Below are 57,671 nucleotides of genomic sequence, written 5' to 3' on the forward strand. Positions count from 1 at the left end.
TTCACCACCAGCAAGGCCGTCCCCACCTACGGCAAGCCGCCGGAGATCGAGGGCTACTACCAGGTGACCGAGGGGCGGGGCGTCGCGGACGCCTTCGTCGGCGAGTACTGGATCGAGGCGTCCAGCGCCTCCTTCGTCGAGCCGGGGGACCCCGAGCCGCTCGTGCGGTCGGCGATCGGCGTCCTCGCCGGCTGAGCCCCGGCGTCAGCCCAGGCGCACCGGCGAGACGTGGTCGTCGACGAGCGCCGCGTCGCAGTCGGCCTCCACGCTCATCCCGGTCAGGCGCAGGTCCGTCAGGTAGCTGCTGAGGAACGCGGTGTCGGCCGTGTCCCGGCCGGACGAGATGCGCAGCATCGACCCGCGCGGAGCCAGCCGGGTCGCGTCCACGACGTGCCAGGCGCCGCCGGCCCAGGCCTCCGTGACCGCGTGGAAGTCGCGTGGCTCGAGGCCCGGCGCGTAGACCGCCGTCACCCGGGCGGGGATGTCGAGAGCGCGGAGCAGCCCGGCGACCGTGTGCGCGAAGTCCCGGCACACGCCCTGGCCGCTCTCGATGACCTGCGCCGCTCCCCCGGTGCCGACCGTCGAGCCGTAGACGTACGACAGGTGGCCATGCACCCATTCCTCGACGGCCGTCAGCGCCTCGAAGCCCCGGGCCCGCCCGAACTCGCGCCGGGCGATCCCTCCGAGCACGTCCGCCTCGGCGTACCGGCTCGGCCGCAGGTACTCGACGAGCTCGAGCTCGCTCGGCTCGTCCGGAGCGCCGTGCCCGGCGACCCGCGCCCGGTACTCGACCCGCAGGTCGCCCTCGTTCCCCGCGACGCGGTGCACGCGGGCGCCGTGCCGCGCCGGGAACTCCCGCACCGGCACGTCCTGCCCGTCGAGCCGGACGGTGAAGGAGTCCTCGAACGAGTCGCCCGTGGGCGTCGCCGCCACCAGGAAGATCAGGTCGGTCGGGCCGTTCAGACGCAGATCCAGCGAGGCGGAGACAGTGCGCAGCATGGCTCCATCGTGGCATGCGCGAGGACCGCTCCCGGCGTCGGGGCCCGCCCCGCCCGGGTGCTAATGTGGTCAGGCACTCCTGGCCCCCATAGCTCAGGGGATAGAGCACTGCCCTCCGGAGGCAGGGGCGTAGGTTCGAATCCTACTGGGGGCACACCCGCGGTCCTCCGCTCTCCTTCCTCGCACATGGGCGCTCAGCTCCGGTGCTCGACGCCCCTCGAGGCGCACCCCTCCATCACGGACCGAGCGGCGTCACCCGGTGGGCGACCGAGTCCGACCGTGGCGCTCCTCACCCGGCGCTCCGACACTCCCGAGACAGCACGAAGGCCCGCGATCGTCGATCACGGGCCTTCGTGACGTTCACCACCGGCACTCGGCCGGTCGGGCTCACTCGTAGAGGTGGAAGGTGCCGGCGCAGTCGGCCGAGCAGAAGCCGTCGCGGCGACGGGCCGAGGCCGCTCCGCAGGCTTCGCAGCGGCGGCGTCCGAGCATCCGCGAGATCAGGCTCTGAGGCGCCGACGCGACCACCGAGACCGGGGTGTCGGGGCGCACGGGGGATCCCGTGGTCGAATCGAGCTGGATCCCAGCGGTGTCGAGCGTGGCGCGGAGCATCCGCGTTCCTTCCGATCGGTGAACCATGTGCGAGCACTGTATTGCCAGTCCCTGAGATTCTGCGAAGGGCTTGACGCGGCTCGCGATCGAGAGGAGCCGAAATCGACATCTGTCGGTCAGTCGGGATCGACCCGGGGAACGACGAACAGCCGCGCCCCCTCCTGGCGGAGAGAGGCAGGCTGTTCGGGCGTCGGGGATCGGTGGGCGGACGACGCCGAAGCTCATGGGAGCGGGGCGTCGAGCCCGGAACGACCGGGAAGTGGGCCTAGTACGCGCCGCTGGTGCTCCGGGTGTCGATCGCCACCGTCGGTGCGCGAACCGGCACCGGTCGCAGGGCGGGGAGCGAGGCGCTCCTGCCCGTGCGGAACGGCAGCAGGACGAGCATGACGGGAAGAAGGACGATCCACAGGAGGACCGACAGCGCGAGACGCACCCAGATGGAAAGAATATTGAGCATTTTGTGCCGCCTTCGGGTGACGGTAGAGGTGAACTTCGCGAACAGGATCATCGGGCCGACGGGGAGAGAAGAGTAGAAATGCGCCACTGATCGCGCCTCTCCCGCCACGCCCCCGAGCGGTCTGTTGCTCCTCATTCGTCGCCCAGCGCCGATCGGATGGGTCGATCCCGCATCCGATCGACACACGGCCCGCCCAGTGCGTCCTCCTGGGAGCCGGGCCGTAGGGTGAGCGCGTGAAGATCCTTGTCGTCGAAGACGATCCAGCCATGGGTGAGGCCCTCGTCGGCGGCCTCGAAGACGCCGGCTACGAGGCCGTGCTGACCACGAACGGCATCGACGCGCTCGTCGCGTTCAGCAACGCCGAGTTCTCGGCCGCCATCGTGGACGTCATGCTCCCGGCGATGTCGGGCTTCGAGATCTGCCGCCGGATCCGCGAGCTCGGCCGGCCCACGCCGATCATGCTGCTGACCGCGCGGGACGCGATCGAGGACCGCGTCTTCGGGCTCGACGCCGGAGCGGACGACTACCTGACCAAGCCGTTCGCGTTCACCGAGCTCAACGCGCGCCTCCGGGCCCTCCTGCGCCGCAGCCCGTCGCTGATGTCCACCTCGATCGACGTCGGACGCATCACCGTGGACGGATCGAGCATCCGGCGCACCGCCGACGGCTCGCGCATCCACGTCAGCCCGAAGGAGCTCGAGCTCCTCAAGCTCCTCATCACTCCCGTCGGCTCCGTCGTGACCCGCCAGCGGATCCTCTCCGAGATCTGGGGCGGCGGCGAGATCGTCGACAACAACATCGTCGACCAGTACGTCAGCTACCTGCGCAAGAAGCTCCCGACCGAGGACACGGGCGTCAGCATCGTGACCGTCCGCGGCAAGGGCTACTTCCTCCGCCCGGTCGAGTAGCCCGTGTCGCGGATGAGCACGGCACGCCGCCGGGTCGGCGCGCTCTCGATCCGCGCGAGGATCACCGTGGGAACGGTCGCTGTGGCGACCGCCCTCTTCGCGCTCGCGGCGCTGCTCTTCTACCAGGTGGTCACCGGCATCGTCGACCGCAGCGAGCGGACGATCCTGATGTCGATCGAGGACGAGGTGCGCCGCGACATCTCGGCGGGCAACGTTCCGCGCACGCAGGGCTCGTCGACGGGCCAGCTGTTCCTCGCCCTCGCTCCCGACGGGAGCGTCAGCACCTCGACCATGCCCTCGCGCCTGAGCGGCGAGGTGCTCAGCGCTCTGGCGGAGGAGCCCGCCGACACCTCGCCCCGGTACGCCGACGTGACGACGGCGAACGGCAGCTACCTGGTCCGCTTCACGGCCATCGAGAGCGATCGCGGCGTCTGGCAGGTCGCCTCCGCGCGCGACCAGGCCGCGTCACAGCTCGTCCTCGACGACTTCGCCCACGTGCTCGTCTACGCCGCGATCTTCCTCGTCGTCACGTTCGGGCTCGCCTCGTGGATCCTGACGGGCGCGGCCCTCGCCCCGGTGCGCCGGATGCGGGCGCGCGCGGATCAGATCGCCGCCGAGCCCGGGCAGGGCGACCAGCTCCCGGTCGTCGGCACGCGCGACGAGATCGACGAGCTCGCGGTGACGCTGAACGCGTTCCTGACCAAGCAGACCGCGTCGCTGGCCCGGGAGAAGCAGATGGTGTCGGATGCGAGCCACGAGCTCCGCACTCCCCTCGCCGCGCTCTCCGCGCAGCTCGAGATCGCCCACCATCGCGTCGACGACCCGGTCGCGGTCGACCGGGTCATCCTCGACGCGCAGAAGAGCGTCGACCGGCTCGTGCGCCTCGCGTCCGCCCTGCTCGACATCTCGCGCATCGAGAGCCGCACCGTCCGCCCGACCGCTCCCTTCGCGGAGCTCGTCGACGAGCTGGTGGGCGCCGTCGACCGCACCCGCCTGCTCGCCTCGGAGTCGGGGGTGGAGATCGACTACGAGATCGACGAGCGCGAACCGGCGCGGCTCTACGCGGTCGCGTCCCAGGACTTCGGCCGGGTGATCGACAACCTCGTGAGGAACGCGATCCAGGCGATGAACGGCGGCGGCATGATCGTCGCCTCCCTCTCGCAGTCGGACGGGCGCCTGATGCTCAGCGTCTCGGACGACGGACCGGGGATGCCCGACGCCTTCATCCCGGTCGCCTTCGACCGCTTCTCCCGCCCGGACGACTCCCGGACCCTCGCCTCCGGCGGCAGCGGTCTGGGGCTGGCCCTGGTGCACACCACCGTGCTCTCGGCCGGCGGGACGGTCGCCCTGGTCAACCGCTCCCCCCGGGGTCTCGCGGTCGACATCGTCCTCCCGCCCGTCGGCTCCGCCTGAGCCGCCCCGCCCCCGGAACGACGAAGGCCCCCGGCGGACCGGGGGCCTTCGCGGAGGATCGTCAGCGCGGGTCGTCCTCGGGGCGGACGGGCTGCGGCTGTGGGTCGCCGACCGCGGCGGGCGGCGGAGCCCAGGCCGTCTGCGGCGCCTCCGCCGGGGAGGTGCCGCCGTCGAGCAGGTTGCGCGCGCGGTTGACCACCTCGGGGTCCACGAGCACGGAGTAGCTTGTCGCGATCACCTGCATGGTCGAGGTGAAGTCGCGACGGCGGCGGTTCACGGCGTAGGAGGCGAGCCCGAAGAGCATCCCGAAGCCGGCGCCGAGGAGGACCGCCGCGATGAGGAAGGAGAACTCCGTCGTCGGCGAGAAGATGATGAGCAGGAGGCCCAGGAAGACACCGAGCCAGGCGCCGGAGGCCGCTCCGGCGAGGGCGACGCGGCCCCAGGTGAGCTTGCCGGTCACCCGCTCGACGCTCTTGAGCTCGTTGCCAATGATGGCGAGCTGGCGCACCGGGAAGTCGGCGCGGGCGAGCACGTCGACGGCGGCCTGCGCCTCCTGATACGTGTCGAACGTGGCGAGGATCTCCCCGCGCGGGATCGTGGGGAAGGCCGGCCCTCGGCCGCTGAACGGCGTCTGCTGAGTCACCCGGACAGAATCGCACAGGCCACTTGAAGGTCTCTGAACGGATTCGGAGAACCGGCCGAGGGCGAGCCGGGAACGCTCGGCGTCCGCCCGGCTGCACGGGACTAGGTTTGTAGCCGTGAGTTCCGCCAGAGTCTTCGTCGCGCGCTTGGCCGGATGCAGTGTCTTCGACCCGGCCGGCGATCGCGTCGGCAAGGTCCGCGACGTGCTCCTGGTCTACCGGCAGAACGACGCCCCGCGGGTGGTCGGCCTGGTGGTCGAGATCCCCGGGCGCCGTCGCGTCTTCGTGTCGATCGGCCGGGTCACCAGCATCGGCAGCGGCCAGATCATCACCACCGGGCTCATCAACGTGCGCCGCTTCGAGCAGCGGGGCGGCGAGGTCCGCGTCATCGCCGAGCTCCTCGGCCGCCGGGTGAGCTTCGTGGACGGCTCCGGTGACGCGGTCGTCGAGGACGTCGCGATCGAGGAGGCCGCTCCCGGCGAGTGGGAGCTCGCGCAGCTCTTCGTCCGCCGGCCCAAGACCAGCCCCTCCCCCTTCGCCAAGGGCGCGACCGCCTTCGCCGGCTGGCGCGAGGTCCGCGAGAGCGTCTCGACCGAGGCGCAGTCCGCCGAGCAGTACGTCGCCAGCCTCTCCGAGCTCAAGCCCGCCGACCTCGCCAGCACGCTCCTCGACCTGCCGCAGCAGCGGATGCTCGAGGTCGCCGGCGAGCTCTCGGACGACCGCCTCGCGGACGTGCTCGAGGAGATGCCCGAGAGCGAGCAGGTCGAGATCCTCGGCCGGCTCGACGACGACCGCGCCGCCGACGTCCTCGACCAGATGCAGCCGGACGACGCGGCCGACCTGATCGCCCAGCTCTCGGAGGAGCGCGGCGAGGCGCTCCTGGAGCTGATGGAGCCCGAGGAGGCGGACGACGTCCGCATGCTCCTCACCTACGCCCCGGAGTCCGCCGGCGGTCTGATGACCACGGAGCCGATCATCGTCTCCTCCGAGGCGACCGTCGCCGAGGGTCTCGCCCTCATCCGCCGCCACGAGCTCGCCCCGGCCCTCGGCGCCGCCGTCTGCGTCACACTGCCGCCCTACGAGCCGCCGACCGGCCGCTTCCTCGGCATGGTGCACTTCCAGCGGATGCTCCGCTACCCGCCGCACGAGCGCCTCGGCACCCTGCTCGACCAGAGCATGGACCCGATCACGCCCGAGACCTCGGCGGCCGAGGTCGCCCGGATCCTGGCCAGCTACAACCTCGTCTCGGTGCCCGTCGTCGACGCGTCCCACCGCCTCGTCGGCGTCGTGACCATCGACGACGTCCTCGACTACCTCCTCCCCGACGACTGGCGCAGCCACGGCGACGACGACGAACCGAGGAAGCCGGTGACGACGGCGACGCAGGGCGTCCCGCTCGTGCCGCCGGCACCCGCGGCGACAGGCAGGACACGACGGGGACGGAGGGGCGCGCGTGGCTAGGGACACCAAGCAGGACCGGCGCCTCGACGCTCCCAAGGGCTTGCGCACCCGCGTCCTCTCGCGGCGGAACCGCCCGAGCAGCGACCGCTTCGGCCGCCTGACCGAGTCGTTCGCCCGCGGCATGGGCACGCCGTGGTTCCTGGTCGGGATGACGATCTTCTGCGTCTTCTGGCTGATGTTCAACACCTACGGGCCCGCGGACGCGCGCTTCGACTCGCAGGCCCTCGGCTTCACGGTGCTGACGCTGATCCTCTCCCTGCAGGCCTCCTACGCCGCGCCGCTGCTGCTGCTCGCGCAGAACCGCCAGGACGACCGCGACCGCGTGCAGATCGAGCAGGACCGTCAGCGGGCCGAGCGCAACCTCGCGGACACCGAGTACCTCGCGCGCGAGGTCGTGGCCCTGCGCCTGGCGATCCGCGACATGGCGAGCAAGGACTTCATCCGCTCGGAGCTGCGCGGCCTGCTCGAGGAGCTCGAGAAGGATCGGGCGCAGGAGCCCGAGCGGCGCGATGCCTGACGTCGCCGCCATCGAGACCGCCGTCAGGACGGCGCTGGCCCGCGTCGTCGATCCGGAGATCCGGAAGCCCATCACCGAGCTCGACATGCTCGAGTCGGTCGAGGCGGGGGCCGACGGAGCCGTCCGCGTCGCGATCCGGCTGACCATCGTCGGCTGCCCGGCCGCCTCCGCGATCGAGCGCGACGTGCGCGAGGCCGCGGCCTCGGCTCCCGGAGTCACGGCGGTCGACGTCGTGGTCGGAGTCATGACGCCGGCGCAGCGCACCGCCCTCACCGAGCGCCTCCAAGGCGGGCGCCGGAGCATGCCCTTCGGCCCGGACTCGCTCACCCGCGTGTACGCGGTCACCAGCGGCAAGGGCGGTGTCGGCAAGTCGACCGTCACCGCCAACCTCGCGGTCGCCCTCGCTCAGCGGGGGCTCGCGGTCGGCCTCGTGGACGCCGACGTGCACGGCTTCTCCATCCCCGGCCTGCTCGGCCTGATGCACGACGGGCGCGTCGCGGGGCCCACCCGCGTCGGCGAGCTGATGCTGCCGCCGGTGGCGCACGGCGTGAAGGTCATCTCGATCGGGATGTTCCTCGAGGGCGACACCCGGGGGGCGGCCGTCTCCTGGCGCGGACCCATGCTGCACCGCACCATCTCCCAGTTCCTCACCGACGTGTACTTCGGCGACCTCGACGTGCTCCTGCTCGACCTGCCTCCCGGCACGGGGGATGTGGCGATCTCCATCGGGCAGCTGCTCCCGCATGCGGAGGTCCTCATCGTCACCACCCCGCAGCCGGCGGCCGCCGACGTGGCCGAGCGCAGCGGCGCGCTCGCCCGCCAATCGGGTCAGCGCATCGTCGGAGTGGTCGAGAACATGTCGGGGCTTCCGCAGCCCGACGGCTCGGTGCTGGAGCTCTTCGGCAGCGGAGGCGGGGCCGAGGTCGCGCGTCGGCTCACTGCGACGGGCGACGAGGTGCCGCTGCTCGCGTCGCTGCCGATCTCCGTGGCGCTGCGGGCAGGGGGCGACGAGGGCGTGCCCGTCGTCGTCGGCGATCCGGAGGATCCTGCCGCCCGGGCGATCGACGCCCTGGCGGCGACGCTCGCCGCGCGGCCGCGGGGACTGACCGGCCGTCGTCTTCCGCTCGCCGTCGACTGACGCCTCCGCGCGGCTTCGTGCGGGCGGCGTCGGTCGGGACGCCCGCCCGACGCTCCTCGCGGAGCAGGGCTCAGGTGGCCTCGGAGTCGATCGGCGGCGGCGCGACGCTCGAGAGCGTGCCGGACGAGACGGAGCGCTGCATCGTCGTGTAGTAGCTGTCCTGCGCGGAGCCGGTGCCGCCCGGCACGACCGGAGCGGCGACAGCGGTGGGCGGCTTCACGGTGGGGGCCGGATCGTCCTCGAGCAGGGCGTCGCGGATGATGCGGCGGGGATCGTACTGGCGCGGGTCGAGCTTCTTCCAGTCGACGTCGTTGAACTCGTCGCCCATCTCGTCCTTGACGCGCTCCCGGGCCTGCGTGGCGAATCCGCGCACCTTGCGCACGAGCTGCCCGAGCTGGGCGGCGTAGTGCGGGAGGCGGTCGGGACCCAGCACGAAGACAGCGATGACCCCGATGATGAGGAGCTTGTCGAACGTCAGACCGAACACGAGGACAACACTAACCCGCCGCGCCTCCCTCGCGGAGCCCGCGCGCCACCGTACCCTGACGATGCCCGGGCGCGATCCGCTCGGTGCACCGATCAGAGGAGCGCCCCCGTGTCCGACAAGGATGCCAACTGGAAGTACGCCGAGGACGCGGTCGTCGAGTCGGAGGCCATCGCCTCGGCCCGCCGGCTCTCGGTCGAGCTGGGCATCGACGCCGTCTCCCCCTCGATCGGAGCGCAGGCCGCGCTGGTCGCCGCCGCGGCGCGCGCGACCTCCATCATCGAGATCGGCACCGGCACCGGAGTGAGCGGCCTGTGGCTGCTCGACGGCGCCCCCGAGGCGATGCTCACCTCGATCGACTCCGAGGCCGTGCACCAGCAGCACGCGCGCGCCCAGTTCCACGAGGCGGGCATCTCGCCCAACCGGCTGCGGCTCATCCCGGGCCGCGCCCTCGAGGTGCTGCCCCGGATGAACGAGAACTCCTACGACATCGTCTTCGTCGACGGCGATCCGCTGCAGGTCATCGAGAACGTCGAGCACGCGCTGCGGCTCGTCCGTCCGGGCGGGACGGTCCTCGTCCCCCACGCGCTCTGGCGCGGACGCGTGGCCAACCCCGCGCAGCGCGACGAGATCGCGACGGCGTTCCGCACGCTGGTGGCCGAGGTCTGCGCCTCCCCCGCCGTGGTCAGCGTGCTCTCGCCGATCGGCGACGGCCTGCTGCAGGCCAACAAGCGCCGCGCCTGACGAGCGCGGCCGACCGAGGAAAGACGGAACGCCCGCCGCACGGTGTGCGACGGGCGTTCACGACGGTGCGGATCAGGCGGGAGACACCACCGACGCGAGCGCGTCGTGCAGCTCTTTCGCCTCTGCATCGTTGACCGAGACGACGAGGCGTCCGCCTCCTTCGAGCGGAACGCGCACGACGATGAGTCGGCCCTCCTTAACAGCCTCCATCGGTCCGTCTCCGGTCCTCGGCTTCATGGCCGCCATAGAGTTCCCCTTTCGTGACGTATCCCCCTATTATCGTGCATCCGCGGGGGTGTTCCGAACCGCGCCCGGAAGTCGGGCGTCAGCCGATCACGGCGGGGACCAGTCGCCCGGGGTGAACACCCAGCACAGCAGCACCCAGACGATCTGCCCGACGATCGATGCGGCCACCACGAACACCCTCAGGAGAGTCGACCGCGGCACCGCGAGCGCCCCGGCCAGCGGGAACATCGGCATCAGGATGCGGAACGTGCTCGACTGCGGGTAGAAGAACGCGAAGAGGTAGATCGCGTAGCCGCCGACCCAGAGCCGCGAGAAGACGTCGAGGCTGCGCGTGGCCCGCGAGAACAGGATCGCCAGGAATCCGAGCACCACCACGACGGTGATGCCCATGCCCGTGATCGGCGAGCCGAACCAGAGGCCTCCCCACCAGCCTCCACCGGCGAACCAGGAGGTGAAGGGGATGAGCTCGCCCTCGCCGATGAAGACGCTGCGCCAGGCGAGCTCGGTGTCGGTGTAGGCGGTGAAGGAGCCGGTCACGGCCCAGGCGATGAGCAGCCAGGCGAACCCCACCGCGAGGGACCAGACCGTGAGGGAGACCGTGAAGGCGAACTCCCGGCGGGCGAACGGCTCGGTGCCGCGCACGTGCCGCCAGACGCGGTAGAGGAAGTAGAGGCCCGTCATCGCCGCGATCGCGAGACCGCTCGGGCGCAGGAGCCCCACGACCAGCACGACGGGGAACGTCCAGATCCACTTGCGGCGCACCAGCAGGAGGAGCAGCACGGCCGTCAGGAGGATGCCGCCGGACTCCGCGTAGCCGATCTGCAGGATCGGGGACGTCGGAGCGACGCAGAAGAAGACGATCCCCATCAGCGCCTGGCCCTCGCTGAGCGAGACGCGGAACAGCCGGTAGATCACCAGGCACGCCGCTGCACTGCAGACCAGGGCGACGAGCACCGCCGCGTTCGCCCAGTCGAGCCCGGTGATGTTCATCAGGCCGCGGACGGTGAACGGGTAGACGGGCATGAACGCCCAGGGGTTCTGCTCCACGGCTCCGGACGGCGAGAGCGGCAGGACCGACGGGTACCCCGTCATCCCGATCCGCTCGTACCAGCCGCCGTCCCACGTCGTCGCGAATCGGACGTAGGTGTCGCGGAGTCCCGTCCACTCGACGCCCTGACGCACGGCGCCGACACGGAGCATGATCACGGTCGTGACGACGCGGGACACGGCGAAGACCAGGAGCACCTGGATCCACCACGGGATCCTCCGGAGCAGACCCCAGCGGGAGCGGGACGGAGAGGCGTCCTCCGTCTCCGGCGCGATCGCGGTGGCGCTCACGCGAGAGGCCCGCGGTCCGTCGAGGAGGCGGAGGCGGTCGTCAGCGGGGAGCGGGCGGGTGTCGCCGCGGCTCGCCGGCGGGTCGGCCGGAGGAGGGGCGACGCGTGTCGCGGCTCACCGGCTGGCGTGAGGGGAGACATTCCGACGAGCATACCCGTGCGGGAGTCGGGAGTCCCCGGAGGAGCACCGCGCCGGGCGGGCGCGCGGCACGATCACGGCGGAGTCCAGTCCGATCCGGCGACGGCCCAGCAGATCGAGATCCAGACGATCTGGCCGCCGATCCCGAGCAGGACCAGCGCGACGCGGAAGACCGGCGAGCGCGGCACCGCCAGCGCTCCGACGAGCGGGAACATCGGGCCCAGCAGCCGGAAGGTGCTCGACTGCGGGAAGAAGAACGCCAGCAGGTAGACGCCGTACCCGGCGACCCAGGCCCGGCTGAAGAGATCGAGCCGCCGTGTCCACGGTGCGGCGAGGATCCCGACGAACGCCGCCAGCAGGAGCACCACCAGCACGACGCCGACGGCCGGAGCACCGAACCACCACGAGCCCCACCAGGCGCCGCCCTGGAACCACGGGGTCAGCGGGAGCAGCTCCTGGTAGCCGATGTAGACCGCACGCCACGCCAGCTCGGTGTCGGTGTACGCGGTCATCGACCCGGTGACGGCCCACGCCACGGCGGGCCAGAGGAAGCCGACCACGAGCCCCCACGCCGTCAGGCCCACGGCCGGCAGCCACTCCGACCGCGGGAACGGCTCCGTGCGGCGCCGGACGAACCGGTAGACGACGTACAGGCCGAGCGCGGCGGCGAAGGCGAGCCCGCTCGGCCGGGTCAGGCCCAGCAGCAGCACGACGGGCACGACCGCGAGCCAGCGCCGCCGCACCAGGAGGAGGAGCGTGACCGCGGTCAGCAGCATCGCCATCGACTCCGCGTAGGCGAGCTGCATCAGCGGCGAGGTCGGCGCCACGCAGAACAGCAGCACCGCCGTCAGCGACTGCGACTCGCCGAGGGAGTGCCGGAAGAGGCGGTACAGGACGAGGCAGGCTCCGGCTCCGCACAGGACGGAGACGGTCACGGCGGCCGGAGCCCAGGTGAGGCCGGTGACCGCCATCAGCGCCTTCACGACGCCCGGGTAGAGCGGCATGAAGGCCCAGGCGTTCTCCCCCACGTGGCCGTCCTGCGTGATCGGCAGGAAGCCGGGGTACCCGGTGGCCGCGATGATCTCGTACCAGCGGCCGTCCCACATCGACGCGAAGGCCGAGTAGGACGGGGAGGGTCCGGTCCACGGGTTCGCGAGCTGGTGCGCGGCGAACTGCAGCAGGATCACCGTCGTGACCACGCGGGTCGCGATGTACACCAGGAGGACCCGCGCCCACCACGGGACCAGGCGGAGGCGGAGGCGGACGGGGACGGCCGTGGCGCTCGCGCTCACGAGGACGCGGTCAGCCAGCGGCGGAGGCCCTCGGCGCACTCGGTGATCTCGTGCACCGCCACGCGCTCGTCGTCGGCGTGGGCCCGGAGCGGGTCGCCCGGTCCGTAGTTGACAGCCGGGATGCCCATGGCGGAGAACCGCGCGACGTCGGTCCAGCCGTACTTGGGCTTCGCCTCGGCTCCGACGGCCGCGAGGAAGGCCTGGGCCAGAGGTGCGTCCAGCCCCGGGCGGGCGCCCTCGGCCAGATCGTCCACCGTCACCTCGAACCCCTCGAAGAGCTCCTCGAGGTGGGCGAGCGCCTCCTCCCCGGACCGGTCGGGGGCGAAGCGGTAGTTGACCTGCACAGTGCAGAGGTCCGGGATCACGTTGCCCGCGACCCCGCCGGTGACGCGCACGGCGTTGACGCCCTCGCGGTACACGAGGCCCTCGACCTCGACCTCGCGCGGCACGTAGGCGGCGAGGCGGTCGAGGATCGGCGCGGCCGCGTGGATCGCGTTCTCGCCGACCCAGCTGCGGGCGGAGTGGGCGCGGACGCCGCGGGTGACCACGTCGACCCGGAGCGTCCCGTTGCAGCCGCCCTCCACTGCTCCGCTGGTCGGCTCGCCGAGCACGGCGAAGTCGGCGGAGAAGAGGTCGGGGCGGTGCCGGGAGAGACGGCCGAGGCCGTTGAGGTCCGCTGCGACCTCCTCGTTGTCGTACCACATCCAGGTGATGTCGACGGCCGGATCGGAGAGCTCGGCGGCGAGGACGAGCTGCACCGCCACTCCGGCCTTCATGTCGACGGTCCCGCGGCCGACCAGGTGCTCGACGCCGTCGATCGTCTCGGCGACGACGGGCAGGTTGCCGTTGACCGGCACCGTGTCGAGGTGCCCGGCGATCACGACGCGCTGGGCGAGGCCGAGGTTCGTCCGCGCCACGACGGTGTGGCCGTCGCGGATGACCTCGATGTGGTCGTACTGCTCGAGCGCCCACTGCACCGCGTCCGCGATCTCGAGCTCGTCGCCCGAGACGGACGGGATGTCGCAGAGGATCCGCGTCAGAGCGACCGGATCGGTGCGCAGATCGAGCGGAGGGGCGGTGGTCGGATCGGCCATGCGCCCCAGGGTAGCGGCCGGACGCTCCGCGCTACCCTGATCGGCATGACCCTCGAGCACTCCGCAGACTCCTCCGCGCCCGCCTCCGCCTGGGGATACGGGCTCGCCACCGTGGCCGCCGACGGCACCGTCCTCGACACCTGGTTCCCGGAGCCGCGCCTCGGCACCATCCCGGCCGGCCGCGACCCCTGGATCGTGCCGGCGGAGTTCGAGGAGCAGGCCGGCGAGGATCCGCGCCGCGAGGTCCGCATCGACGTGGTCACGCTGCAGATCGACGTGCAGGCGCCGCCCGCCTCCACGTCCGACGCCTACCTGCGGCTGCACCTGCTCTCGCACCTCCTGGTCCGCCCCAACGAGGTGAACCTCGACGGCGTCTTCGCCCACCTGCCGAACGTGGTGTGGACGAACGCCGGTCCGGTCTCGCCGGAGTCGTTCACCCGCCTGCGCCCCTCGCTCCGGCGCCACGGCATCCAGGCCACCGGGATCGACAAGTTCCCGCGGCTGACCGACTACGTCACCCCCGCGAAGGTGCGCATCGCGGACACCTCGCGCGTCCGCCTCGGGGCGCATCTGGCACCCGGCACGACGGTGATGCACGAGGGCTTCGTCAACTTCAACGCCGGGACCCTCGGCAGCTCGATGATCGAGGGGCGCATCTCGCAGGGCGTCGTGGTCGGCGACGGCTCGGACATCGGCGGAGGCGCGTCCATCATGGGCACCCTCTCGGGCGGAGGAGTGCAGCGCGTCTCGATCGGCGCGCGGGCGCTGCTGGGTGCGAACTCGGGCATCGGCATCTCCCTCGGCGACGACACCGTCGTCGAGGCCGGCCTCTACGTGACCGCCGGCACCAAGGTCGTCGTGGTCGGCGGAGCGCCGCGCGCCGACGGCGCCCCGCAGACCGTGAAGGCCGTGCAGCTCTCGGGCGTGCCGAACCTGCTCTTCCGCCGCAACTCACTCACCGGAGCTGTCGAGGTCCTCCCCCGCACCGGCGCCGGCATCGAGCTGAACGCCGCCCTGCACGCCTGAGGACGGGCGTCCGGCGCCGCCGGGCCCAGCAGGCGGCACCCCGGGACGACCCGTGCTGATCGAGTCCGCGGCGACCACGCCGCTCTGCGTCCCGCCTCGAAGAAGAGGTTCGAGCCTCGGACGGCTGACGAGAGGCGGGTGCGCTGCACAGCGAGAGCCCGCCCCCGGCGGGGACGGGCTCTCGGGGACCGGTCAGCGGTCGGTCGGCCAGTGGCGCTCGGGTGACCCCATGTAGAGCTGCTGCGGGCGGCCGATCTTGGTCTGCTTGTCGGTGTTCATCTCGCGCCAGTGGGCGATCCAGCCGGGCAGGCGGCCGATCGCGAAGAGCACGGTGAACATCCGGGTCGGGAAGCCCATCGCCTTGTAGATGACGCCCGTGTAGAAGTCGACGTTCGGGTAGAGGCGCCGCTCCTTGAAGTAGTCGTCCTCGAGAGCGAGGGCCTCGAGCTCCATCGCGATGTCGAGCAGCGGGTCCTTCACGCCGAGGGCCTGCAGGACCTCGGAGGCGCTCTCCTTGACCAGCTTCGCGCGCGGGTCGTAGTTCTTGTACACCCGGTGGCCGAAGCCCATCAGGCGCACGCCCTCCTCCTTGCTCTTCACCCGCTCGACGAACGTCGACACGCTCTCGCCCGACTCGCGGATCCGGCCGAGCATGGTGAGCACCGCCTCGTTCGCTCCGCCGTGCAGAGGGCCGAACAGGGCGTTGATGCCGGCCGAGACGGAGGCGTAGAGGTTCGCCTCGGTGGAGCCGACGAGGCGGACGGTCGACGTCGACGCGTTCTGCTCGTGGTCCTCGTGGAGGATCAGGAGGCGGTCGAGCGCCTTCGAGAGCACCGGGTCGACCTGGTACTGCTCGGCCATCGTGCCGAAGTTGAGGCGGAGGAAGTTGTCGACGAAGCTCAGCGAGTTGTCCGGGTAGAGGAACGCCTGGCCGATCGCCTTCTTGTGGGCGTACGCCGCCATCACGGGCAGCTTCGCCAGGAGGCGGATCGTGGTGAGCTCCACAGCCTCCGGATCCTTCGGGTTGGAGCTGTCCTCGTAGTACGTCGACAGGGCCGACACTCCGGCCGAGAGCACCGACATGGGGTGCGCGCTGTGAGGGAGCGCGTCGAAGAAGCGCTTGAGGTCCTCGTGGAGGAGCGTGTGGCGGCGGATGCGCTCGTCGAAGCCCGCGAGCTCGTCGGCCGTCGGCAGCTCGCCGTAGATGAGGAGCCAGGCCACCTCGAGGTAGGTCGCGTTGGTGGCCACCTCCTCGATCGGGTAGCCGCGGTAGCGGAGGATCCCCTGGTCGCCGTCGATGTAGGTGATCTGCGACTTGGTCGCCGCCGTGTTCACGAAGCCGTAGTCGAGCGACATGAAGCCGGTCTGCTTCGACAGGGTCGAGAAGTCGATGCTCGAGGAGCCGTCGACGCTGCGCAGGACCGGGAAGTCCGCGGTGCGGTCGCCGAAGGTGAGCGTGACCTTCTCGGGGAGCTCCTGCTCCGCCGGCGCGGGAGGCGGCGTCGTGGCGCTCCCGGTCGCGGGCTCCGTGGAGCCCACCGTCGCGGTTCCGTCGCTCTGCGTGCCGGATTCGGTCACAACGCCTCCCAGGTCGTCGCGGTCGCACCCCGGGAGCGCTCGCGCGGAGCGGGCGGCGCCGGGTCTGGATCGTGGTGCAGCCGGGGCCTCGCGAGGCGCCGTCGACCGAACCACATACAGCCTATGGGCAAAGCGGGGGCACTGTGACATCGCCCAGCGCTGGGGCCGGGTCCTTGTCGGAACCCGCCAGGATCGGCCGGGTCGAGCGCCTCAGAGGCCGCCGGACAGGCGCTCGACGGCCGCGTCGATCCGCTCGTCGGAGGCCGTCAGCGAGAGGCGCACGTGCTCGGGGAAGCCCTCCCCGTAGAAGACGCCGGGGCCCGCGAGGACGCCGAGGCGGGCGAGCCGGTCGATGGACTCCCAGGCCGCGCGGCCCTCGGTCGCCCACAGGTAGAGGCCGGCCTCGCTGCGGTCGATCCGGAAGCCCGCGGACTCGAGGGCGGGCCGGAGGCGGTCGCGGCGGGAACGGTAGCGCTCCTTCTGCGCGGCGACGTGCTCGTCGTCGGCGAGGGCGACGATCATCGCCTCCTGCAGCGGACCGGGCACGATCATGCCCGCGTGCTTGCGGACGGTCACCAGGCGCGCGATCAGGGCCGCGTCCCCGGCGACGAAGGCGGCGCGGTAGCCGGCGAGGTTCGACTGCTTGCTCAGCGAGTAGACGCCGAGGACCCCGGTGCGGTCCTCCCCCACCACGCGCGGGTCGAGGACGCTCGGGATCGGCTCGTCGGCCCAGCGGCCGTCCCAGCCGAGCTCGGCGTAGCACTCGTCCCCCGCGATCACGGCCCCCAGCTCACGGGCACGCACGACGGCGCGCTGCAGGGCGGGCACGTCGAGCACGGCGCCATCGGGGTTGCCGGGAGAGTTGAGCCAGACCAGGCGGGTCGTCGCGGGCCATTCGGCCGGGTCGTCGGAGGCGAGCGCCTCGGCGCCGGCGATCGCCGCGCCCATCGCGTACGTCGGGTAGGCGGCGCGCGGATGCACGACCACGTCCCCCTCCCCGAGTCCGAGGAGGAAGGGCAGCCAGGCGACGAGCTCCTTGGAGCCGATCGTCGGCAGGACCTCGTCGATCCCGAGGCCCTCGACTCCGCGCCGCCGCGCGTACCAGGCGGCGATCGCCTCGCGCAGAGCGGGGGTGCCCACGGTCGTGGGGTACGCGTGCGAGTCCGTCGCGCGGGCGAGCGCGTCGCGGATCGGGGCGGGCGTCGGGTCCACCGGCGAGCCGATCGACAGGTCGACGATCCCGCCGGGGTGCTCCGCCGCCGTGCGGGCGAAGGGCGCCATCAGGTCCCAGGGGTAGTCGGGCAGCGCGCCGAGGGCCACGGGAGCGGCCTCAGTGGCTCTGCGGAGGCAGCGCCGCGATGACCGGGTGGTCCTTCGCGATCACGCCGACCTTGGCGGCTCCACCCGGGGAGCCGATCTCGTCGAAGAACTCGACGTTGGCCTTGTAGTAGTCGGACCACTCCTCGGGGAGGTCGTCCTCGTAGTAGATCGCCTCGACGGGGCAGACCGGCTCGCAGGCACCGCAGTCCACGCACTCGTCCGGGTGGATGTAGAGCGAGCGCTCGCCTTCGTAGATGCAGTCGACCGGGCACTCGTCGATGCAGGCGCGGTCTTTGACATCGACGCACGGAAGTGCGATCACGTAGGTCACGGTGCTCCAGGTCCCTTCGAACAGTGTGTCTATCGTACGGGGGCCGACGGGGCGTCGGCGTCCGCGGGCCGCGGGGCGGCGGCGGGAGCGGCCGCCCGCAGCCGCGGCCAGGCGATCACGACGAGGGCGATGAGGGCGGGGAGGAAGGTCCAGGCCACGCCGAGGCCGTTCGCCGGGACGAGGACGGATCCGCCGGTGCTGCGCAGGGCGAGCAGCCCGATCATCCCGAGCAGGCCCATCGCGGTGCAGAACGCGACGAACCGGTCGATGAGCACGAGGCGCAGCCCGAGCAGGAGCAGCAGCACGCCGGCGAGGGAGGCGGCGAGGCCGACCGGGAGGACGACACCGCCGACCGACACGGTGCTCTGATGGGCGACGGTCGTGATCGCTCCGACCACCGCGCCGACCAGGACTCCGGCGACGCCCGACAGCACGCGCGATCCCAGCGTCGGACGCTCCTCCGGCAGCGGCGCCGGACGCCCCGCCTGCGCGACCGGGCGGAAGCGCTCGATGCGGCCGATGGGGAACGGCGGACCGCTCGAGAGGCGGGCCTCGTCACCCTCGACCACCAGCTGCGTCGCGTGCGCCTCGAGGGCCGCGCGCTTGCGGGCGTGGTCCTCGGCGGACAGCTCGATCACGACGTCCCCGGGGAGGGGCGGGGCCGCGTCGGGGAGGACGGCGAGGAAGCGCAGGCCCAGCAGCTCGGCGGCGCGCTCGGCGACCCGGGCGGTGCGGACGTGGTCGGGGTGGCCGTAGCCGCCGCCCGCGTCGTAGGACAGCACGACGCCCGCATCGACCTGCCGCAGGACGGCGACGAGATCGGCCACCTCCTCGTCCTCGGGCGCGGCGGTGAAGGACGCGGGATGCACCGGCTCGAGCGGCACCGGGACGCGGCCGGGCCCCCACTGCATGCCGGAGTCCCGGTAGACGCGCGGAGCGAGGCCGGGTGCGCGGGCGCCCGCCTCGCCGAGGAAGCGGTGGTCGGCGACGCCGAGGGCCGTCAGGGCGACGACGAGCTCGGTCGTCCGATGCGCGGCCAGCTCGGCCGAGCCCTCGAGCGGAGCGAGGTCCTCGGGGATGACCTCGCCGCACTCCCCCCGCGTGGCGGTGACGACGGTGACGGAGGCGCCCTGCGCCACCAGCCGCGCCAGGGTTCCGCCCATGGTGATCGTCTCGTCGTCGGGGTGGGCGTGCACCGCCACCACCCGCTCCGCTGCTGCGTCCCGGCCCGCGTCCACTCTCCGCCTCTCGTCCTGCGCGGCCTCCGCTGCGGGCGCTTCTGGACAGCGACCGGGCAGCGGACTACAGTCGACCCGGGTTAGGCAAGGCTTACCGAACAACGGAGGCCCGCCGACCGGATCGACTCGGGGCGGGAGTCGCCCCCTCCTCGTCCACCATCGACCAAGAGAACACGCGTGCTCGCAAACTACCTCATCGGCCTCCGCGAAGGCCTCGAAGCCGGCCTCGTGGTCGGGATCCTCGTGGCCTACCTGACCAAGCTCGGCCGGCGCGACGTGCTGCCGCGGCTCTGGACCGGCATCGCCGCGGCGATCGCGATCTCGCTCGTCACCGGTGCGATCCTCACCTGGGGACCCTCGACCCTGTCGTTCCAGGCTCAGGAGCTCATCGGCGGCGGCCTCTCGATCATCGCGGTCGGGCTGGTCACCTGGATGATCTTCTGGATGGGCGCGAACGCCCGCAGCATGAAGGGCGACCTCGAGTCCCGGCTCGACGGCGCCGTCGCGGGGTCGGCCCTCGGCATCGTGGTCCTCGGCTTCATCAGCGTCGGGCGCGAGGGCATCGAGACGGCGCTCTTCGTCTGGGCGGGCGTGTCCTCGAGCAGTGCGGGGTCGGGATCCAGCGCGTGGGTCGGCACGGTCGGCGCGCTGCTGGGCATCCTCAGCTCGGTCGTCATCGCGTACCTGATCTTCCGGGGTTTCGTCCGGATCGACCTCGGGCGCTTCTTCACCTGGACGGGCGGCTTCCTCATCCTCGTCGCGGCCGGCGTCCTCTCCTACGGCGTCGGCGACCTGCAGGAGGCGTCGCTCCTGCCCGGCTGGGGCACCCCGCTGTTCTCGCTCGGCCCGATCCTCCCGCCGCCCGTGACCGCGGTGGTCGGCGGCCTCTTCAACTACACGCCCGAGCCGACCGCTCTGCAGTTCGCCGCCTGGCTGCTCTACCTCGTCGTCGTCGGTGCCCTGTTCGTCCGCCAGGTCCGCCTGCGCGGCCCGCGACGGGGCAGCGCGGCCCCGGTCGCCGCTCCCGCTCCCACCTCCGTCTGACCCGCTCCGGCACCGCCGGCGCACTCGCCCCGATCCAGGAGAAGCATGTCCTCGCGCGCTCGTCCCACCCTCCCCCGCGTCACCCTCGGCCTCGCCGGAGCCGGCGCCCTGGCGCTGATCCTCACGGGCTGCGTGCCGAACACCCCCGCGTCCTCCTCCTCCGTCGCGCTCGACGTCGCGATGAGGGACGACGCCTGCGAGGTGTCGACGGCGACCGCCGAGGCGGGAGCGGTGACGTTCTCACTGACCAACGGCGGCTCGGACGTCAACGAGTTCGAGATCCTGGCCGAGGACAAGCTGCGGATCGTGGGCGAGAAGGAGAACGTGACCCCGGGCCAGAGCGTCTCCTACGTCGCTCAGCTCGAGCCGGGCACCTACTACACCGCCTGCAAGTTCCAGCAGGTCGGCGCCCCGGTCGGGCTGAGCGAGTTCACCGTGACCGGTGAGGCCACCGCGCAGTCGGCGGACGAGAAGGCGGCGACGGAGGCGGCGGTCACCAACTACGTGGCGTACGTGAAGTCGCAGGTGGGCGAGCTGCTCCCCGCGGTGGCCGAGTTCGCCCAGGCCTACGAGGCCGGCGACGACGAGAAGGCGCGCGGCCTCTTCGCGTCGACCCGCGTCTTCTACGAGCGGATCGAGCCGACCGCGGAGGCGTTCGGCGACCTCGACCCGCGCATCGACTACCGCGAGGTCGACGCCGTCGCCGAGGGCCTGGACTGGACCGGCTTCCACCGCATCGAGAAGGACCTGTGGGCCCCCGCGGAGGGTGCGCTCAACTCCGACGGCACGAGCGCGCTCCTCGACTGGGCGCCCTCCACCCCCGAGCAGCGCGCGCAGTTCGGCCAGGGCCTCGTCGACGACGTGCAGAGCCTGGCCGACCTCGTGAACGCGCCCGGCTTCACCGTCTCGGTGGGCGACATCTCCAACGGCGCCATCGGCCTGCTCGACGAGGTCGCGGCCGGCAAGATCACGGGCGAGGAGGACTGGTGGTCGAGCACCGACCTCACCGACTTCGCCGCGAACGTCCAGGGCGCGGAGGTGGCGTTCGGCAACGTCGAGCCGATCGCGACCGCCAGCGGCGACGAGGGCGCCGACCTCACCGGACGGATCACGCAGCGGTTCTCCGAGCTCGACGCCCTGCTCGCGCAGTACGGCTCGATCGACTCCGGCTTCGCCGCGTACTTCACCGTCACCGCGGAGCAGAAGAAGGAGCTCTCGGACGCGGTCAACGCTCTCTCCGAGCCGCTCTCGCAGCTGACCCACACGGTGCTGGGCGTCGAGGAGCCGACCGCGTAGTGGACGCCGAGCAGCACGAGGGAGCCCGGCCGACGGAGTCCGAGCAGCCCGCCGACGAACCCCGCCGCCTCTCGCGGCGCGGGCTGCTCGGCCTCGTCTCGGCGGGGACGGCCGGGCTGGCCGCCGGAGTGGGCGGCACGGTGGCCGTCACATCGTCCGCGAGCGCGACGGCCTCCTCCGCCCCGCGCACCGTGCCGTTCTTCGGCGCGAACCAGGCGGGCATCACCACCGCCGCGCAGGACCGGCTGCACTTCGCCGCGTTCGACCTCGCCGCGGGCACCACGCGCGAGGACCTCGTCGAGCTCCTGAAGGACTGGACGCTCGGCGCCTCCCGGATGACCCAGGGCCTCGAGGTCGGCGAGACCGGCGCGGTGGACGGGCCGGACACGGCTCCCCCGGAGGACACCGGAGAGGCGCTCGGGCTCGACGCCGCGTCCCTCACCGTCACGGTCGGCTTCGGACCCACCCTCTTCACGGACGAGTCCGGCGCCGACCGCTTCGGCCTCGCCGACCGCCGGCCTCCTGAGCTGCAGGCCCTGCCCCGCTTCCGCGGCGACGCGCTCGTCCCGTCGGCCGGCGGCGGCGACCTGTGCATCCAGGCCTGCGCCGACGATCCGCAGGTCGCCGTGCACGCCATCCGCAACCTGAGCCGGATCGCGTTCGGCCGGGCCTCGCTCCGCTGGTCTCAGCTCGGCTTCGGCCGCACCTCCTCGACGTCCACCGCCCAGGCGACTCCGCGCAACCTCTTCGGCTTCAAGGACGGCACGGCGAACGTGAAGTCCGAGGAGGCCGACGCCGTCCAGGAGCACGTCTGGGTCCCCTCCTCCGACGGCCCCGCGTGGATGGTCGGCGGCAGCTACCTGGTCGCGCGGAAGATCCGGATGATCATCGAGACGTGGGACCGCAGCCAGCTGGGCGAGCAGGAGCGGGTCATCGGCCGCAGCAAGGGGTCCGGAGCGCCGCTCTCGGGCGGCACGGAGTCCACCGAGCCGGACTTCGCAGCGGCCGGCGCCACCGGTGCCCCGCTGATCGATCAGGAGTCGCACGTGCGCCTCGCGCATCCGAGCGTGAACAACGGGGTGCGGCTCCTGCGCCGCGGCTACAACTTCGTCGACGGCAACGACGAGCTCGGACGCCTGAACGCGGGGCTGTTCTTCCTCTCGTTCCAGCGCTCCCCGGAGCAGTTCGTCACCGTGCAGCGGAACCTCGCGACGGACGCGCTGAACGAGTACGTGAAGCACGTCGGCTCGGCCGTGTTCGCGGTGCCGCCCGGTGCCCGCGACGAGACCGACTTCCTCGGCGCCGGCCTCTTCGCCTGATCCCTGAGAGGACCCGCACTCCGTCTCAGGATCCGGCGGGCGCACTCCACGGCCCGCCGAAGCCTGCGCCCGTAGCGTCGTCGGCGATGTCCGGGAACAGTGCGAGAAGCGGCCTGACCAAGCGCGAGCGCCAGGAGCTCGCCCGAGCGCAGGCGCGGGAGCGCCGCGAAGCGGAGAGGCGCCGGCGGCGCCGGAACCGGCTGCTCGGGCAGGGCGGAGCGGTCGTCGGGCTCCTCGCGGTCGTGGCCCTGGTCTGCTGGAACGTCTGGTCGCAGCAGGAGGTCGCGAGCGCCGGCCCGGCGAACATGCTCAGCGACGGCATCGTCCTCGCGGGCGACGGCTCGGCCGTGTCGGCGACGACGACCGCGGCACTCGCTCCGGGAGCCTCCCCCGTCCCGACCGACGAGAGCGCCACGCGGGCGGGCGGAGTCGTCGCCGTCGACCTCTACGTCGACTACCTCTGCCCGTACTGCGGGCAGTTCGAGAAGGCGAACGCCGAGCAGCTGCAGTCGTGGCTGACGAAGGGGGCGATCACGCTCGAGATCCACCCGGTGGCGATCCTCGACTCCTCCTCGGCCGGCTCCGAGTACTCCAGCCGGGCCGCGAACGCCGCGGCGTGCGTCGCCGACGAGGATCCGGACCGCTTCCTCGCCGTGAACGCGGCGCTCTTCGCGCAGCAGCCGGCGGAGGGGTCGACCGGCCTCGACGACGACGCTCTGCGGGCGCTGGTGACCGGAGCGGGCGTCACCGACGACGACGTCCTCGCCTGCATGACCGCGGGCGAGTTCCGGCCCTGGGTGAAGGCCGCGACCGAGCGGGCCACCTCGCTCCCCCTCGCGAACTCCTCGCTGCCGAAGCTCGAGTCGACGCCCACCGTGCTGGTGAACGGCGAGCAGTACACGGGGAAGCCGGACGACGCGGCGGCGTTCGTCTCCTTCGTCACCTCGACGCTCGAGGCGGAGTCCTCGACCCCCTCTCCCTCTCCGAGTCCGGCGGGCTGATCCGGACCGCGAGGGACGGGATCGGCGCTGCACGCTGCAGCACCGGGCGGAGACGACGAGACCGGCCGGAGCATCGCTCCGGCCGGTCTCGTCGTGGGCGGGCGCCGAGGCGCCCGGGGCTCAGCCCTGCTTCTTGAGGCGGCTCGTCATGCGCGCGCGGGCGTTCGCATCGAGCTCCACCTTGCGGATGCGGACGACCTCGGGGGTGACCTCGACGCACTCGTCCTCGCGGGCGAACTCGAGGCACTCCTCGAGCGTCAGCTGACGCGACGGCGTCATCGACTCGAAGGTGTCGGAGGTGGACTGACGCATGTTGGTCAGCTTCTTCTCCTTGGTGATGTTCACGTCCATGTCGTCGTTGCGCGAGTTCTCGCCGATCACCATGCCCTCGTAGACCTCCTCGGTGGGGTTCACGAAGAAGGTCATCCGCTCCTGGAGCGCGATGATGGCGAACGGGGTCACGACGCCGTTGCGGTCCGCGACGATCGACCCGTTGTTGCGGGTGACGATCGCGCCGGCCCACGGCTCGTAGCCGTGCAGGATCGCGTTCGCGATGCCGGTGCCGCGCGTGGTGGTGAGGAACTCGGTGCGGAAGCCGATCAGGCCGCGCGACGGAACGATGAACTCCATGCGGACCCAGCCGGTGCCGTGGTTCGACATGCCGTCCATGCGGCCCTTGCGGGCGGCGAGGAGCTGCGTGATCGCACCGAGGTACTCCTCCGGGGCGTCGATCGTGAGGTGCTCGAAGGGCTCGTGCGTCTTGCCGTCGACCTGGCGGGTGACCACCTGGGGCTTGCCGACGGTCAGCTCGTAGCCCTCGCGGCGCATCTGCTCGACGAGGATGGCCAGCGCGAGCTCGCCGCGGCCCTGGACCTCCCACGAGTCGGGGCGTCCGATGTCGACGATCTTGAGCGACACGTTTCCGATGAGCTCGCGGTCGAGGCGGTCCTTGACCATGCGCGCCGTGAGCTTGTGGCCCTTCACCTTGCCGACGAGCGGCGAGGTGTTGGTGCCGATCGTCATCGAGATCGCCGGGTCGTCGACCGTGATGGCCGGCAGCGGGCGGATGTCCTCGGGGTCGGCGATGGTCTCGCCGATGGTGATCTCGGGGAAGCCCGCGATCGCGACGATGTCGCCGGGGCCCGCGGACTCGGCCGGGTAGCGGTCGAGCGCCTTGGTGATCAGCAGCTCGGTGATGCGCGCGTTGGTGTGGGTGCCGTCGTGGTGGACCCAGGCGACCGTCTGCCCCTTCTTGATCGTGCCGTTGAAGACGCGGAGGAGGGCGAGGCGGCCGAGGAACGGCGACGCGTCGAGGTTGGTGACGTGGGCCTGGAGGGGCGCGTCGTCGTCGTAGGTCGGCGCGGGGATGTGCTTGAGGATCGCCTCGAACAGCGGCTCCAGGTCCTCGGCGTCCGGCAGCGTGCCGTCCTCGGGCTTGTTCGCCGAGGCGCGGCCGGCCTTGCCGGAGGCGTAGACCACGGGGACGTCGAGGATCGCGTCGAGGTCGAGGTCCGGCACGTCGTCGGCCATGTCGGAGGCGAGGCCGAGGAGCAGGTCCTGGCTCTCGGCGACGACCTCGTCGATGCGCGCGTCGGGGCGGTCGGTCTTGTTGACCAGGAGGATGACGGGGAGCTTCGCCTCGAGCGCCTTGCGCAGCACGAAGCGGGTCTGGGGCAGCGGGCCCTCGGACGCGTCGACGAGGAGGCAGACGCCGTCGACCATCGACAGGCCGCGCTCGACCTCGCCGCCGAAGTCGGCGTGGCCCGGGGTGTCGATGACGTTGATGGTGATGGGACCGTCGCTCGCGTGCTTGCCGCTGTACGAGACAGCGGTGTTCTTCGCGAGGATCGTGATGCCCTTCTCGCGCTCGAGCTCGTTGGAGTCCATCGCGCGCTCGTCCACGTGGGCGTGCGCGTCGAAGGAGTTCGTCTGCTTGAGCATGGCGTCGACCAGCGTGGTCTTGCCATGGTCGACGTGGGCGACGATCGCGACGTTGCGCAGGTCGGAGCGGGTGGCACTTGCCATGGATACGGACTCGTCTCGTGTTCTCGTGCAAAAGGGGGACCATCCATCGTACCGCAGCGAGGCGTCCGCACGGCGAAGGGCCCCGGATCCCCGCTCCGGAGGGCTCCGAGGAGCGCTCCAGGCGGGGCCGGGGCCCTGGTGACGGTCGGTCAGACCGCGAACTCGATGCCGGCGCCGGGGATGGCGTCGAGCAGCTCGCGGGTGTACTCCTGCTGCGGCGAGTCGAACACGGTGTCCGTCGGGGCGTGCTCGACGATCCTGCCCTTCTGCATCACGCAGACGTCGTCGGCGATCACGCGGACCACCGCCAGGTCGTGCGTGATGAACAGGTAGGTCAGCCCGAGCTCGGCCTGCAGGTCGGCGAGGAGGCGGAGGATCTGCGCCTGGACGAGGACGTCCAGAGCCGACACGGCCTCGTCGAGCACCACGATCTCCGGCTTCAGCGCGAGCGCGCGGGCGATCGCCACGCGCTGGCGCTGGCCGCCGGAGAGCTCGTTCGGGTACCGGCTCGCGATCACGCGCGGGAGGGACACCTGGTCGAGCAGCTCGAGGACGCGCTCGCGCTGCGACGTCCGGTCGCCGACCTTGTGCACTCGCAGCGGCTCCGAGATGGTGTTGCCGATGTTGTGCAGCGGGTCGAGCGAGCCGTACGGGTCCTGGAACACCGGCTGCATGGAGCGCCGGAGCGCCAGCATGTCGCGGCCCTTGAGCTTCTCGGTCCGGCGACCGGCGATCGAGATCGCTCCGGACGTCGCCGTCTCGAGGCCCAGCACCAGGCGGGCGATCGTCGACTTGCCCGATCCGGACTCGCCCACGAGCGCCGTGGTGGTGCCCTTCGGGATCGAGAACGACACGTTGTCGACGGCGGTGAAGTCCTCGGCCTTCAGGCCGCCGCGGCGGATCTTGAAGACCTTCGTGAGGCCGTCGACCTCGATCATCGGGGCGCCCGAGGCGACCGCGCCGGCGTGGTGCGCGGCGCCCGCGCCGACCAGGTCGACCTCGCGCACGGCCTCCGACTCGCCGGAGACCGACTCCACGGCCCGGCCGGCCGTCGACTGGATGCGGCGCGACGCGAGGCTGGGCGCCGCCGCGATCAGGCGCTGCGTGTAGGGGTGCTGCGGGTTCTGCAGCACCTCCACCGAGGCGCCGGACTCGACGATGCGGCCCTTGTACATGACGATGAGCTTCTCGGCGCGCTCGGCGGCGAGGCCCAGGTCGTGCGTGATGAAGAGCAGCGCGGTGCCGTCGGTCTTCGTCAGCGTCTCGAGGTGGTCGAGGATCCGGCGCTGGACCGTGACGTCGAGCGCCGAGGTGGGCTCGTCGGCGATCAGCAGCTGGGGAGCCGCGGCCAGGCCGATGCCGATCAGCACGCGCTGGCGCATGCCGCCCGAGAACTGGTGCGGGAACTGCTTGAGGCGCTTCTCCGCGTCGGCGAGGCCCGCGTTCTGCAGGACCTCGATCGCCTTGGCGCGCACCTCCTTGCGACCGGTCGCGAGGCCGTTGGCCTTGATGGTCTCCTCGACCTGGAAGCCGACCGACCACACGGGGTTCAGGTTCGACATCGGGTCCTGCGGGACGTAGCCGATCCGGCGGCCGCGGATGTCCTCAAGCTCGGTCCTCGTCGCCTTCGCGAGGTCCTTGCCGTCGAACAGCACGGAGCCGGCGGTGACCTGGCCGGTGCCGGGGAGCAGGCCGATGATCGCGGCGGCGGTCGTCGACTTGCCGGAGCCCGACTCCCCCACGATCGCGACGGTCTGGCCGTGCTCGATCGTGAGGCTCACGCCGCGGAGGGCGGGGACCAGTCCGCTGCCGGTCTGGAAGCCGACCTCGAGGTCGGTGACCTCGAGCAGCGGCCCGTGCGGTGCGTTCGGTGTCGTGGCGGTCATCGGAGGGCCCTCGCCTTCGGGTCGAGCGCGTCGCGGAGCGATTCGCCGAGGAGGATGAAGCTCAGCACCGTGACCGTCAGGGCGATCGACGGGTAGATCAGCGTCTGCGGGTTGGTGCGCAGATCGCGCTGGGCCTGGCTGATGTCGTTGCCCCACGACATGACCGAGCCGGGAAGGCCGACGCCGAGGAACGACAGCGTCGCCTCCGCGGTGATGGCCGCGCCGAGCGAGATCGTCGTGACGACGATGACGGGAGCGATCGAGTTCGGCAGCACGTGCCGGAACAGGATCGCCATGCGGGAGAGGCCGGTCGCGGTGGCGGCGCCGACGAAGTCGGCCTGCTTCACGCGGAGGACCTCGGAGCGCAGGACGCGCGCCGTCGTCGGCCAGGCGAACGCGCCGATCGCCAGGGCGATGACGAACACGTTCCGGTAGGCCGAGAAGACGGACATGATGACGACCGCGGCGAGGATGTAGGGGATCGAGAAGAAGATGTCGCCGAGGCGCATGATCACGGTGTCGACCCAGCCGCCGAAGAAGCCGGCCAGAGCGCCGCCGATGACGCCGGAGACCGTCGTGATCACGATCACGATGAGGCCGACGGTCAGCGACGTGGACGTGCCGTGGATGATCCGCGAGAAGACGTCGCACCCCTGCTTGGTGTAGCCGAGCAGGCTGCCGTCGCCGGGGCCCTGGTTGCTGAACGAGAGCGCGCACTGGCGGGGGTCCACCGAGGTGAACAGGCCCGGGAACAGCGCGACGGCGATGATGACGAGGATCAGGACGCCCGAGATCCAGAACATGGGCCGCTTGCGCAGGTCGCGCCACGCGTCGGTCCAGAGGTTGCTGGGCTTCTCGTCGAGGCTGACGGCGTCGACCGACGCGATCGGCGTCTCCTCGAGCGGGGCCACGAAGTGGTCGATGCGGCGGGCCTTCTGCGCGCCGCCGGTGGACTCATTTGGCATAGCGGATCCTCGGGTCGAGTACGGCGTAGAGCAGGTCGACGAGGATGTTCACCACGAGGTAGAACAGCACCATGACCGTGACGAAGGAGACGACGGTCGGCCGCTCACCTCGGATGATCGCCTGATAGAGCGTGTTCCCGACTCCGGGAACGTTGAAGATGCCCTCGGTCACGGTCGCGCCGACGATCAGGAGGCCGAAGTCGGCTCCGAACTGCGTCGTGACCGGGATGAGCGAGTTGCGCAGGACGTGCACGGGGATGACGCGGCGTCGCGAGAGCCCCTTGCTGTACGCGGTGCGGACGAAGTCCGAGCCGGCCGTCTCGATGACCGAGCCGCGCGTGAGGCGGATGGCCGACGCGACCACGAACAGGGCGAGCACGATCGCGGGCAGCAGCAGCCTCTGGAACGACGCGTCGGCTCCGACGGTCGGAGGGAACCATCCCAGCTGGATCGCGAAGAAGGACTGCGCGATGAAGCAGAGCACGAAGATCGGCACCGACACGAGCAGGAGGCTGACGACCAGGGCGCTCGCGTCGAAGAAGCTGCCCTTGCGCAGACCGCTGATGAGGCCGATGGTCAGCGCGACGACGATCTCGATGACGATCGCCATCATGGCCAGCGTCAGGGTGACCGGGAAGGTGCGGGCGAGGATCTCGTTGACGGACTGGCCGGAGAACGAGATGCCGAAGTCGCCGCGGACGACGCCTCCCAGGTAGTACAGGTACTGGACGAAGAAGGGCTCGTTCAGGTGGTACTGCTCCTCGAGGCGGGCGAGGAGTGCGGGGCTCGGCGTCTTGTCGCCGAAGAGCGACAGGAGCGGGTTCCCCGGCATGGAGAAGACCATGAAGTAGATGAGGAACGTGGTGCCGATGAGCACGGGGACGGCTTGCAGGATGCGTCGGACGATGTAGGCGAGCATGTCAGCCCAGCCGGTTCCGGAGTCGCATGGATGGGGACCTCATTCGATTGTGACCGAAACAGGGCGCTCCGCCCGTGCCGTGACCTGGTGGCCGACGGCACGGGCGAAGCGCCCCAGTGGTTCGAGCTTAGTTCTTGGTGATCTCGTAGTAGAGCGGCACCGAGTTCCAGCCGAACTCGACGTTCGACACGCCCTCGCCGTAGCCGCCGGTCACGTTCGCGTACCACAGGGGCAGCGACGGGAGGTCCTTCAGGAGGATCTCCTGGGCCTGCTGGAACGTCTTGTTCGCAGCGTCGGCGTCGGCGTCCGACAGGCCCTGCTGGAGCAGGGTGTCGAACTCGGGGTTCGAGTAGTCGCCGTCGTTGGACGAGGCGCCGGTCACGTAGAGCGGTCCGAGGAAGTTGTAGAGGCTCGGGTAGTCGGCCTGCCATCCGGTGCGGAACGCGGTCTCGATCGAGCGGTCGACGATCTTGGTGCGCGCCTCGGCGAAGGTCGGGTACGCGTCGCCCTCGGCGTCGATGCCCAGCGTGTTCTTGATCGAGTTGGTCACCGCGTCGACCCAGCCCTGGTGGCCGCCGTCGGCGTTGTAGGCGATCTTGAAGGTGCCGTCCCAGGGGCTGATCGCGTCGGCCTGAGCCCACAGCGCCTTGGCCTCGTCGGGGTTGTACTCGAGCACGTCGGCGCCGGAGAGGGCGTCGCTGTAGCCGTCGATCACCGGGGAGGTGAAGTCGGAGGCCGGGGTGCGGGTGCCCTCGAAGATCACGTCGGTGATCTCCTTGCGGTCGAAGGACATCGAGATCGCCTGGCGGCGGAGCTGGCCCTCCTCGCCGTCGAAGTGCGGGAGACGGCCCGGGATGGTGAAGGACTGGAACACGGCCGAGGGCTGGTTCACGGCGCGGTCGCCGAGGTCGCTCTCGAAGGTGCCGAAGGCGGAGTCCGGGATCTGGTCGATCACGTCGACGTTGCCGCCGAGGAGGTCGGCGTAGGAGGCGTCCTGGGTGGCGTAGAAGACGATCTTCAGGCCGCCGTTCTGGGCCTCGCGGGGGCCGGTGTACTCGTCGTTCTTGACGAGCTCGATCTGGACGTCGTGCTGCCACGCGTCGTCGCCGTCGAGCTTGTACGGGCCGTTGCCGATCGGGTTCTCACCGAAGGCGGCCATGTCGTCGAACGCGGCGGCGGGCAGCGGGTAGTACGCCGAGTAGCCGAGGCTGATCGGGAAGTCCGACTGCGGGGACTTGAGCGCGACGGTGAAGGTGGTGTCGTCCACGGCCTTGAGGCCGGTGAGCTCGCTGTCCTCGGTGTCGCTGAAGCCCTCGAAGTTCGAGAAGAACGACGCGCTGAGCTGGTTGTTCGACAGCTTGGCGCCGTAGTTCCAGGCGTCGATGAACGAGCTGGAGGTGACCGGGTCGCCGTTCGTGAAGGTCAGGCCCGACTTGATCGTGATCGTGTAGTTCTGCGCGTCGTCCGACTCGATGGACTCGGCGACGTCGTTCTCGGGGGCGCCCTTGGCGTCGTAGTAGACCAGGCCCGCGAAGATCTCGTCGAGGATCTTGCCGCCGCCCACCTCGTTGGTGTTCGTCGGGATCAGCGGGTTCTGCGGCTCGGAGCCGTTCGTGGAGATGATCGCGGCGGCGTCGCCTCCCGATGCACCTCCGCCCGAGTCGTTCGAGCTGCTGCAGCCGGCCAGGACCAGCGTGCTCGCGGCGACGAGCGCCAGAGCCCCGAATCCGTAACGTCTGATGTTCACTATTCCTCCAGTGATGTGGGGGCGCGCGAGAAGTGGTTTCCCTGACGCGTGGAGTGCCGTGCGCGTGGCGACGGCGGCGGCGCACGAGACTGGTGGCCGTCGCGCGGATGCCTTCAACGAGACTATGTATTCGCCCGCTATCTGCACAAAAGCATGTGGCAACCGTTACACAGCGGTAACCGGGAGGTGGAATCCTTGCGCTGTTCTGCACGAAACGTGCGTACCGGGCGGCCGTCGCGCAACACATCGACTTCAGAGGAGACGCACGGAGTGTCCACCGACCTGTCAGGATCCGCGCCCGGACGGCGCCGGATCCGCATCGAGATCCTGCTGGTCCTCGGGCTCTCGCTGGGCGCCTCCGCGGTCTACTCGGTGGTCTCCATCGCCAACCGGCTCACCCGCTCGACCGCACTGGCCGACCAGACCGCGACGATCAACGGCGCCCTCAGCGACCGCCCGGGCTTCGACCTCGTCTACCAGCTGCTCGCGCTCTTCTTCGACCTGGTGCCGGTGGCCCTCTGCGCGTTCCTGCTCTGGCAGAGCTCGGGCCGTCCGCTCGGGCGCCTGGGGCTCGACCTGCGCCGGCCGTTCGCGGACCTGGGGACCGGGACCGTCCTCGCGGTGGCGATCGGCGCGCCGGGCATCGCGCTGTACGCCGTCGGACGCGCGCTGGGCATCACCGTGGCGGTGGTGGCCTCGCCGCTGGACGCGTACTGGTGGACGGTGCCGGTGCTCGTGCTCTCCGCGATCCGGGCGGGAGTGCAGGAGGAGGTCGTCGTGATCGGGTACCTCTTCGCCCGCCTGGGCGATCTGGGCTGGGGGCGGTGGCGGATCCTGGTGACCAGTGCGCTGCTCCGGGGCAGCTACCACCTGTACCAGGGCATCGGGCCCTTCATCGGGAACGTGGTCATGGGCCTGGTGTTCGGACTGTTCTACCAGCGCTTCGGCCGCACCCTGCCCCTGGTGATCGCCCACTCGATCATCGACATCGTCTCGTTCGTCGGGTACCCGTTGGCCGTCGCCCTCTGGCCCGAGCTGTTCGCGCCGCCGGCTCCGCGGACGTGACGTCGGACCGATCGCATCCGAGGAGCCGCAGGACCGCGCCGCGGCTCTCCACTGCCGCGGCGTGACGCCCGCACGGTGGAGCTGCTCGCTCGTCACTACTCCGTCGAGCCCTGCCTGCCAGCACCTCCACCACGCGTTCCACACGGTCGGGCTCCCTCGTGCATCGGAGTCGCCGTGCGCCGTTCCCCCCGGATCGGGAGGACTGCGCCCCACTCCGCGCCTGTGAGGGACCGACGGTGCCCGCAACCGAGGGTCGGAGAGCCGAGGACGGGCTCGGGGCTCCGTTCCTGCTCTCTCACCCTCGGTTGCGGACGAGCGCGTGCGGGCGGATCAGGCGAAGGCCTCGATGGGCGGGCAGGCGCAGACGAGGTTGCGGTCGCCGTAGGCCTGATCGATCCGGCGGACCGGCGGCCAGTACTTGCCGCGCACCAGCGAGCGGACCGGGTAGACGGCCTGCTCGCGGCTGTAGGGGTGCGTCCACTCCTCGGCCGTCAGGCACTCGGCGGTGTGCGGGGCGCCGCGCAGCGGGTTGTCGTCCACCGGCCACTCCCCCGCGCCGACGCGGTCGGCCTCCGCCCGGATCCCGATCATCGCGTCGATGAAGCGGTCGATCTCGACGAGGTCCTCGCTCTCCGTCGGCTCGACCATCAGGGTCCCGGCGACGGGGAAGCTCATGGTCGGGGCGTGGAAGCCGTAGTCGACGAGGCGCTTGGCGACGTCGTCCACGGTCACTCCGGTCGCCGCCGTCAGCGGACGGATGTCGAGGATGCACTCGTGGGCGACGAGCCCGTTGTCCCCCGTGTAGAGCACCGGGTAGTGCTCGCGGAGGCGCGCGGCGACGTAGTTGGCCGAGAGGACGGCCGCCCCGGTCGCGGCCCGCAGGCCCTCCTCGCCCATCATCCGGGCGTACGCCCACGAGATCGGCAGGATGCCGGGGCTGCCGTAGGGCGCTGCCGACACCGGTGCGCCGCCGTGGACGATCCGCTCGCCCTGCGTGCCCACGCCGTGCTCGAGCCGCTGCGCGAGCGGGTGACCGGGCAGGAACGGCGCGAGGTGCGCCTTCGCGGCGACGGGACCGACGCCGGGACCGCCTCCGCCGTGCGGGATGCAGAACGTCTTGTGCAGGTTGAGGTGCGAGACGTCGCCGCCGAAGTCTCCGAAGCGGGCGAAGCCCAGAAGCGCGTTGAGGTTCGCGCCGTCCACGTACACCTGTCCGCCGGCCTCGTGGACGAGGCGGCAGATCTCGGCGACCTCGTGCTCGTAGACGCCGTGGGTCGACGGGTAGGTGATCATCAGCGCGGCGAGGGAGCCCGCGTGCTCGGCGATCTTCGCCCGGAGGTCGTCCAGGTCGACGTTGCCGAGCTCGTCGCAGGCCACGACGACGACGCGCATGCCGGCGAGGACCGCGCTCGCGGCGTTGGTGCCGTGGGCGCTCGAGGGGATCAGGCAGACCGTGCGGTCCTCGTCGCCGTTCGACCGGTGCCAGCCGCGGATCGCCAGCAGGCCCGCGAGCTCGCCCTGCGAGCCGGCGTTGGGCTGGAGCGACACGGAGTCGTAGCCCGTGAGGTGGGCGAGCCACCCCTCCAGCTGGTCGATCAGCGCCAGCGAGCCCTGCACGTCCGCCTCGGGGGCGAACGGGTGCAGGTCCGCGAACTCGGGCCAGCTGACCGCCTCCATCTCGGTGGCGGCGTTGAGCTTCATGGTGCAGGAGCCGAGCGGGATCATGCCGCGGTCCAGCGCGTAGTCCGAGTCGGCGAGGCGCTTGAGGTAGCGCATCATCGAGGTCTCGCTGTGGTGGCTGCTGAAGACCGGGTGCACGAGGAACGGCGTGCGGCGGTCGAGCTCGGCGGGGATGCTCCGCGCGGAGCCGCTGAGGAAGCCGAACGACGAGTCCAGCTGCCCGACGGCGGTCGCGACGGCGATCACCTCGAGGTCGGTGACCGTCTCGTCGATCGACACCGAGACCGTGTCGGCGTCGACCAGGCGCACGTCGAAGCCGGCCTGGCGGGCGCGGGCGACCGCCGCCTCCGCGCCGCCGGGCACGACGACCGAGACGGTGTCGAAGAAGTCGGCGTGCCGGAGGGAGTGGCCCCGGTCGAGGAGGAGGCGCGCGAGGAGCGCGGCCCGGCCGTGCACGCGCTCTGCGATCGCGGCGAGCCCGTCCGGCCCGTGGTAGACCGCGTACATCGCCGCCATGACCGCCAGGAGGACCTGCGCGGTGCAGATGTTCGAGGTCGCCTTCTCACGGCGGATGTGCTGCTCGCGGGCCTGGAGGGACAGGCGGTAGGCGGGGTGGCCGTCCGCGTCCTGGCTGACGCCGACGAGGCGGCCGGGCAGCTGGCGCTCGAGTCCCTTGCGGACGGCGAGGTAGCCGGCGTGCGGCCCTCCGAAGCCCAGCGGGACGCCGAAGCGCTGCGTGGTGCCGACCGCGACGTCCGCGCCGAGCTCGCCCGGCGAGCGCACCAGGGTCAGCGCGAGCAGGTCGGCGGCGACGACGGCCAGGCCTCCGTGGGCCTTCACCGCGGCGAGCACCGCCGACGGGTCCCAGAGGTGCCCGGACGCGCCGGGGTACTGCACGAGTGCGCCGAAGCACTCCGGCACCTCCTCCGCGGCGGTGCGCGAGAGCGGGAGCTCGACGATGCGGATGCCGACGGCCTCCGCGCGGCCGCGCAGCAGCGCGAGGGTCTGCGGGAGAGCGTCGGAGTCGACGACGAAGACGTCGGTGCGCGCCTTCGAGGCGCGGCGCGCGAGCAGCATCGCCTCGACGACGGCCGTGCCCTCGTCGAGCATCGACGCGCCGGCCGTGTCGAGGCCGGTGAGGTCGGAGACCATCGTCTGGAAGTTGATCAGCGCCTCCAGGCGCCCCTGCGAGATCTCGGGCTGGTACGGGGTGTAGGCCGTGTACCAGCTGGGGTTCTCGAGCACGTTGCGCTTGATCACGGCGGGGGTGTGCGTGCCGTAGTAGCCGAGGCCGATCATCGGCCGACGCACCGTGTTCCTCGCGGCGAGGGCGCGCAGCTCGGCGAGCGCCTCCGTCTCGGTGGCCGGAGCGGGCAGCACCCGCGGGAGGTCGCGGACGTGGATCGACTCGGGGACGGCGGCGGTGACGAGCTCCTCCACGGAGTCGTAGCCGAGAGCCGCGAGCATGGTGCGCTGCGCGTCGGCGTCGGTCCCGATGTGGCGGGACTCGAAGGCGCCGGGGGTCCTGGTGGCCGCCATCTACTCGCCGACCAGCTCGGTGTAGGCGGCCGAGTCGAGGAGGCCGTCGGGCAGGGCGTCGAAGCGGACCCGGATCAGCCACCCCTCGCCGAACGGGTCGGAGTTGACGAGCTCGGGGCTGTCGACGACGGCCGTGTTGGCCTCGAGGACCTCGCCGTCGACGGGGGCGAACAGCTCGCCCACCGACTTGGTCGACTCGATCTCGCCGACGACGCTGCCGCCCTCGACGCGGGCTCCCGCCTCGGGGAGCTCGACGAAGACGACGTCGCCCAGCTTGTCGGCGGCGTAGGCGGTGATGCCGACGGTCGCGACCTCTCCGTCGACCCGGATCCACTCGTGGTCGGAGGTGTACTGCAGCTCGGTGGGCACGGCCATGTCAGTTCTTCTTTCTCGAGTAGAAGGGGAGCTCGGTGACGGTCATCGGGAGGCGCGTGCCGCGGATGTCGACGGCGAGCGCCGTCCCGGGCTGCGCGGAGGCGGGGGCGACGTAGGCCATCGCGATCGGGACGCCCAGGGTCGGCGAGAGGACGCCGCTGGTGACCACTCCGACCTCGTCGTCGCCGGAGAGGACGGTGTAGTCGGCGCGGGCGGCGCGGCGGCCCTCGCCGACGAGCCCGACGAGCACAGGAGCTTCTCCGGAGGGACCCTCCTCGCTGGCCGCGCGGCCGACGAAGTCGATCGGCTTCCCGAAGGCGACGACGCGGCCGAGGCCGGCCTGTGCGGGGAAGACGTCGCGGGAGAGCTCGTGGCCGTAGAGCGGCATGCCCGCCTCGAGGCGGAGGGTGTCGCGGGCGGCGAGGCCGGCGGGGACGAGGCCCGCTCCGGCGCCGGTCTCGGCGAGAGCCTGCCAGAGCGCGGGAGCGGAGTCGGGCGAGACGTAGATCTCGAAGCCGTCCTCGCCTGTGTACCCGGTGCGCGCGATCAGGATCGGGTGCGCCTCGAAGGTCGCGGGCACGGCGCGGTAGTAGCGCAGCTCCGCGAGCAGGCGGGCGGCGTCGTCCGTGTCGAGCACCGACTCCGCTCCCCGCTCGGTCTCGACGGCGAGGCCCTGGACGTTCTGCAGGATCTCGAGCGAGCGCGGGCCCTGCAGCGCGATGAGGGCGACGTCGTCGCTCTCGTCGAACAGCTCGCACTCGAACATCGCGGTGCGGTCGCGGAGCGTCTCGGCGACGATGTGCCGGTTGGCCGCGTTCGCGACGACCATGAAGCGGTCCTCGCCCGTGCGGTAGACGACGAGGTCGTCGATCACGCCGCCCGTGCGCTCCAGGAGGAGGGTGTACTTCGCGCGGCCGGCGGCGACGGCCGAGATGTCGCTCGCCAGCGCGTAGTCGAGGGCGTCGACCGCCTCGGGGCCGACGACGAGGATCTCGGCCATGTGCGAGAGGTCGAAGAGGCCGGCGGCGGTGCGCACGGCGTGGTGCTCGGCGAGATCGCCGGAGTAGCGGACCGGCATCTGCCACCCGGCGAAGTCGGTGAAGGACGCGCCGGCGGCGACGTGCACCTCGTGCAGGGGCGAGTAGCGGGCTTCGGGGCTGGTCGTCGGGGTCTCGGACATGAGTTCTCCATTTCGTCGCAGTGCTGGACTCGCGCCGCGTTCGCGGCAGAGCACAGCAGTGCCGTGGGAACTCCCCCTCTGTCGTGGAGCCTGAGAGATTCGCGCCGCCCCGAGGGGTCGAGCGCTTTCACCATGGGCGGATCCGAGCGGATCGCTTTCCAGAGTGGCCAGTTCGACGCGGTACAAGACCTGAGAGATTGGCGGGGAGGCTTGCTCCTTCGGTGCCGACCGGAGTCGGCTCTCCCGCGTCGCGTATTGCGGCCCGGTATTCGGTTGTGCGGTCAGCCTAGCGGTGAGGGCGGACCCTGCGCGGCGTGGCGCCTCTTCCGCTAGGTGTTCAGGTGTTCGTTACACTAAGGTGATCCCAGCACTTACAGTCGGTGCGACTCTTAGTAGGGGGCGTCGGATGCCGGACGTGCAGCTCGCCGTGTCGACGGTGATCTTCGCCCTGCGGCCGCACCCGGAGACCGGAGCGAGCACCGTCTGGATCCCCGTCGTCCGGCGCATCCGCGAGCCGTTCGAGGGACTCTGGGCACTGCCCGGCGGACCGCTGCATCCGGACGAGGACCTCGCCGAGTCGGCCCGCCGCACTCTCCGCGAGACCACGGGCCTGGCTCCGCGCTACCTCGAGCAGCTCTACGCCGTCGGCGGCACCGACCGCTCCCCCGGCGAGGACCGCGTCGTGTCGATCGTCTACTGGGCGCTCGTGCGCTCCGCCGAGGCCGACGAGGCCATCGTGGGAGAGAACGTCGCCTGGCTCTGCACCGATCTGCCGCTCGAGCTCGCCTTCGACCACGGACTGATCGTCGAGTACGCCCTCTGGCGCCTGCGCAACAAGATGGAGTACTCCCGCATCGCGCAGGCCTTCCTCGGCGGCGCCTTCACCCTGTCCCAGCTGCGGGAGGTCCACGAGGCCGTCCTGCAGAAGCCCCTCGACCCGGCCAACTTCCGCCGGACGATCGAGAGCTCCGGCACCGTGGTGCCCACCGGGGAGCGCCTGACGGGCACCCGCCACCGTCCCCCGCGCCTCTACCGCTACGACGAGTCGGCGGCGCTCGTCGACAACGGCCCGCTGCCCGTCTGAGCGCGCCGCCCGACTCCCCCACCCGCCTCACGAGGAGAACACCGTGACATCCGTCGACAGCACCATCCGACTCATCGAGGGCGGCTCCGCGCCCGGCGCCACCTGCGCGCCCGAGCTCGCGGAGGCCCCCTGGTCGTTCGACCTCGGCCTGCCCGCCTACGGGCCCGGCGCCTCCCAGGCCGACCCGATCCCGGCCGACGCCCCGGTCCAGGGACGTCTGCCGGAGGAGTACACGACGGCGAGCGCCGACGAGCTGCACCACCGCATCCTCGCGGCGAAGGAGACGCTCGGCGAGCGGGTCGTCGTGCTCGGGCACTTCTACCAGCGGGACGAGGTGGTGCAGTACGCCGACTACGTGGGCGACTCGTTCCAGCTGGCGAAGGCGGCGACGAGCCGGCCCGACGCCGAGGCCATCGTCTTCTGCGGCGTGCACTTCATGGCGGAGACGGCCGACATCCTCTCCGGACCGGAGCAGGCCGTGATCCTCCCGAATCTGGCGGCCGGCTGCTCGATGGCGGACATGGCCGACATCGACTCCGTCGAGGACGCGTGGGCCGAGCTCACCGAGCTCTACGGCACCGAGCCGGACGCCGACGGCCGCGTGCCGCTCGTCCCGGTCACGTACATGAACTCCTCCGCCGCGCTGAAGGCGTTCTGCGGCCGCAACGGAGGCGTGGTCTGCACCTCCTCGAACGCGGCGACCGTGCTCGAGGACGCGTTCGCGCGCGGGCAGCGGGTGCTGTTCTTCCCCGACCAGCACCTCGGCCGCAACACCGCCAAGGCGATGGGCGTGCCGCTGGAGCGGATGCCGATGTGGAACCCGCGGAAGCCGCAGGGCGGCTCCGACACCGCGACGCTCCTGGACGCGCAGGTGATCCTCTGGCACGGCTTCTGCTCGGTGCACAAGCGCTTCACGACGGCCCAGATCGCGAAGGCGCGCGCCGAGCACCCGGGCGTGCGCGTGATCGTGCACCCGGAGTGCCCGATGGCGGTCGTCGACGCGGCCGACGAGTACGGCTCGACCGACTACATCGTGAAGGCGATCCAGGCGGCACCCGCGGGATCGACCTTCGCGATCGGCACCGAGATCAACCTGGTGCAGCGCCTCGCCGTCCAGTACCCGCAGCACACGATCTTCTGCCTCGACGACGTGGTCTGCCCCTGCTCGACCATGTACCGCATCCACCCCGGCTACCTCGCCTGGGTGCTCGAGGGACTGGTCGCGGGGACGGTGCTCAACCGGATCGAGGTCGCGGAGTCGGTGCAGGCCGAGGCGCGCATCGCCCTCGAGCGGATGCTCGCGGCCGTTCCGCCCGCCGGGCCGGCGGCGGTCTGACATGGCGCGGGTCGTCGTCGTCGGCAGCGGCATCGCCGGGCTGGTCGCCGCGCTGACGGCGCAGCGCCGCCACGAGGTGCTGCTCGTCACCAAGGGCGCGCTGGCGGAGTCGTCGACGCGCGCCGCGCAGGGCGGGATCGCCGCGGTCACGGCGCCGGGCGACTCCGTGGCGCTGCACGTGGAGGACACGCTCACCGCCGGTGCGGGCCTCGCCGTGCGCTCGGCGGTCGAGGTGCTCTGCGCCGAGGGGCCGGAGGCGGTCGCGGTGCTGCAGGAGTGGGGCGTCGGCTTCGACCGCGAGGGCGGCGAGCTGGCGCGGGGACTCGAGGGCGCCCACTCGCGTCCGCGGATCCTGCACGCCGGCGGCGACGCGACGGGCGCCGCGATCGAGGCCGCTCTCGTGGCGGCGGTGCGGGCCTCGTCCGTCGAGGTGCGCGAGCACGCCGCCCTGGTCGACCTCGTGCGGGAGGGCGGCTCGGTCACGGGCGCCGACGTCCTGCACGACGGCGTGCTCGAGCGCCTGGCGGCTGACGCGGTCGTGCTGGCCACCGGAGGCGCCGGGCAGCTCTACCGGCACACCACCAATCCGTCCGTCGCGACCGGGGACGGGCTCGCCGCCGCCCTGCGGGCGGGAGCGGAGACGGCGGACCTGGAGTTCTACCAGTTCCACCCGACCACGCTCGCGCTGCCGGGCGGCTTCCTCGTCTCGGAGGCGGTGCGCGGCGAGGGCGCGGTGCTGCGCGACGCCGCCGGCGAGCGGTTCCTGGCCGGGGTGCACCCCGAGGCCGAGCTGGCGCCGCGCGACGTCGTGGCGCGCGCGATCGCGGAGCGGATGCGGCTGCAGGGCGGACTGCCCGTGCACCTGGACGCCCGGGCGATCGACCCCGAGGTGCTGGCGAAGAGGTTCCCGACGATCTCGGCGGCCTGCCGCGAGAACGGGCTCTCGCTCGCCGACGACCTGCTGCCCGTGACTCCGGCCGCGCACTACTGGATGGGCGGGATCGCGACCGACCTGGACGGGCGCACCAGCCTCCCCGGGCTGCTCGCGGTCGGCGAGGTCGCCCGCACCGGCGTCCACGGCGCGAACCGCCTCGCCTCCAACAGCCTGCTCGAGGGCGTCGTGTTCGCGCGTCGCGCGGCGCTCGCCCTCGACTCCCTCTCCTGGAGCGGCGGCCCGGTCGCCCCTCCCCGCGCCGTCGTCCCGATGACGCTCGACCGCACCGCTCTCCAGGACGCGATGTGGGCGGGAGCCGGCCTCTCCCGGGACGCGGCGGGGCTCACAGCGGCGCGCGACGCGCTCGTCGCCTCCGCCTCGCCCGCTCCGCTCGGACTGAGGACGCTCGAGGACGCGAACCTGCTGATCTGCGCCCTCGCTCTCATCGACGCCGCGCTCGCGCGCACGCACTCCGTCGGCGCCCACCACCGCACCGACTCCCCCGACCCCGCGACGGCGAGCGCCGCCGCCCCCACCAGAGAGGCGGCCCTTCCGTGCTGACCCGCCAGAGCATCGACCGCGTCGTCACCCTCGCCCTCGAGGAGGACGCGCCCTGGGGCGACCTGACCTCCGACACCCTCCTCCCCGCGGACGCCACCGCGAGCGCAGCCCTCGTGGCCCGCGAGCCCGGCGTCCTCAGCGGCGGCGCCGTCCTCGTCGGCACGATGCGGCAGGCCGACTCCCGGATCCGCTGCTCGGTGCTCGTGGAGGACGGCGCGGTCTTCGAGGCCGGGCAGACCCTCGCCCGGATCGAGGGCCCCGCGGGCGGCGTGCTCCGCGGCGAGCGCGTCGCGCTCAACCTCGTGCAGCGGATGAGCGGCATCGCCACCCTGACGGCGCAGTACGTCGCCGCGGTGGAGGGGACGCGCGCCCGCATCGTCGACACCCGCAAGACCACGCCGGGCCTGCGCGCGCTCGAGAGGCACGCCGTCCGCAGCGGCGGCGGCCGCAACCACCGCTTCTCGCTCTCGGACGCGGTGCTGGCGAAGGACAACCACCTCGCGGTGCTCGCCGCGCGCGGGATCGACCTGACCGCGGCCCTGCGGGCGGCGCGCGCCTCGATCCCGCACACGGCGCACCTCGAGGTCGAGGTCGACCGGCTCGACCAGATCGAGCCCGCGCTGGCGGGAGGCGCGGACACGATCATGCTCGACAACTTCACCCCCGAGCTGCTCCGCCAGGGCGTCGCCCTCATCGGCGGGCGGGCCGTGGTCGAGGCGAGCGGCGGCGTCGACCTCACGACCGTGCGCGCGATCGCGGAGGCGGGAGTCGACGTGATCTCCGTCGGCGCGCTCACCCACAGCGTCCGCTCGCTCGACCTCGGCCTGGACATCGCGGTCGAGTGATCTACCTCGACCACGCCGCGACCTCGCCCGTGCGCCGCGAGGTGCTGGAGGCCATGTGGCCGTTCCTCACCGCGGAGTACGGCAACCCGTCGAGCAGCCACTCGCTCGGCGACGCCGCGGCGCGCGCGCTCGAGGCGGCGCGCGCTCACGTGGCCCGCTTCCTCGGCGGCCGCGCCTCCGAGACGCTCTTCACCTCCGGCGGCACGGAGTCGATCAACACGGCGGTCAAGGGCCTCGCGCTGGGATCGCCGCGCGGACGGCACCTGGTGATCTCGGCGCTCGAGCACGAGGCGACCGTCGAGTCGGCCGACCACCTCCGGCGCCTGCACGGCTTCGAGGTGTCGACGGCCCCCGTCGACGCGACCGGCCTGCTCGACCTCGACGCGCTCGCCGCGCTGGTCCGGCCGGACACCGCGCTGGTCTCGGTGCTCGCGGCGAGCAACGAGATCGGGACGGTGCAGGACGTTCCGGCGATCGCGGCGCTCTGCCGATCGCGGGGCGTGCCGCTGCACGTGGACGCCGTCCAGGCCGCCGGCTGGCTGGACGTCGCGGGCTGGGGCGCCGACGCGGTCTCGGTCTCGGGGCACAAGCTCGGGGCGCCGAAGGGCGTGGGGGCGCTGCTGCTGCGCAGCCGGCTCCCGTTCGAGCCCCTGCTGCACGGCGGCGGCCAGGAGCGGGAGCGGCGCTCGGGCACCGAGAACGTGGCCTTCGCGGTCGCGCTCGGCACCGCGGTGCGCCTGCTCGATCCGGACCGCGCGGCGCGGGTCGGAGCGGTCCGGGACGCGTTCGCCGAGCGGGTCGCGGCCCTGGCGCCCCGGGCCGTGCCGCTGGGCTCCGCGGCGCACCGGCTCCCCTCGATCGCCGCGTACGCCGTCCCCGGGCGCAGCGGCGAGTCGACGCTCCTCGAGCTGGAGGAGCGCGGCGTCGTCGTCTCGAGCGGCTCGGCGTGCGCCGCCGGGCGCGACGAGCCCTCGCCCGCGCTGCTGGCCCTCGGCCTCGACCCCGACGTCGCCCGGACCGCCGTGCGGTTCAGCTTCGGCGAGGGCGCCACGCTCGAGGAGGCCGAGGGCGCGTCCTCCGCGCTCTCCGCGGTCCTCGCCTGAGACCTCTCGCAGCGGATCCCCGTCGATCGGGAATGTCCGGGGTGTCCGCCTCTGTTCTCCCTCCGTACCCCGCATCCGCGCCCGCGAGTCGAGCCGTCGATGCGCCCCTCACACCGATCCCCCTCACGACCGGAGAACACCTGTGACCGAGCGCAGCACCCTTCCCGCCGCGCGGCCCGCCGCACCCGCCGCCGCCACGACCCTCGAGCCGCGCAGCCGCCTGGTCATCAGCCTCCTGCTGGTGTCGGCGTTCGTCGTGATCCTCAACGAGACGATCATGAGCGTGGCACTGCCCGACCTCATGCGCGACTTCGACGTCGAGGCGCACGTGGGCCAGTGGCTCTCGACCGCCTTCATGCTCACGATGGCCGTCGTCATCCCGATCACGGGCTACCTGATCCAGCGGCTGCACACCCGCACGCTTTTCGCCGCCGCGATGATCCTCTTCAGCCTCGGCACGCTCACCGCCGCGCTCGCCCCGACCTTCGCGGTCCTCCTGGCGGCCCGCGTGGTGCAGGCCGGCGGCACGGCCATCATGATGCCGCTGCTGATGACGACCGTGATGACGCTGGTGCCCCCGGCGATCCGCGGCCTGATGATGGGCAACATCTCGATCGTCATCTCGGTGGCTCCGGCCGTCGGACCGACGATCTCGGGCGTCATCCTCAACTTCCTCGGCTGGCGCTGGATGTTCTGGATCGTGCTGCCGATCGCGATCGGCGCGCTGCTCCTGGGCCTGCGCAAGGTCGAGAACGTCACCGAGCCCCGCTCCATCCCGATCGACTCGCTCTCGGTCGTCCTCTCGGTCTTCGGCTTCGGCGGCCTCGTCTACGGCCTGTCGAGCCTCGGCGAGGGCGGAGCCGCGGTCGTCGCGCCGTGGATCCCGTTCGTCGTCGCGGGCCTCGGCCTCGCGGGCTTCATCGCGCGCCAGCTCCTGCTGCAGCGCACCGACCGGGCCCTGCTGGACCTCCGGACCTTCTCCTCCGCGAACTTCACCATCGTCATCGCGATGATGGCGGTCAGCATGTCGGCGCTCTTCGGCACGCTGATCCTGCTGCCCCTCTACACGCAGAACGTGCTGGGCCTCACTCCGCTGGAGACCGGGCTGCTCCTGCTCCCCGGCGGCCTGCTGATGGGCCTGCTCGCGCCGTTCGTCGGCCGCGGCTACGACCGCTTCGGCCCGCGCGTGCTGCTCGTGCCCGGCTCGATCGTCGTCGCCGGTGCACTGTGGGGGTACACCCTGCTCGCGGCGGACTCGTCGCCCTGGTTCGTCCTCTCGCTGCACGTCACCCTCAGCCTGGGCCTCGCCTTCGTCTTCACGCCGCTGTTCACCGCCGGCCTCGGCTCGGTGCGCCCCTCGCTGTACTCGCACGGCAGCGCGATCATCGGCACCGTGCAGCAGCTGGGCGGCGCGGCGGGCACGGCGCTGTTCGTCACCGTCCTCTCGATCCGGTCGGCGGAGCTCGCGCAGGGCGGAGCCGACGAGGTCGCCTCCTACGCCGGCGGCATCCACTCCGCGTTCCTGTGGGGCGCGTCGATCGCGACGGTCGCGATCGTGGCCGCGTTCTTCGTCCGCCGCCCGGCGGAGTCGGACGCGCCGCTCCCGATGGCGCACTGAGCCGGGGGGCCGACCCCGCCTGTTCACCTCCGCGTCACTCCGCCTCCCTACGGTGTCGCCCCGGCCGCCGCGCTCCCGATCGCGCGGCCGGGACGGAGACGAGACGTGACCGAGACGGCCGGCCCCCAGGACGTGCTCGACGCCGGAGCGGCCACCCCGCCTCCCCGCACGCTGGTCGACGTCCTCCGCGACACCGCGGAGCGCCACCCGGACGCCTCCGCGCTGGAGGACCCGGCCGGAGCGCTCAGCTACCGGGAGCTGCTGGCCCGCACGGTGCAGCTCGCGGGCGAGCTCACCACCGCAGGGGTCCGACGCGGCGACCGCGTCGGGATCCGCATGCCCAGCGGCTCCCGCGAGCTCTACCTCGCGATCCTGGCCGTCCTCGCCGCGGGAGCCGCGTACGTCCCGGTGGACGCGGACGACCCCGAGGAGCGGGCGCGCCTCGTCTTCGGCGAGGCCGCCGTCCGCGGCGTGATCACCGGCTCCGGCCGCTTCGAGCGCACCGGCGCCGACGAGCCGGCCGCACGCCTGTTCACCGCGAGCGCGCCGCACCCGAGCACGGCGTCGATCCCGCTGCTGCAGCCGCCCTCGCTCGAGGACGACGCCTGGATCATCTTCACCTCCGGCTCCACCGGAACCCCCAAGGGAGTGGCGGTCAGCCACCGCTCCGCCGCCGCCTTCGTCGACGCCGAGGCGCGCCTGTTCCTCCAGGCGGAGCCGCTCGGCCCCGGGGACCGGGTGCTGGCCGGTCTCTCGGTCGCGTTCGACGCGTCCTGCGAGGAGATGTGGCTCGCCTGGCGGCACGGCGCCTGCCTCGTCCCCGCTCCCCGCTCGCTGGTCCGCAGCGGCATGGACCTCGGCCCCTGGCTGACCACGCACGGCATCACCGTGGTCTCGACCGTGCCGACCCTCGCGGCGCTCTGGCCCGCGGAGTCGCTCGAGAACGTCCGCCTGCTGATCTTCGGCGGCGAGGCGTGCCCGCCGGAGCTCGGCGAGCGCCTGGCCGTCGAGGGCCGCGAGGTCTGGAACACCTACGGGCCGACCGAGGCCACCGTCGTCGCCTGCGCCGCGCCCCTCGGCGGGCCTCCCCCGGTGCGCATCGGGCTGCCGCTGGACGGCTGGCGGCTCGCCGTCGTGGACGCGGACGGACAGCGGGTCGGCGAGGGCGAGGTCGGCGAGCTGGTCATCGGCGGGGTCGGGCTCGCGCGCTACCTCGACCCGGTCAAGGACGCCGAGAAGTACGCGCCGGCACCGCTCCTGGGCTGGGAGCGGGCCTACCGCTCCGGCGACCTGGTGCGCTTCGAGAGCGCCGGCCTGATCTTCCAGGGGCGCGCGGACGACCAGGTGAAGCTCGGCGGTCGGCGGATCGAGCTCGGCGAGGTCGAGGCGGCGCTGCAGGCGCTCCCCGGAGTCTCGGGGGCGGCGGCCGCGGTCCGCACCACGGCGGCCGGCAACCAGGTCCTCGTCGGCTACCTGGCCCTCGCCGGCGGCCGGGAGCTCGACCGCGACGCGGCGCTCGCCCGCCTGCGTGAGGAGCTGCCCGCATCCCTCGTGCCGCTGCTGGCCGTGGTCGAGGAGCTGCCGACCCGCGTCTCCGGCAAGGTCGACCGCGCCGCACTCCCCTGGCCGCTCGCCGTGGGCACGACCGAGGACGCCTCACTCGACCCCGAGGAGGCGTGGCTCGCCGCCCTCTGGCGCGACGTGCTCGGCGTGCCGGTCGACGAGCGGGCGAACTTCTTCGACCTCGGCGGCGGCTCCCTCGCCGCCGCCCAGCTGGTCGCGCGGATCCGCGAGCGCGACCCCGAGTTCACGGTCGCCGACGTCTACGCCCACCCGCGTCTCGCGGCGATGGCCGCCGAGATCCAGAGCCGCTCGACCGGCACTGCGGAGGTGTCCGCTCACCGCATCGCGCCGGTCCCCCTCAGGATGCGCGTGCTGCAGACCCTCCTCGGCGCACCGCTGCTCGTGCTCGGCAGCGCCCGCTGGGTCACTGCGATCCTCACCGTCACCGCGGTGCTCGACCTGGTGCCGGGGTTCGGCTGGCTGCCCACCGCTCCGCTCGCCGCGCTGATCCCCGCGTTCGCGCTCTTCCTCACGCCGTTCGGGCGGATGGGGCTCACCGTCCTCGCCGCGCGCACCCTGCTGCGCGGGATCCGAGCCGGAGACCACCCGCGCGGCGGGAGCGTGCACCTCCGGCTCTGGCTGGCCGAGCAGATCGCGTTCCAGCTCAAGGCCGTGAGCCTCGCGGGCGCGCCCTGGGTCGCCTATTACGCCCGCGCGCTCGGCGCCCGCATCGCCGACGACGTCGACCTGCACTCCCTCCCTCCGCTGACCGGGATGCTCACGCTCGGGCGCGGCGCCGCGATCGAGCCGGAGGTCGACCTCTCCGGCTACTGGATCGACGGCGACGTCCTGCGCGTCGGTGCCGTCCGGGTCGGCGCCGGCAGCACGGTGGGCGCGCGCAGCACGCTCCTCCCCGGCGCCCGGATCGGCAAGCACGCGCAGATCGAGCCGGGATCGGCCGTCTTCGGGCGGGTGCCGGCCGGGCAGCGCTGGGGAGGATCCCCCGCCCAGCGGCTCGGCAGGGCGAACGCCGGGTTCCCCTCGGAGCGCCCGGCGCGCCGCCTGGGCTGGGTCTGGGCGTACGGAGCGTCCGCGGTCGGCCTCGCGGCGGTCCCGGTCCTCGCCCTCGCGGCCGGGCTCGCCGTCGTGGCCGCCGCCGTGCGCGGCTCGGCCGGCCTCGGCGCCGCGCTCGGGCCCGCTCTCGCCGCCCTCGTGCCCGCCGTCGCCGTCTCCGGAGTCGTCCTCGCCGCTCTCGTCGTCGTCCTGGTGCGCCTGCTCGGCCGGGGCGTCGAGCCGGGCACCCACCCTGTGCGCGGTCGGATCGGCTGGCAGGTCTGGTCGACGGAGCGGCTGCTCGACTCCGCGCGGGTCCTGCTCTTCCCGCTCTACTCGGGCCTGTTCACCCCGGTCTGGCTGCGGCTCCTCGGCGCGAAGGTCGGACGCGACGTCGAGGCCTCGACGGTGCTGCTCCTGCCCGCGATGACGACCATCCGCGACGGCGCGTTCCTCGCCGACGACACGCTCGTCGCCTCCTACGCGCTCGGCGGCGGCTGGATGCGGCTCGCCCGCGCCGAGATCGGCGAGCGCGCGTTCCTCGGCAACTCCGGCATGGCGGCTCCCGGTCACACCGTGCCCGCCGGCGGACTCGTCGCCGTCCTCTCCTCCGCGCCCCGGAAGTCGAAGGCGGGCTCGTCGTGGCTGGGCTCACCTCCCGTGCGGCTGCGGCGCACCGTCGTCGAGGCGGAGTCGGCGCGCACCTTCCGCCCGGCCCGCCGACTCCGCGCGGCCCGCATCGCGTGGGAGCTCGGCCGCTTCGTCCCGGTGGTCGTCTCGGTCGCGATCGGCCTCGGCGTGGTAGCCGGACTGCTCGCGCTGATCCAGACGCTCGGGGCGGTGCTCGCCGCGCTCGTGGGAGGTGTCGTGCTGCTGGCCGCCGGGGCGGTCGCCGCGGCCGTCTCCACCGCCGCGAAGTGGATCCTGATCCAGCGGGTCGAGCCGAGCGAGCAGCCGCTGTGGTCCTCGTTCGTCTGGCGGAGCGAGCTGGCCGACGCCTTCACCGAGATGGTCGCCGCGCCCTGGTTCGCCCACGCCGCCGCGGGCACTCCGGCGCTGGTCTGGTGGCTGCGGAGCCTCGGCGCCCGGATCGGACGCGGCGTCTGGTGCGAGAGCTACTGGCTCCCCGAGGCCGATCTGATCTCGCTCGGCGACGGAGCGACCGTGAACCGGGGCTGCGTCGTGCAGACGCACCTGTTCCATGATCGAATCATGAGCATGGATCTCGTGAGCCTCGACGCCGGCGCCACCCTGGGCCCGCACAGCGTGATCCTCCCCGCCGCGCGGATCGCCGAGCACGGCACGGTCGGCCCGGCCTCGCTCGTCATGCGGGGGGAGCTCGTGCCCGCGGGCAGCCGCTGGAGCGGCAACCCGATCGGCCCGTGGCGCGAGGTGCGCGTCGCCGACTACCACGCGCCCGTCGCGTGAGCCCTGCGCTGACCGGGCTCGAGACCGCCGGCGACCCCTACGTCCCCGGCATCGGGAACACCGGCTACCGCGTCGAGTCCTACGACCTCGACCTCGACTACCGCGTCGCCTCGAACCGCCTGGCCGGCCGGGCCGTGCTGCGGATCGTCGCGCTGCAGCCGCTCCGGCGGTTCTCCCTCGACCTCTCCCGGCTCCGCGTGGCCCGCGTCCGGATCGACGGACGCCGCGCCCGCCACGAGCAGGCGCCGCACAAGCTGCGGGTGTCCCCCGCCGAGCCGCTGGCCGCCGGCGAGAGCGTCGACGTCGAGATCGAGTACAGCGGCCACCCCGCCCCCCGCGCCACCCACTGGGGCGAGCTCGGCTGGGAGGAGCTGGAGGACGGGGTGCTCGTCGCCTCGCAGCCCTCCGGCTCCTCCACCTGGTTCCCCTGCAACGACGACGTCGCCGAGAAGGCTCCGTACCGCCTGCGCGTCACCGCCGAGGAGGGCTACGCCGTGCTCGCGAACGGGGTGCTCGTCGACTCGAGCGCCCGCTCCGGCCGCCGCACCTGGCTCTACGAGCAGCGCGAGCCCAGCGCCGCGTACCTCGCCTCGGTGCAGATCGGCCGCTACGCGATCGAGGAGCGCGTGCTCGCCGGCGTCGCGGTGACCCTCGCCCGCCCCGCCGCCCTGGCCGCTCGGGTCGCGCACGACTTCGCTCCGCTCGAGCGCATGCTCGCCCTGTTCACGCGGCTGTTCGGGCCCTACCCCTTCGCCCGCTACTGCGTCGTCGTCACGGCGGACGAGCTGGAGATCCCGCTCGAGGCGCAGGCGATGGCGGTGTTCGGCGCCAACCACGCCGACGGCCGCGGCGGCTCGGAGCGCCTCATCGCGCACGAGCTCGCGCACCAGTGGTTCGGCAACAGCGTGGGCATCGCCCGGTGGCGCCACATCTGGCTCAACGAGGGGTTCGCCTGCTACGCGGAGTGGCTGTGGTCGGAGGAGTCGGGCCGCGCCGCCGCCGACGCCTGCGCCCGCCGCCACCACGCGGTGCTGCGGGCTGCGGCGCAGGATCTCGTGCTCGCCGATCCGGGGCCGGTCGCGCTCTTCGACGACCGCGTCTACAAGCGCGGCGCGCTCACCCTGCACGCGCTGCGGCTCACCGTCGGCGACGGGCCCTTCCTCCGGCTGCTGCGGGAGTGGACGTCCCGCTACGCCTCCGCCGCCGTCACCGACGAGGAGTTCCGCGAGCTCTGCACCGAGGTCCTCGGCGAGGGCGTGGACGATCTGCTCGACGCCTGGCTCCTCGACGAGGAGCTGCCGCCGCTACCGTCCCGGCGCTGACACCAGCGAGTCCGCGAGCGCGTCGCCGTGCTCGCGCCGCCAGCCGATGATGGGCCCGGCGCCCGCGTCCCCCATCGGCCCGAGGGCGACGCTGACCCGCAGCGCGGGGTCCAGCTGCGGCTCGGCCAGCCGGAAGCGGACGCCGTCGATCCGCGCCTCCGCCGCGTGGTGCGACTCGTGCACGTGCACCCGGCGCGGGTCGAGCTCGAGCCCGCGGCCGTCCGCCTTCAGCGCGGCCTCGATCCGGGTCCAGTGCAGGACGGGGTCGGCGGGGCGCATCCCGCCCGTGGCGAAGGGCGCCCCGGCGATGCGCGTGATCCGCTCCCCGCGCTCGGGCGTGCCCAGCGTCGGCTCCACATCGACGCCGACCGCACCGGCGCTGCTCGCCGCGACCACGACGGCGCCCGCGCAGTGCGCGATGCTCACCGACAGCAGCTCGAGCGCGATCCCGCGTCCCTCCAGCCGCGGCCGGCCGTGCGCGCCCCCGCAGCGCGGGCAGCACGCGACGACCCGGACCTCCGACGCGCGCGTCCCCGTGAGCTCGGCCGCGAGCATCCGCAGGAGCACCCGCCCGAAGACGAAGCGCTCGGCCGCCGACGCGGCGACCGAGCCGGCGTAGCGCTCGCGCTCCTCGTCGCTCAGCAGCGGCAGCAGCCGCTCGGCGTCCAGCGTCTGCTCGTCGAGCGCCAGCCAGCGCAGGTGCACCCCCGGCAGCTCCGCGCCGATCCCCGACTCCCCCATGTCCGTCCCCCGATCAGCTCGTCGCGGCGTGCTCGCCGCGCTCGTACACGTCCGCGGCCGATCCGACGATCAGCGGGTCCGGACCCAGCGGGCCCACGACCTCCTCGTCGCGTCCGTCGTAGTCGTAGAGGCTCAGGACGTAGCGCATGGCCTCGAGCCGGGCGCGCTTCTTGTCGTTGCTCTTCACGATGGTCCAGGGAGCGTCGGCGGTGTCGGTCGCCGCCATCATCGCCTCCTTGGCCGCGGTGTAGTCGCCCCACTTGTCGAGCGAGGCGAGGTCCATCGGCGAGAGCTTCCACTGGCGCACGGGGTCGATCATGCGGATCGTGAACCGGGTGCGCTGCTCCTCCGCCGAGACCGAGAACCACAGCTTCACCAGGTCGATGCCGTCGCCGACGAGCATCCGCTCGAACAGCGGCGTCTGGCGGATGAACTCGTCGTACTGCGCCGGCGTGCAGAAGCCCATCACGCGCTCCACGCCGGCCCGGTTGTACCAGGAGCGGTCGAAGAGGACGATCTCGCCGGCGGCCGGCAGGTGCGAGACGTAGCGCTGGAAGTACCACTGACCGGCCTCGCGCTCGGTCGGCTTCTCGAGCGCGACCACGCGGGCTCCGCGCGGGTTGAGGTGCTCGGTGAAGCGCTTGATGGTGCCGCCCTTGCCCGCGGCGTCGCGCCCCTCGAACACGACCACGAGTCGGCGCCCGTGCTTCTTGATCCAGTTCTGCAGCTTCAGCAGCTCGATCTGGAGGAGGCGCTTGCCCGCCTCGTACTCCTCGCGCGACATCCGCTCGTCGTAGGGGTAGCCCTCGCGCCAGGTGTCGATCTGCGTGCCGTCGCGGCGCAGGAGCACCGGATCGTCGTCGTCCTCGTCCAGCACGACGAGGTCCCGCGCGTCGGCGGGTGTGAGCGTGCGGAGCAGCTCGGGAGTGGGACGGAGGGCGTCATCGGCGGTGTCGGGCACGGAGGGACGCTAGTGCGCCCGTGCGACGCTCCGGTGAACGGCGGGTATCCCCGCGTCTGCGGGGAGGACGGTCGGACGGGCTGCCGCGCCGATCGCGGACCCGGCCGCCGGACGCGCAGGCTGACCACGACGGCTGTACGCGACCGAGGCTGCAGTGCTCGATCCGGTGCGTTCCCGCGAGGATCGACCGGCTCCGCCTCGTCTCGGGACGGCGTCAGCCGGTGAACGCCGCAGGAGGCAGGTCGGTCTCGCCGCCCTCGACCGCGTCGAGCAGCCGGTCGACCACGTCCTGCGGCGCCAGACCCGCGCCGAAGCGGGGCGCGTCTCCCGCGAGAGGGTGCCGGGACAGCTCGGTCTCGGTGTGGCCGGGGCGCGCGTCGAGCAGGAGGACGCCCGCCCGCTTGTACTCGCGGGCCGAGGCCTTCACGAAGGAGTGCAGTGCCGCCTTCGAGGCGGAGTACGCGGCGAGGCCCGCGGTCGGAGCCTCCGCCACCACGCCGCTGATGGTCAGCGCGAACGGCTCGCGCCCCTCGCCCGCCGACGCGACGAGCGACGGCAGCGCGGCGGTCAGCACCCGGATCGGCGCCAGCGCGTTCACCTCGACGAGCTCCTCCAGAACGGCCGGATCGAGCTCGGCGGAGGGCCCGAAGGCCACGACGCCCGCGGCCACGACGACGCCGTCGAGGCGCCCGTGCCGCTCGAGCACCTCGGCGACCACGCGCCGGGGCTCGTCCTCCCCGCGCAGGTCGGCGACCAGGGGCGCCTCGCCGAGCGCCGCGGAGTCGCGCCCCGAGCGCACCGCGACGGCACCGCGCGCCTCCAGCGAATCGGCCAGGAGGCGGCCGAGGCCGCCCGAGGCTCCGAGGACGAGGACGACGGCACCGTCGAGACGAGTCATGTGGCGAGCCTAGACGGGTGCGCTGTCGCGGATCGGCACTACCGTCCGAGCGACCGGGCCCCTACCGTGAGGCCCATGACACGACTGCAGAGCCGTGCCGTGCTGCAGCGCCTGCTCGAGGTCCTCGAGGATCCCGCCCCCGTCACCATCGGCCACGCGCGTCACGTCCGGATGCTCGTCCGCGAGGCTCTGGAGTGGATCGCCGGCCCTCGGGCGCAGGAGTCCGGTGCGTGGAGCGGCCCCGCTTCGGGAGAGCCCGCGGCCGCGCTCGCCCCCGAGGATCCCGCCGCCACGGACCCGGGTCTCTGACGCTCCCGCCCTCCTCGTAGACTCGTTCGCCGGAGGAACGGGGGGTCGATGGACGAGGGTGCGCCGGCGGGCTGGTACCGCGACGAGGCCGATGCGGCCGAGATGCTTTGGTGGGACGGCAGGCGGTTCACCGGGGCGCGCCGCTCCGCGCAGGACAGTGCCGCGGTGGTGCGGGACGCACCCGTCACCCCCGTCACGGAGCGCGTCGACTACCGGCTCCCGAACGCCGACGGCGCCCCGAGCGTCGACGCCCTCGCCGAGGCCGAGCGGATCGAGGAGATCGCCGATCTGATCGGCCGCACGCTCGAGCAGGGCGAGATCGACGAGCGGACCCTCGAGGTCGACCTGATCCCCGAGCCCGACCACCCCACCGGCCTCGACGCCGTCTCGGTCCGGGCCGGCGGCCGCGTCCTCGGCTACTTGCCGAACGCCTCCGCCCACCGGGCCGCTCTCGACCGGGTCGTGGCGAGCGGAGCCGTCCCGGTCACGACCGCGCGCCTCCGGGTCGAGCGCGGCGAGGAGGGCCTGCGGGCCGTCCTCCGCGTCGCCCTGGTCGCCCCCGAGCTGCTCGTGCCGCTCAACGAGCCGCCCGTCGAGCGCCACTCGATCCTCCCCTGGTCGCGGGGCCTGCCGGTCCTGCGCGAGGACGAGCACTTCGCCCGCCTCTCGACGGTCGTTCCGGCGAGCGGCCGCGGCCTGCTGCTGGTGACCCTGCACCCGGCCGGCGACCTCGTCGAGCTCCGTCTCGACGGCGAGCGGGTGGGCGAGCTCTCCCCGACCCTCTCGGCGGATTTCGCCCCGACCCTCCGCCACCTCGCGAGCCTCGGCCTCGCCGCCGCCGCCTACGCCTCCCTCCGCGGATCCCCGCTGAAGGTCGAGCTCACACTGCAGGCCGCGAAGGCCGCGGAGCTGCCCGCCGAGTGGGTCGACGGCCGTCCGGTCACTCTCCCCCGACTCCTCCCGCCGGCCCGGACCTACACCCTCCCGCCCTCGTACACGGCGCCGCTGCGTCCCACTCCCCGCAGCTCGGAGGCGGTCTCCCGCTCGGTCCGCCGGACCGTCGCCTGGGTGGTCGTCGGCATCTGCACCCTCGTCGGGCTGACGAGCTGGCTGATCGGGGACGTGCTGAACTGACGGGGCGGGGCGGACGTCCGGGGATGTGACCGGCCTCGTGTCGGACTCCCGGGGTCGGCGATCCCGCACCTCCGCGCAGAAGCGCCCGGCTCGCGGATCCGGGGATCCGAGCGAACCGGGCGCCTCGAGCCGAGCGCGGCCGTCCTACACGTTGAAGCGGAACTCCACGACGTCGCCGTCCTGCATGACGTAGTCCTTGCCCTCGATGCGGGCCTTGCCCTTCGCGCGGGCCTCGGCGATCGAGCCGGTCTCGACGAGGTCGTCGAACGAGATGATCTCGGCCTTGATGAAGCCCTTCTGGAAGTCGGTGTGGATGACACCGGCGGCCTGGGGCGCGGTCCAGCCCTTACCGATGGTCCAGGCGCGCGTCTCCTTCGGGCCGGCCGTGAGGTACGTCTGCAGGCCCAGGGTGTCGAAGCCGATCGTCGCGAGCTGATTGAGGCCGGACTCCGTCTGGCCGGTCGACTCGAGCATCTCGGCGGCGTCGGCCTCGTCGAGGTCGATCAGCTCGGACTCGATCTTCGCGTCGAGGAAGATCGCCTTCGCCGGCGCGACCAGGGCCGCGAGCTCGGCCTTCCGGGCGTCGTCGGTCAGCACGGCCTCGTCGACGTTGAAGACGTAGATGAACGGCTTGGCGGTCAGCAGGCCCAGCTCGCGGATCGGCTCCAGATCGATCGAGGAGGCCGACAGCGGCTTGCCCTGGTCGAGGAACTCGCGCGCCTTCTTCGCGGTCTCGACCACGATCGGCTCGATCTTCCTCCCCTTGAGCTCCTTCTCGTAGCGGGCCTCGGCCTTCTCGAGGGTCTGGAGATCGGCGAGGACCAGCTCGGTGTTGATCGTCTCCATGTCGCTGGCGGCGTCGACCTTGCCGTCGACGTGGACGACGTCGGAGTCCTCGAAGCCGCGGATGACCTGCGCGATCGCGTCGGCCTCGCGGATGTTCGCGAGGAACTTGTTGCCCAGGCCCTCGCCCTCGGACGCGCCGCGCACGATGCCGGCGATGTCGACGAAGGAGACGGGCGCCGGGAGGATGCGCTCGGAGCCGAAGATCCCGGCGAGCACCTCGAGGCGGGAGTCGGGCAGGTTCACCACACCCACGTTCGGCTCGATCGTCGCGAACGGGTAGTTCGCCGCGAGCACCGTGTTCTTGGTCAGTGCGTTGAAGAGCGTCGACTTGCCGACGTTGGGGAGACCGACGATTGCGATAGTGAGAGCCACGGGCATCCATCCTACGGCGTGACGGCGGAAGGGCCGGGCTGGCGGGCGCGGAGGAACGGGAGCCGCCCGGCCCGCGGCCGGCGGGTGCTCCCGGCCGCTCGGGGCGACGCGCGCGCGACGCTCCCGGCGGCGTCGGAGGTGCGTGAGAGGCTGGAGCGTGCCCATCGACTTCACCGCCATCGACTTCGAGACCGCCAACTCGCACGGAGCCTCCGCCTGCTCCGTCGGGCTCGTGAAGGTCCGCGACGGCCGCGTCGTCGACCGCGCCGGCTGGCTCATCCGCCCGCCGCTGGGGTACGACGACTTCCTCGAGTGGAACACGCGGATCCACGGCATCCGCAAGCACGACGTGCACGCCGCCGCCTCCTGGGTCGACCAGTTCGCCGACCTGGCGGCCTTCGCCGGCGAGGACGTGTTCGTCGCGCACAACGCCGGCTTCGACATGGGCGTCATCCGCGCAGCCTGCGCGGCGACCTCCCTCGAGCACCCCGAGTACGACTACCTCTGCTCGCTGCAGCTCGCCCGCAAGACGTACGAGCTCGACTCCTACCGCCTCCCCGTCGTCGCCATGGCCGCGGGCTTCGAGGACTTCCGCCACCACGACGCGTCGGCCGACGCCGAGGCGTGCGCCGCGATCGTCGTGCACGCGGCCCGGCGGCACGGCGCCGCGAGCATGGCCGAGCTCGGCGAGCTGGCCGGCGTCTCCGTGAAGCGCCTGCGCCCGAAGGCCCCCGTCGCCGCCTGACGTCCGTCATGCCGAGCCGGCTCGAGACGATCGGCTCAGCCGCGGGGGTCGCCGAACCAGGTGCTGAAGATGCGCCAGAAGTTCCGGTTCCCGTAGGCCGAGCAGTCGTCGCCCTCGCCGTAGAGGTTCGCGAGCGCCGCCGCGTTCGGCTGGTACGGCGTGTAGTAGTAGAGACCCGCCGTGGCCGCGTTGGCGATGGTCACCGGGGCGGTGCCGCAGGACTCGTCCGGGGAGTAGCGGACGTCGCTGGCCGCGCCGACCGGGTACCAGTCGAAGCTCGAGTCCGGATTCCGGTAGCGCTGGAACTGCCACGCCGCTCCGTACACCTGCGCGGCGAAGCCGTAGGAGTCCGTGTCGCAGTCCGCGGTGTCCGGGCAGCCGTAGCCCGTGGCGCTGCGGAACTGCCGCTCGCTCGGCTCCGGATCGGTCACGAGCGACTGCTCCTTCTGCAGCAGCACCAGGAGGACGGCCGGATTCACGTCGCACGCGCCGGCGACCGAGGTGATGATCTCCGCGGCCGGGACGTCGCGTCCGGCGGGCAGCGCATCGCACTGCTCGTCGGCCGTGATCGCCGCGGTGTCCTCGGCGTAGTCGCGCAGGCACGGCACCGGCCCGCCCGCGCAGTCGGGGACGCGGGCGTCGAGGAACGCCTGCACCGTGAGCGGTCCGAGCGCGTCGCCGGCGAAGAAGACCTCGTCGGAGATCAGGTCGCCCGGGTCGAAGTCGGCCGCGACGGGGCCCGGCTGGAGGAAGGTCCACAGCCGGACGGTCTGCGGCTCGGACGGCACCGCGGCGAGGCGCGTGCCGTCGACGGAGCCTCCCAGCAGGAGCGCCACCAGCGCCCCGACGACGACGACCGCACCGCCCCGCCGGCGTCGGACGCCGGTCGGGGACGGTGCGGTCGGGGTCATCCCTCCACGCTAGTGGCGGGGTCGCGGGCGATCAGCCGCAGGGGGTGAGGCGCGCGACGTCCTCCGAGAGGGTGGTGGGACCGCCGAGGAGGACGACCCGCTGAGCTCCCGACTTCGCGATGTCGGTCAGGACGGCGCGGGGCACGCAGTTCGTCGGCACGGCGAACAGCGGGCTGTTCGAGTAGCCCGCCGCCGTGGCTCCGGCGAGGGCGTCGGGGAAGTTCTCGCCCGTCGCCAGGAACACGGTCTTGGCCCTCGAGAAGGCTGCCCGGTTCAGCTGCTCCGAGGTGTCGTAGCGGTCGACTCCGCCGATGCGGGTGATCGTCGGCACCGGAAGCGAGTTCTTGATCCCCTCGCTCACCGACAGGGGGCTGCCCGCGATGGTGAGGTTCTGCACCTTGAGCTTCGAGAGGATGCCCTTCGTCACGGCGTCGGCCGTGCTGCCGGTGCCGTTCACGAGGACGACGGGCGCGTCGACGGAGCCGGCCGCGGCGCTCGCGCCGAGCGCGTCGGGGAACTTCTCGCCCGTGGCGAGCCAGGCCCGCGACGAGCCGCTCGGGAACGCGCTCTGGATGATGAGCCTGGACGTGTCGTAGCGGTCCTTCCCTCCGATGCGGTCCACCGTCGGCGAGTAGGACCTCAGCTGGTTCAGCAGGCCGTCGCCGACGCTCAGTGCGGAGCCGACCACGACGATCCTCGCCGGCTTGAGCCGGCTGAGCTCGTCGCGAACGGGCTGCGACATCGAGTCCCGGTCGACCAGGAGCAGCGGACCGCCCTGCTTGGCCGCGGCAGGGGCGGCGCTCAGGGCGTCGGGGAAGTTGGCGCCGGTCGCGATGTAGACGACCGGGACGTTCGTGCGGAAGACGGCCTTCGAGATCGCGACGGCGGTGC

At 72.4% G+C, this 57,671-nt stretch carries 51 protein-coding genes, 1 tRNA gene and 1 riboswitch (2 of these 53 running past the window's edge); of the genes, 25 read left to right on the forward strand and 27 right to left on the reverse strand.

What is annotated here, in order from left to right:
• Positions 1–195: the 3' portion of a hypothetical protein gene (locus C5C95_RS04425; RefSeq protein ID WP_104225558.1), read on the forward strand. It extends 333 nt beyond the left edge of the window; only the last 195 of its 528 coding nucleotides appear in the window; the start codon falls outside the window, past its left edge; its stop codon occupies positions 193–195.
• Positions 196–204: 9 nt separating this feature from the next.
• Here C5C95_RS04425 and C5C95_RS04430 read toward each other — a convergent pair whose 3' ends face one another.
• A complete protein-coding gene (locus tag C5C95_RS04430) occupies positions 205–999 on the reverse strand; it encodes a transglutaminase family protein (RefSeq protein WP_104323895.1) in 795 nt (264 codons plus the stop codon).
• Positions 1,000–1,081: 82 nt separating this feature from the next.
• Between C5C95_RS04430 and C5C95_RS04435 the strand changes: the two genes are divergently transcribed.
• Positions 1,082–1,153 (forward strand) — tRNA-Arg (locus C5C95_RS04435).
• A 233-nt stretch (positions 1,154–1,386) separates the two neighbouring features.
• Here C5C95_RS04435 and C5C95_RS04440 read toward each other — a convergent pair.
• Positions 1,387–1,611 (reverse strand): hypothetical protein, encoded by a 225-nt coding sequence (locus C5C95_RS04440; RefSeq protein ID WP_104222996.1) that lies wholly within the window; start codon positions 1,609–1,611, stop codon positions 1,387–1,389.
• 265 nt (positions 1,612–1,876) lie between these two features.
• Complete coding sequence (locus C5C95_RS04445) at positions 1,877–2,119, reverse strand: hypothetical protein (RefSeq protein WP_146087047.1); 243 nt, start codon at positions 2,117–2,119, stop codon at positions 1,877–1,879.
• Positions 2,120–2,301: 182 nt separating this feature from the next.
• On the opposite strand from C5C95_RS04445, the gene C5C95_RS04450 reads away from it, so the two are divergent.
• Both C5C95_RS04450 and C5C95_RS04455 read left to right on the forward strand, forming a co-directional pair.
• Positions 2,302–2,976 carry a response regulator transcription factor gene (locus C5C95_RS04450; RefSeq protein WP_258059273.1) on the forward strand — a complete coding sequence of 225 codons (675 nt, stop codon included), beginning with the start codon at positions 2,302–2,304 and terminating at the stop codon, positions 2,974–2,976.
• A 12-nt stretch (positions 2,977–2,988) separates the two neighbouring features.
• On the forward strand, positions 2,989–4,389 hold the full coding sequence (locus C5C95_RS04455; protein ID WP_146076469.1) for a cell wall metabolism sensor histidine kinase WalK: 1,401 nt from the start codon (positions 2,989–2,991) through the stop codon (positions 4,387–4,389).
• A gap of 61 nt (positions 4,390–4,450) precedes the next feature.
• On the opposite strand, the gene C5C95_RS04460 is transcribed toward C5C95_RS04455, so the two are convergent.
• Positions 4,451–5,032 (reverse strand): general stress protein, encoded by a 582-nt coding sequence (locus C5C95_RS04460; RefSeq protein ID WP_258063423.1) that lies wholly within the window; start codon positions 5,030–5,032, stop codon positions 4,451–4,453.
• Positions 5,033–5,147: 115 nt separating this feature from the next.
• On the opposite strand from C5C95_RS04460, the gene C5C95_RS04465 reads away from it, so the two are divergent.
• From C5C95_RS04465 to C5C95_RS04475, 3 genes are read left to right on the forward strand one after another with little or no spacing between them, the layout of a single operon-like run.
• Positions 5,148–6,491, forward strand: a complete 1,344-nt coding sequence (locus tag C5C95_RS04465; RefSeq protein WP_104225554.1) for a magnesium transporter MgtE N-terminal domain-containing protein — start codon at positions 5,148–5,150, stop codon at positions 6,489–6,491.
• Positions 6,484–7,008, forward strand: coding sequence for a DUF1003 domain-containing protein (locus C5C95_RS04470; protein ID WP_104222991.1), 525 nt, complete (start codon positions 6,484–6,486; stop codon positions 7,006–7,008). The genes C5C95_RS04465 and C5C95_RS04470 overlap by 8 nt, the downstream gene beginning before the upstream one ends.
• A complete protein-coding gene (locus C5C95_RS04475) occupies positions 7,001–8,146 on the forward strand; it encodes an Mrp/NBP35 family ATP-binding protein (protein WP_104323897.1) in 1,146 nt (381 codons plus the stop codon). Before C5C95_RS04470 ends, C5C95_RS04475 begins: the two co-directional genes overlap by 8 nt.
• A gap of 70 nt (positions 8,147–8,216) precedes the next feature.
• On the opposite strand, the gene C5C95_RS04480 is transcribed toward C5C95_RS04475, so the two are convergent.
• A complete protein-coding gene (locus C5C95_RS04480) occupies positions 8,217–8,633 on the reverse strand; it encodes a twin-arginine translocase TatA/TatE family subunit (RefSeq protein WP_146076468.1) in 417 nt (138 codons plus the stop codon).
• A gap of 108 nt (positions 8,634–8,741) precedes the next feature.
• On the opposite strand from C5C95_RS04480, the gene C5C95_RS04485 reads away from it, so the two are divergent.
• Entirely contained in the window at positions 8,742–9,374 is a 633-nt protein-coding gene (locus C5C95_RS04485; RefSeq protein ID WP_104222989.1) for an O-methyltransferase, read from the forward strand.
• A 72-nt stretch (positions 9,375–9,446) separates the two neighbouring features.
• Here C5C95_RS04485 and C5C95_RS04490 read toward each other — a convergent pair whose 3' ends face one another.
• The 4 genes from C5C95_RS04490 to dapE all read right to left on the reverse strand — a co-directional run bounded on the left by C5C95_RS04490 (position 9,447) and on the right by dapE (position 13,482).
• Positions 9,447–9,620, reverse strand: a complete 174-nt coding sequence (locus tag C5C95_RS04490) for a DUF3117 domain-containing protein (RefSeq protein ID WP_068208299.1) — start codon at positions 9,618–9,620, stop codon at positions 9,447–9,449.
• A gap of 87 nt (positions 9,621–9,707) precedes the next feature.
• On the reverse strand, positions 9,708–10,958 hold the full coding sequence (locus C5C95_RS04495) for a hypothetical protein (protein WP_104222988.1): 1,251 nt from the start codon (positions 10,956–10,958) through the stop codon (positions 9,708–9,710).
• A gap of 212 nt (positions 10,959–11,170) precedes the next feature.
• A complete protein-coding gene (locus tag C5C95_RS04500; protein WP_244229451.1) occupies positions 11,171–12,388 on the reverse strand; it encodes a hypothetical protein in 1,218 nt (405 codons plus the stop codon).
• Positions 12,385–13,482, reverse strand: coding sequence for a succinyl-diaminopimelate desuccinylase (dapE, locus tag C5C95_RS04505; protein WP_104323898.1), 1,098 nt, complete (start codon positions 13,480–13,482; stop codon positions 12,385–12,387). The genes C5C95_RS04500 and dapE overlap by 4 nt, the downstream gene beginning before the upstream one ends.
• A gap of 45 nt (positions 13,483–13,527) precedes the next feature.
• Between dapE and dapD the strand changes: the two genes are divergently transcribed.
• Positions 13,528–14,508 carry a 2,3,4,5-tetrahydropyridine-2,6-dicarboxylate N-succinyltransferase gene (dapD, locus tag C5C95_RS04510; protein ID WP_104246605.1) on the forward strand — a complete coding sequence of 327 codons (981 nt, stop codon included), beginning with the start codon at positions 13,528–13,530 and terminating at the stop codon, positions 14,506–14,508.
• 192 nt (positions 14,509–14,700) lie between these two features.
• Here the strand turns inward: dapD and C5C95_RS04515 are convergent, their stop codons facing one another.
• The 4 genes from C5C95_RS04515 to C5C95_RS04530 all read right to left on the reverse strand — a co-directional run bounded on the left by C5C95_RS04515 (position 14,701) and on the right by C5C95_RS04530 (position 18,975).
• A complete protein-coding gene (locus C5C95_RS04515; protein WP_258063160.1) occupies positions 14,701–16,086 on the reverse strand; it encodes a citrate synthase in 1,386 nt (461 codons plus the stop codon).
• A gap of 210 nt (positions 16,087–16,296) precedes the next feature.
• Positions 16,297–17,406 (reverse strand): succinyldiaminopimelate transaminase, encoded by a 1,110-nt coding sequence (gene dapC / locus C5C95_RS04520; RefSeq protein WP_104323899.1) that lies wholly within the window; start codon positions 17,404–17,406, stop codon positions 16,297–16,299.
• Positions 17,407–17,416: 10 nt separating this feature from the next.
• Positions 17,417–17,737, reverse strand: coding sequence for a ferredoxin (gene fdxA, locus C5C95_RS04525; protein WP_104222984.1), 321 nt, complete (start codon positions 17,735–17,737; stop codon positions 17,417–17,419).
• A gap of 29 nt (positions 17,738–17,766) precedes the next feature.
• Entirely contained in the window at positions 17,767–18,975 is a 1,209-nt protein-coding gene (locus C5C95_RS04530) for a PIG-L family deacetylase (protein ID WP_146076874.1), read from the reverse strand.
• 177 nt (positions 18,976–19,152) lie between these two features.
• Here C5C95_RS04530 and efeU point away from each other — a divergent pair, with 177 nt between their 5' ends.
• The 4 genes from efeU (at position 19,153) to C5C95_RS04550 (ending at position 23,635) form a co-directional block, all read left to right on the forward strand.
• Positions 19,153–20,019, forward strand: coding sequence for an iron uptake transporter permease EfeU (efeU, locus tag C5C95_RS04535; protein ID WP_104323900.1), 867 nt, complete (start codon positions 19,153–19,155; stop codon positions 20,017–20,019).
• Between the two features lie 45 nt (positions 20,020–20,064).
• Entirely contained in the window at positions 20,065–21,315 is a 1,251-nt protein-coding gene (efeO, locus tag C5C95_RS04540; RefSeq protein WP_104323901.1) for an iron uptake system protein EfeO, read from the forward strand.
• Positions 21,315–22,634 (forward strand): iron uptake transporter deferrochelatase/peroxidase subunit, encoded by a 1,320-nt coding sequence (efeB, locus tag C5C95_RS04545; RefSeq protein ID WP_104323902.1) that lies wholly within the window; start codon positions 21,315–21,317, stop codon positions 22,632–22,634. Before efeO ends, efeB begins: the two co-directional genes overlap by 1 nt.
• Positions 22,635–22,720: 86 nt before the next feature.
• Entirely contained in the window at positions 22,721–23,635 is a 915-nt protein-coding gene (locus tag C5C95_RS04550; protein ID WP_104323903.1) for a thioredoxin domain-containing protein, read from the forward strand.
• A gap of 120 nt (positions 23,636–23,755) precedes the next feature.
• Here the strand turns inward: C5C95_RS04550 and typA are convergent, their stop codons facing one another.
• From typA to C5C95_RS04575, 5 genes are all read right to left on the reverse strand, one after another.
• A complete protein-coding gene (gene typA, locus C5C95_RS04555; protein ID WP_104222978.1) occupies positions 23,756–25,660 on the reverse strand; it encodes a translational GTPase TypA in 1,905 nt (634 codons plus the stop codon).
• A 149-nt stretch (positions 25,661–25,809) separates the two neighbouring features.
• Complete coding sequence (locus C5C95_RS04560) at positions 25,810–27,546, reverse strand: ABC transporter ATP-binding protein (protein ID WP_104260189.1); 1,737 nt, start codon at positions 27,544–27,546, stop codon at positions 25,810–25,812.
• Complete coding sequence (locus tag C5C95_RS04565) at positions 27,543–28,511, reverse strand: ABC transporter permease (RefSeq protein WP_104222976.1); 969 nt, start codon at positions 28,509–28,511, stop codon at positions 27,543–27,545. Before C5C95_RS04565 ends, C5C95_RS04560 begins: the two co-directional genes overlap by 4 nt.
• Positions 28,501–29,430, reverse strand: coding sequence for an ABC transporter permease (locus C5C95_RS04570; RefSeq protein ID WP_104222975.1), 930 nt, complete (start codon positions 29,428–29,430; stop codon positions 28,501–28,503). The genes C5C95_RS04565 and C5C95_RS04570 overlap by 11 nt, the downstream gene beginning before the upstream one ends.
• A 127-nt stretch (positions 29,431–29,557) precedes the next feature.
• Positions 29,558–31,177, reverse strand: coding sequence for an ABC transporter substrate-binding protein (locus tag C5C95_RS04575; protein WP_104222974.1), 1,620 nt, complete (start codon positions 31,175–31,177; stop codon positions 29,558–29,560).
• 270 nt (positions 31,178–31,447) lie between these two features.
• On the opposite strand from C5C95_RS04575, the gene C5C95_RS04580 reads away from it, so the two are divergent.
• Positions 31,448–32,242, forward strand: a complete 795-nt coding sequence (locus C5C95_RS04580) for a CPBP family intramembrane glutamic endopeptidase (RefSeq protein ID WP_258059269.1) — start codon at positions 31,448–31,450, stop codon at positions 32,240–32,242.
• A 330-nt stretch (positions 32,243–32,572) separates the two neighbouring features.
• Here C5C95_RS04580 and gcvP read toward each other — a convergent pair whose 3' ends face one another.
• The 3 genes from gcvP to gcvT are packed head-to-tail and all read right to left on the reverse strand — an operon-like array spanning position 32,573 to position 37,016.
• Positions 32,573–35,461, reverse strand: coding sequence for an aminomethyl-transferring glycine dehydrogenase (gcvP, locus tag C5C95_RS04585; protein ID WP_104323904.1), 2,889 nt, complete (start codon positions 35,459–35,461; stop codon positions 32,573–32,575).
• Positions 35,462–35,836, reverse strand: a complete 375-nt coding sequence (gene gcvH / locus C5C95_RS04590) for a glycine cleavage system protein GcvH (protein WP_104237541.1) — start codon at positions 35,834–35,836, stop codon at positions 35,462–35,464.
• 1 nt (position 35,837) lies between these two features.
• Positions 35,838–37,016, reverse strand: a complete 1,179-nt coding sequence (gcvT, locus tag C5C95_RS04595; protein ID WP_104323905.1) for a glycine cleavage system aminomethyltransferase GcvT — start codon at positions 37,014–37,016, stop codon at positions 35,838–35,840.
• A gap of 168 nt (positions 37,017–37,184) precedes the next feature.
• A riboswitch (glycine riboswitch) is annotated at positions 37,185–37,272 on the reverse strand.
• 150 nt (positions 37,273–37,422) lie between these two features.
• On the opposite strand from gcvT, the gene C5C95_RS04600 reads away from it, so the two are divergent.
• From C5C95_RS04600 to C5C95_RS04635, 8 genes are all read left to right on the forward strand, one after another.
• Positions 37,423–38,100 carry an NUDIX domain-containing protein gene (locus C5C95_RS04600; protein ID WP_104323906.1) on the forward strand — a complete coding sequence of 226 codons (678 nt, stop codon included), beginning with the start codon at positions 37,423–37,425 and terminating at the stop codon, positions 38,098–38,100.
• 43 nt (positions 38,101–38,143) lie between these two features.
• On the forward strand, positions 38,144–39,436 hold the full coding sequence (gene nadA / locus C5C95_RS04605) for a quinolinate synthase NadA (protein WP_104222968.1): 1,293 nt from the start codon (positions 38,144–38,146) through the stop codon (positions 39,434–39,436).
• 1 nt (position 39,437) lies between these two features.
• Positions 39,438–40,931 (forward strand): L-aspartate oxidase, encoded by a 1,494-nt coding sequence (nadB, locus tag C5C95_RS04610; RefSeq protein WP_104323907.1) that lies wholly within the window; start codon positions 39,438–39,440, stop codon positions 40,929–40,931.
• Entirely contained in the window at positions 40,925–41,776 is an 852-nt protein-coding gene (gene nadC, locus C5C95_RS04615) for a carboxylating nicotinate-nucleotide diphosphorylase (RefSeq protein WP_104323908.1), read from the forward strand. Before nadB ends, nadC begins: the two co-directional genes overlap by 7 nt.
• Positions 41,773–42,879, forward strand: a complete 1,107-nt coding sequence (locus tag C5C95_RS04620; protein WP_104323909.1) for a cysteine desulfurase family protein — start codon at positions 41,773–41,775, stop codon at positions 42,877–42,879. Before nadC ends, C5C95_RS04620 begins: the two co-directional genes overlap by 4 nt.
• Before the next feature lie 142 nt (positions 42,880–43,021).
• The gene (locus tag C5C95_RS04625) at positions 43,022–44,497 is read left to right on the forward strand and encodes a DHA2 family efflux MFS transporter permease subunit (RefSeq protein ID WP_104323910.1); all 1,476 of its coding nucleotides are present in this window, start codon (positions 43,022–43,024) and stop codon (positions 44,495–44,497) included.
• Between the two features lie 105 nt (positions 44,498–44,602).
• Positions 44,603–48,541, forward strand: coding sequence for a Pls/PosA family non-ribosomal peptide synthetase (locus tag C5C95_RS04630; protein WP_258072620.1), 3,939 nt, complete (start codon positions 44,603–44,605; stop codon positions 48,539–48,541).
• Positions 48,538–49,863 (forward strand): M1 family metallopeptidase, encoded by a 1,326-nt coding sequence (locus tag C5C95_RS04635; RefSeq protein WP_258072621.1) that lies wholly within the window; start codon positions 48,538–48,540, stop codon positions 49,861–49,863. The genes C5C95_RS04630 and C5C95_RS04635 overlap by 4 nt, the downstream gene beginning before the upstream one ends.
• On the opposite strand, the gene C5C95_RS04640 is transcribed toward C5C95_RS04635, so the two are convergent.
• From C5C95_RS04640 to C5C95_RS04650, 3 genes are all read right to left on the reverse strand, one after another.
• Positions 49,846–50,604 (reverse strand): 4'-phosphopantetheinyl transferase superfamily protein, encoded by a 759-nt coding sequence (locus C5C95_RS04640; protein ID WP_104323912.1) that lies wholly within the window; start codon positions 50,602–50,604, stop codon positions 49,846–49,848. The two genes, C5C95_RS04635 and C5C95_RS04640, sit on opposite strands and share 18 nt — an antisense overlap.
• Before the next feature lie 13 nt (positions 50,605–50,617).
• Positions 50,618–51,478 (reverse strand): polyphosphate kinase 2, encoded by an 861-nt coding sequence (gene ppk2, locus C5C95_RS04645; protein WP_244229668.1) that lies wholly within the window; start codon positions 51,476–51,478, stop codon positions 50,618–50,620.
• A gap of 301 nt (positions 51,479–51,779) precedes the next feature.
• On the reverse strand, positions 51,780–52,463 hold the full coding sequence (locus C5C95_RS04650) for an SDR family oxidoreductase (protein ID WP_104222961.1): 684 nt from the start codon (positions 52,461–52,463) through the stop codon (positions 51,780–51,782).
• A gap of 75 nt (positions 52,464–52,538) precedes the next feature.
• Between C5C95_RS04650 and C5C95_RS04655 the strand changes: the two genes are divergently transcribed.
• Positions 52,539–52,772, forward strand: coding sequence for a hypothetical protein (locus C5C95_RS04655; protein ID WP_104345335.1), 234 nt, complete (start codon positions 52,539–52,541; stop codon positions 52,770–52,772).
• 48 nt (positions 52,773–52,820) lie between these two features.
• Positions 52,821–53,906, forward strand: a complete 1,086-nt coding sequence (locus tag C5C95_RS04660; protein ID WP_104323913.1) for a DUF2510 domain-containing protein — start codon at positions 52,821–52,823, stop codon at positions 53,904–53,906.
• A gap of 144 nt (positions 53,907–54,050) precedes the next feature.
• Here the strand turns inward: C5C95_RS04660 and ychF are convergent, their stop codons facing one another.
• The gene (gene ychF / locus C5C95_RS04665; protein WP_104222958.1) at positions 54,051–55,124 is read right to left on the reverse strand and encodes a redox-regulated ATPase YchF; all 1,074 of its coding nucleotides are present in this window, start codon (positions 55,122–55,124) and stop codon (positions 54,051–54,053) included.
• 157 nt (positions 55,125–55,281) lie between these two features.
• Between ychF and C5C95_RS04670 the strand changes: the two genes are divergently transcribed.
• The gene (locus C5C95_RS04670) at positions 55,282–55,869 is read left to right on the forward strand and encodes an exonuclease domain-containing protein (protein WP_104224410.1); all 588 of its coding nucleotides are present in this window, start codon (positions 55,282–55,284) and stop codon (positions 55,867–55,869) included.
• Positions 55,870–55,904: 35 nt separating this feature from the next.
• Here the strand turns inward: C5C95_RS04670 and C5C95_RS04675 are convergent, their stop codons facing one another.
• Together C5C95_RS04675 and C5C95_RS04680 are read right to left on the reverse strand one after the other, a co-directional pair.
• The gene (locus C5C95_RS04675) at positions 55,905–56,780 is read right to left on the reverse strand and encodes a hemagglutinin (RefSeq protein ID WP_104323914.1); all 876 of its coding nucleotides are present in this window, start codon (positions 56,778–56,780) and stop codon (positions 55,905–55,907) included.
• Positions 56,781–56,811: 31 nt separating this feature from the next.
• On the reverse strand, positions 56,812–57,671 hold the 3' end of the coding sequence (locus C5C95_RS04680) for a cell wall-binding repeat-containing protein (protein WP_181125557.1). It continues 1,327 nt past the right edge of the window; 860 of the gene's 2,187 nt are visible here — the last part of the coding sequence; the start codon falls outside the window, past its right edge; its stop codon occupies positions 56,812–56,814.

Origin of the sequence: Rathayibacter sp. AY1B7 (genome assembly GCF_002932735.1) — a bacterium.
Classification (GTDB): Bacteria; Actinomycetota; Actinomycetes; order Actinomycetales; family Microbacteriaceae; genus Rathayibacter.

Coding starts and splice junctions, on each gene's coding strand:
- dapD (WP_104246605.1), top strand. CDS start 13,528: ATGACCCTCGAGCACTCCGCAGACTCCTCCGCGCCCGCCTCCGCCTGG.
- C5C95_RS04600 (WP_104323906.1), top strand. CDS start 37,423: ATGCCGGACGTGCAGCTCGCCGTGTCGACGGTGATCTTCGCCCTGCGG.
- efeO (WP_104323901.1), top strand. CDS start 20,065: ATGTCCTCGCGCGCTCGTCCCACCCTCCCCCGCGTCACCCTCGGCCTC.
- dapE (WP_104323898.1), bottom strand. CDS start 13,482: ATGGCCGATCCGACCACCGCCCCTCCGCTCGATCTGCGCACCGATCCG.
- C5C95_RS04440 (WP_104222996.1), bottom strand. CDS start 1,611: ATGCTCCGCGCCACGCTCGACACCGCTGGGATCCAGCTCGATTCGACC.
- C5C95_RS04660 (WP_104323913.1), top strand. CDS start 52,821: ATGGACGAGGGTGCGCCGGCGGGCTGGTACCGCGACGAGGCCGATGCG.
- C5C95_RS04640 (WP_104323912.1), bottom strand. CDS start 50,604: ATGGGGGAGTCGGGGATCGGCGCGGAGCTGCCGGGGGTGCACCTGCGC.
- nadB (WP_104323907.1), top strand. CDS start 39,438: ATGGCGCGGGTCGTCGTCGTCGGCAGCGGCATCGCCGGGCTGGTCGCC.
- typA (WP_104222978.1), bottom strand. CDS start 25,660: ATGGCAAGTGCCACCCGCTCCGACCTGCGCAACGTCGCGATCGTCGCC.
- C5C95_RS04570 (WP_104222975.1), bottom strand. CDS start 29,430: ATGCTCGCCTACATCGTCCGACGCATCCTGCAAGCCGTCCCCGTGCTC.
- C5C95_RS04675 (WP_104323914.1), bottom strand. CDS start 56,780: ATGACCCCGACCGCACCGTCCCCGACCGGCGTCCGACGCCGGCGGGGC.
- C5C95_RS04430 (WP_104323895.1), bottom strand. CDS start 999: ATGCTGCGCACTGTCTCCGCCTCGCTGGATCTGCGTCTGAACGGCCCG.
- C5C95_RS04560 (WP_104260189.1), bottom strand. CDS start 27,546: ATGACCGCCACGACACCGAACGCACCGCACGGGCCGCTGCTCGAGGTC.
- C5C95_RS04565 (WP_104222976.1), bottom strand. CDS start 28,511: ATGCCAAATGAGTCCACCGGCGGCGCGCAGAAGGCCCGCCGCATCGAC.
- C5C95_RS04455 (WP_146076469.1), top strand. CDS start 2,989: ATGAGCACGGCACGCCGCCGGGTCGGCGCGCTCTCGATCCGCGCGAGG.
- C5C95_RS04655 (WP_104345335.1), top strand. CDS start 52,539: ATGACACGACTGCAGAGCCGTGCCGTGCTGCAGCGCCTGCTCGAGGTC.
- gcvH (WP_104237541.1), bottom strand. CDS start 35,836: ATGGCCGTGCCCACCGAGCTGCAGTACACCTCCGACCACGAGTGGATC.
- C5C95_RS04475 (WP_104323897.1), top strand. CDS start 7,001: ATGCCTGACGTCGCCGCCATCGAGACCGCCGTCAGGACGGCGCTGGCC.
- C5C95_RS04650 (WP_104222961.1), bottom strand. CDS start 52,463: ATGACTCGTCTCGACGGTGCCGTCGTCCTCGTCCTCGGAGCCTCGGGC.
- gcvP (WP_104323904.1), bottom strand. CDS start 35,461: ATGGCGGCCACCAGGACCCCCGGCGCCTTCGAGTCCCGCCACATCGGG.
- C5C95_RS04550 (WP_104323903.1), top strand. CDS start 22,721: ATGTCCGGGAACAGTGCGAGAAGCGGCCTGACCAAGCGCGAGCGCCAG.
- C5C95_RS04445 (WP_146087047.1), bottom strand. CDS start 2,119: ATGATCCTGTTCGCGAAGTTCACCTCTACCGTCACCCGAAGGCGGCAC.
- gcvT (WP_104323905.1), bottom strand. CDS start 37,016: ATGTCCGAGACCCCGACGACCAGCCCCGAAGCCCGCTACTCGCCCCTG.
- C5C95_RS04490 (WP_068208299.1), bottom strand. CDS start 9,620: ATGGCGGCCATGAAGCCGAGGACCGGAGACGGACCGATGGAGGCTGTT.